The sequence below is a fragment of the Paenibacillus glycanilyticus genome, assembly GCF_023715145.1.
In the GTDB taxonomy this organism is placed as follows: domain Bacteria; phylum Bacillota; class Bacilli; order Paenibacillales; family Paenibacillaceae; genus Pristimantibacillus; species Pristimantibacillus glycanilyticus_A.
Map to the genome: position 1 here is coordinate 115343 of NZ_JAMBNP010000010.1, position 57671 is coordinate 173013.

At 47.7% G+C, this 57671-nt stretch carries 55 protein-coding genes (2 of these 55 running past the window's edge); 44 read left to right on the forward strand and 11 right to left on the reverse strand.

All coding sequences use genetic code 11. The annotated features are described in order from the left end of the window. From galU (M3194_RS23495) to M3194_RS23530, 8 genes are all read left to right on the forward strand, one after another. Positions 1 to 216 carry the final stretch of a UTP--glucose-1-phosphate uridylyltransferase GalU gene (gene galU / locus M3194_RS23495; protein ID WP_251656522.1) on the forward strand. It extends 681 nt beyond the left edge of the window, so only the last 216 of its 897 coding nucleotides appear in the window; its start codon lies off the left edge, out of view; its stop codon occupies positions 214 to 216. A 1-nt stretch (position 217) separates the two neighbouring features. Then, complete coding sequence (gene tuaD / locus M3194_RS23500; protein WP_251656523.1) at positions 218 to 1561, forward strand: UDP-glucose 6-dehydrogenase TuaD; 1344 nt, start codon at positions 218 to 220, stop codon at positions 1559 to 1561. A 70-nt stretch (positions 1562 to 1631) separates the two neighbouring features. Next, the gene (locus M3194_RS23505; RefSeq protein ID WP_251656524.1) at positions 1632 to 2486 is read left to right on the forward strand and encodes a hypothetical protein; all 855 of its coding nucleotides are present in this window, start codon (positions 1632 to 1634) and stop codon (positions 2484 to 2486) included. A gap of 112 nt (positions 2487 to 2598) precedes the next feature. Then, positions 2599 to 3072, forward strand: a complete 474-nt coding sequence (locus M3194_RS23510) for a GNAT family N-acetyltransferase (protein ID WP_251656525.1) — start codon at positions 2599 to 2601, stop codon at positions 3070 to 3072. 87 nt (positions 3073 to 3159) lie between these two features. After that, positions 3160 to 3618 carry a hypothetical protein gene (locus M3194_RS23515; protein ID WP_251656526.1) on the forward strand — a complete coding sequence of 153 codons (459 nt, stop codon included), beginning with the start codon at positions 3160 to 3162 and terminating at the stop codon, positions 3616 to 3618. A gap of 102 nt (positions 3619 to 3720) precedes the next feature. Then, on the forward strand, positions 3721 to 4260 hold the full coding sequence (locus M3194_RS23520; protein ID WP_251656527.1) for a sigma-70 family RNA polymerase sigma factor: 540 nt from the start codon (positions 3721 to 3723) through the stop codon (positions 4258 to 4260). Beyond that, positions 4253 to 5596 (forward strand): DUF4179 domain-containing protein, encoded by a 1344-nt coding sequence (locus M3194_RS23525; RefSeq protein WP_251656528.1) that lies wholly within the window; start codon positions 4253 to 4255, stop codon positions 5594 to 5596. The genes M3194_RS23520 and M3194_RS23525 overlap by 8 nt, the downstream gene beginning before the upstream one ends. Before the next feature lie 121 nt (positions 5597 to 5717). Next, positions 5718 to 5894 carry a hypothetical protein gene (locus tag M3194_RS23530; protein WP_251656529.1) on the forward strand — a complete coding sequence of 59 codons (177 nt, stop codon included), beginning with the start codon at positions 5718 to 5720 and terminating at the stop codon, positions 5892 to 5894. A gap of 66 nt (positions 5895 to 5960) precedes the next feature. Here the strand turns inward: M3194_RS23530 and M3194_RS23535 are convergent, their stop codons facing one another. Further along, positions 5961 to 6506, reverse strand: a complete 546-nt coding sequence (locus M3194_RS23535; RefSeq protein ID WP_251656622.1) for a TetR/AcrR family transcriptional regulator — start codon at positions 6504 to 6506, stop codon at positions 5961 to 5963. Between the two features lie 181 nt (positions 6507 to 6687). On the opposite strand from M3194_RS23535, the gene M3194_RS23540 reads away from it, so the two are divergent. The 9 genes from M3194_RS23540 to M3194_RS23580 all read left to right on the forward strand — a co-directional run bounded on the left by M3194_RS23540 (position 6688) and on the right by M3194_RS23580 (position 15068). Next, complete coding sequence (locus tag M3194_RS23540) at positions 6688 to 7728, forward strand: zinc-dependent alcohol dehydrogenase family protein (RefSeq protein ID WP_251656530.1); 1041 nt, start codon at positions 6688 to 6690, stop codon at positions 7726 to 7728. A gap of 304 nt (positions 7729 to 8032) precedes the next feature. Further along, on the forward strand, positions 8033 to 9598 hold the full coding sequence (locus M3194_RS23545) for an ATP-binding protein (RefSeq protein WP_251656531.1): 1566 nt from the start codon (positions 8033 to 8035) through the stop codon (positions 9596 to 9598). A 38-nt stretch (positions 9599 to 9636) separates the two neighbouring features. Beyond that, on the forward strand, positions 9637 to 10023 hold the full coding sequence (locus M3194_RS23550) for a hypothetical protein (protein ID WP_251656532.1): 387 nt from the start codon (positions 9637 to 9639) through the stop codon (positions 10021 to 10023). Positions 10024 to 10329: 306 nt separating this feature from the next. After that, positions 10330 to 11238, forward strand: a complete 909-nt coding sequence (locus M3194_RS23555) for an NAD(P)/FAD-dependent oxidoreductase (protein ID WP_251656533.1) — start codon at positions 10330 to 10332, stop codon at positions 11236 to 11238. A gap of 152 nt (positions 11239 to 11390) precedes the next feature. After that, positions 11391 to 12212, forward strand: a complete 822-nt coding sequence (locus tag M3194_RS23560) for a basic amino acid ABC transporter substrate-binding protein (protein ID WP_251656534.1) — start codon at positions 11391 to 11393, stop codon at positions 12210 to 12212. Positions 12213 to 12281: 69 nt separating this feature from the next. Then, positions 12282 to 12938 carry an amino acid ABC transporter permease gene (locus M3194_RS23565; protein WP_251656535.1) on the forward strand — a complete coding sequence of 219 codons (657 nt, stop codon included), beginning with the start codon at positions 12282 to 12284 and terminating at the stop codon, positions 12936 to 12938. After that, complete coding sequence (locus M3194_RS23570) at positions 12935 to 13672, forward strand: amino acid ABC transporter ATP-binding protein (RefSeq protein WP_285889491.1); 738 nt, start codon at positions 12935 to 12937, stop codon at positions 13670 to 13672. The genes M3194_RS23565 and M3194_RS23570 overlap by 4 nt, the downstream gene beginning before the upstream one ends. A gap of 74 nt (positions 13673 to 13746) precedes the next feature. Continuing rightward, positions 13747 to 13878, forward strand: coding sequence for a DUF4023 domain-containing protein (locus M3194_RS23575; protein WP_127499156.1), 132 nt, complete (start codon positions 13747 to 13749; stop codon positions 13876 to 13878). A gap of 164 nt (positions 13879 to 14042) precedes the next feature. Continuing rightward, positions 14043 to 15068, forward strand: a complete 1026-nt coding sequence (locus M3194_RS23580; RefSeq protein ID WP_251656536.1) for a cation diffusion facilitator family transporter — start codon at positions 14043 to 14045, stop codon at positions 15066 to 15068. Positions 15069 to 15127: 59 nt separating this feature from the next. On the opposite strand, the gene M3194_RS23585 is transcribed toward M3194_RS23580, so the two are convergent. The 6 genes from M3194_RS23585 to M3194_RS23610 all read right to left on the reverse strand — a co-directional run bounded on the left by M3194_RS23585 (position 15128) and on the right by M3194_RS23610 (position 22205). Next, positions 15128 to 15742 carry a PH domain-containing protein gene (locus M3194_RS23585; protein WP_251656537.1) on the reverse strand — a complete coding sequence of 205 codons (615 nt, stop codon included), beginning with the start codon at positions 15740 to 15742 and terminating at the stop codon, positions 15128 to 15130. A gap of 92 nt (positions 15743 to 15834) precedes the next feature. Next, positions 15835 to 17055 (reverse strand): MFS transporter, encoded by a 1221-nt coding sequence (locus M3194_RS23590; RefSeq protein WP_251656538.1) that lies wholly within the window; start codon positions 17053 to 17055, stop codon positions 15835 to 15837. Positions 17056 to 17248: 193 nt separating this feature from the next. Next, entirely contained in the window at positions 17249 to 18055 is an 807-nt protein-coding gene (locus tag M3194_RS23595; RefSeq protein ID WP_251656539.1) for an alpha/beta fold hydrolase, read from the reverse strand. Between the two features lie 519 nt (positions 18056 to 18574). Further along, positions 18575 to 20176, reverse strand: a complete 1602-nt coding sequence (locus M3194_RS23600; RefSeq protein ID WP_251656540.1) for a sensor domain-containing diguanylate cyclase — start codon at positions 20174 to 20176, stop codon at positions 18575 to 18577. Between the two features lie 305 nt (positions 20177 to 20481). Beyond that, entirely contained in the window at positions 20482 to 21315 is an 834-nt protein-coding gene (locus M3194_RS23605) for a carbohydrate ABC transporter permease (RefSeq protein WP_251656541.1), read from the reverse strand. Continuing rightward, a complete protein-coding gene (locus M3194_RS23610) occupies positions 21315 to 22205 on the reverse strand; it encodes a carbohydrate ABC transporter permease (RefSeq protein ID WP_251656542.1) in 891 nt (296 codons plus the stop codon). Before M3194_RS23610 ends, M3194_RS23605 begins: the two co-directional genes overlap by 1 nt. 266 nt (positions 22206 to 22471) lie before the next feature. Here M3194_RS23610 and M3194_RS23615 point away from each other — a divergent pair, with 266 nt between their 5' ends. The 4 genes from M3194_RS23615 (at position 22472) to M3194_RS23630 (ending at position 29583) form a co-directional block, all read left to right on the forward strand. Further along, entirely contained in the window at positions 22472 to 24241 is a 1770-nt protein-coding gene (locus M3194_RS23615; RefSeq protein ID WP_251656543.1) for a sensor histidine kinase, read from the forward strand. Beyond that, on the forward strand, positions 24234 to 25874 hold the full coding sequence (locus M3194_RS23620; protein ID WP_251656544.1) for a response regulator: 1641 nt from the start codon (positions 24234 to 24236) through the stop codon (positions 25872 to 25874). The genes M3194_RS23615 and M3194_RS23620 overlap by 8 nt, the downstream gene beginning before the upstream one ends. Positions 25875 to 26050: 176 nt before the next feature. Continuing rightward, on the forward strand, positions 26051 to 27364 hold the full coding sequence (locus M3194_RS23625) for an ABC transporter substrate-binding protein (RefSeq protein ID WP_251656545.1): 1314 nt from the start codon (positions 26051 to 26053) through the stop codon (positions 27362 to 27364). 98 nt (positions 27365 to 27462) lie between these two features. Beyond that, positions 27463 to 29583 carry a glycoside hydrolase family 36 protein gene (locus M3194_RS23630; protein WP_251656546.1) on the forward strand — a complete coding sequence of 707 codons (2121 nt, stop codon included), beginning with the start codon at positions 27463 to 27465 and terminating at the stop codon, positions 29581 to 29583. Between the two features lie 36 nt (positions 29584 to 29619). Here M3194_RS23630 and M3194_RS23635 read toward each other — a convergent pair whose 3' ends face one another. After that, positions 29620 to 29781: a hypothetical protein gene (locus tag M3194_RS23635; protein WP_251656547.1), complete on the reverse strand. Its 162-nt coding sequence runs from the start codon at positions 29779 to 29781 to the stop codon at positions 29620 to 29622. Between the two features lie 1152 nt (positions 29782 to 30933). Between M3194_RS23635 and M3194_RS23640 the strand changes: the two genes are divergently transcribed. Continuing rightward, complete coding sequence (locus M3194_RS23640; protein WP_251656548.1) at positions 30934 to 31605, forward strand: hypothetical protein; 672 nt, start codon at positions 30934 to 30936, stop codon at positions 31603 to 31605. 263 nt (positions 31606 to 31868) lie between these two features. Here the strand turns inward: M3194_RS23640 and M3194_RS23645 are convergent, their stop codons facing one another. Next, positions 31869 to 32027: a hypothetical protein gene (locus tag M3194_RS23645; RefSeq protein WP_251656549.1), complete on the reverse strand. Its 159-nt coding sequence runs from the start codon at positions 32025 to 32027 to the stop codon at positions 31869 to 31871. Positions 32028 to 32305: 278 nt separating this feature from the next. Further along, entirely contained in the window at positions 32306 to 32647 is a 342-nt protein-coding gene (gene ytxJ, locus M3194_RS23650; protein WP_251656550.1) for a bacillithiol system redox-active protein YtxJ, read from the reverse strand. 189 nt (positions 32648 to 32836) lie between these two features. Here ytxJ and M3194_RS23655 point away from each other — a divergent pair, with 189 nt between their 5' ends. From M3194_RS23655 to M3194_RS23750, 20 genes are all read left to right on the forward strand, one after another. Further along, a complete protein-coding gene (locus M3194_RS23655) occupies positions 32837 to 33943 on the forward strand; it encodes an ABC transporter ATP-binding protein (RefSeq protein WP_251656551.1) in 1107 nt (368 codons plus the stop codon). Then, a complete protein-coding gene (locus M3194_RS23660) occupies positions 33933 to 34757 on the forward strand; it encodes an ABC transporter permease (RefSeq protein WP_251656552.1) in 825 nt (274 codons plus the stop codon). Before M3194_RS23655 ends, M3194_RS23660 begins: the two co-directional genes overlap by 11 nt. Beyond that, positions 34735 to 35538, forward strand: coding sequence for an ABC transporter permease (locus tag M3194_RS23665; protein WP_251656553.1), 804 nt, complete (start codon positions 34735 to 34737; stop codon positions 35536 to 35538). Before M3194_RS23660 ends, M3194_RS23665 begins: the two co-directional genes overlap by 23 nt. Further along, a complete protein-coding gene (locus M3194_RS23670) occupies positions 35535 to 36605 on the forward strand; it encodes an ABC transporter substrate-binding protein (protein ID WP_251656554.1) in 1071 nt (356 codons plus the stop codon). The genes M3194_RS23665 and M3194_RS23670 overlap by 4 nt, the downstream gene beginning before the upstream one ends. Positions 36606 to 37127: 522 nt before the next feature. Continuing rightward, positions 37128 to 39269, forward strand: a complete 2142-nt coding sequence (locus tag M3194_RS23675; protein ID WP_251656555.1) for an S-layer homology domain-containing protein — start codon at positions 37128 to 37130, stop codon at positions 39267 to 39269. Positions 39270 to 39433: 164 nt separating this feature from the next. Next, positions 39434 to 40198 carry a YveK family protein gene (locus M3194_RS23680; protein WP_251656556.1) on the forward strand — a complete coding sequence of 255 codons (765 nt, stop codon included), beginning with the start codon at positions 39434 to 39436 and terminating at the stop codon, positions 40196 to 40198. Then, positions 40179 to 40871 (forward strand): CpsD/CapB family tyrosine-protein kinase, encoded by a 693-nt coding sequence (locus tag M3194_RS23685; RefSeq protein ID WP_251656557.1) that lies wholly within the window; start codon positions 40179 to 40181, stop codon positions 40869 to 40871. Before M3194_RS23680 ends, M3194_RS23685 begins: the two co-directional genes overlap by 20 nt. Positions 40872 to 41141: 270 nt before the next feature. Continuing rightward, entirely contained in the window at positions 41142 to 42029 is an 888-nt protein-coding gene (gene galU / locus M3194_RS23690; protein ID WP_251656558.1) for a UTP--glucose-1-phosphate uridylyltransferase GalU, read from the forward strand. A 17-nt stretch (positions 42030 to 42046) separates the two neighbouring features. Beyond that, positions 42047 to 42748 (forward strand): sugar transferase, encoded by a 702-nt coding sequence (locus M3194_RS23695; protein ID WP_285889493.1) that lies wholly within the window; start codon positions 42047 to 42049, stop codon positions 42746 to 42748. A 90-nt stretch (positions 42749 to 42838) separates the two neighbouring features. Beyond that, positions 42839 to 43603 carry a WecB/TagA/CpsF family glycosyltransferase gene (locus tag M3194_RS23700; protein WP_251656559.1) on the forward strand — a complete coding sequence of 255 codons (765 nt, stop codon included), beginning with the start codon at positions 42839 to 42841 and terminating at the stop codon, positions 43601 to 43603. 32 nt (positions 43604 to 43635) lie between these two features. After that, positions 43636 to 44718: a glycosyltransferase family 4 protein gene (locus tag M3194_RS23705; protein ID WP_251656560.1), complete on the forward strand. Its 1083-nt coding sequence runs from the start codon at positions 43636 to 43638 to the stop codon at positions 44716 to 44718. A gap of 40 nt (positions 44719 to 44758) precedes the next feature. Next, positions 44759 to 45976, forward strand: a complete 1218-nt coding sequence (locus M3194_RS23710; RefSeq protein ID WP_251656561.1) for an O-antigen ligase family protein — start codon at positions 44759 to 44761, stop codon at positions 45974 to 45976. Further along, a complete protein-coding gene (locus tag M3194_RS23715) occupies positions 45945 to 46526 on the forward strand; it encodes a serine O-acetyltransferase (RefSeq protein WP_285889494.1) in 582 nt (193 codons plus the stop codon). Before M3194_RS23710 ends, M3194_RS23715 begins: the two co-directional genes overlap by 32 nt. Positions 46527 to 46555: 29 nt before the next feature. Then, entirely contained in the window at positions 46556 to 47527 is a 972-nt protein-coding gene (locus tag M3194_RS23720; protein WP_251656562.1) for a glycosyltransferase family 2 protein, read from the forward strand. 28 nt (positions 47528 to 47555) lie between these two features. After that, complete coding sequence (locus tag M3194_RS23725; protein ID WP_251656563.1) at positions 47556 to 48641, forward strand: polysaccharide pyruvyl transferase family protein; 1086 nt, start codon at positions 47556 to 47558, stop codon at positions 48639 to 48641. A 43-nt stretch (positions 48642 to 48684) separates the two neighbouring features. Next, complete coding sequence (locus M3194_RS23730; protein ID WP_251656564.1) at positions 48685 to 50229, forward strand: lipopolysaccharide biosynthesis protein; 1545 nt, start codon at positions 48685 to 48687, stop codon at positions 50227 to 50229. Positions 50230 to 50277: 48 nt separating this feature from the next. Further along, positions 50278 to 51654, forward strand: coding sequence for a sugar phosphate nucleotidyltransferase (locus M3194_RS23735; RefSeq protein ID WP_251656565.1), 1377 nt, complete (start codon positions 50278 to 50280; stop codon positions 51652 to 51654). A gap of 138 nt (positions 51655 to 51792) precedes the next feature. Next, positions 51793 to 53130 (forward strand): UDP-glucose dehydrogenase family protein, encoded by a 1338-nt coding sequence (locus tag M3194_RS23740; protein ID WP_251656566.1) that lies wholly within the window; start codon positions 51793 to 51795, stop codon positions 53128 to 53130. Between the two features lie 30 nt (positions 53131 to 53160). Then, positions 53161 to 54177: a hypothetical protein gene (locus tag M3194_RS23745; RefSeq protein ID WP_251656567.1), complete on the forward strand. Its 1017-nt coding sequence runs from the start codon at positions 53161 to 53163 to the stop codon at positions 54175 to 54177. A 19-nt stretch (positions 54178 to 54196) separates the two neighbouring features. Continuing rightward, positions 54197 to 55147 (forward strand): stalk domain-containing protein, encoded by a 951-nt coding sequence (locus tag M3194_RS23750; protein ID WP_251656568.1) that lies wholly within the window; start codon positions 54197 to 54199, stop codon positions 55145 to 55147. A gap of 70 nt (positions 55148 to 55217) precedes the next feature. Here the strand turns inward: M3194_RS23750 and M3194_RS31325 are convergent, their stop codons facing one another. Then, on the reverse strand, positions 55218 to 55349 hold the full coding sequence (locus M3194_RS31325) for a hypothetical protein (protein ID WP_285889498.1): 132 nt from the start codon (positions 55347 to 55349) through the stop codon (positions 55218 to 55220). A gap of 236 nt (positions 55350 to 55585) precedes the next feature. On the opposite strand from M3194_RS31325, the gene M3194_RS23755 reads away from it, so the two are divergent. Beyond that, positions 55586 to 56125, forward strand: a complete 540-nt coding sequence (locus tag M3194_RS23755; protein ID WP_251656569.1) for a VanZ family protein — start codon at positions 55586 to 55588, stop codon at positions 56123 to 56125. Between the two features lie 113 nt (positions 56126 to 56238). Then, a protein-coding gene (locus tag M3194_RS23760; protein ID WP_311291840.1) for a nicotinate phosphoribosyltransferase crosses the window boundary here: on the forward strand, positions 56239 to 57671 show its 5' portion. Its footprint extends 13 nt past the window's final position; 1433 of the gene's 1446 nt are visible here — the first part of the coding sequence; the start codon lies at positions 56239 to 56241; its stop codon lies beyond the right edge, outside the window.

Sequence of the window (57671 nt, forward strand, 5' to 3'; positions counted from 1 at the left end):
GAGATTCAACTGACCGATGCCATCAAGAAGCTGAATGACCAACGCAACGTGCTGGCTTATAACTTCGACGGCGTCCGTTATGACGTAGGCGACAAGTTTGGTTTCATCAAGGCGCAACTCGACTTCGCGCTGCAGCGCGAGGATTTGCAGAAGGATGTGCTGGGCTACCTGCAGCAAGTGTACGAGAAGCATTTTATTACAAAGGCGGCGAACTAATATGCGGAAAATTACAGTAATCGGTACCGGATACGTCGGACTTGTCTCGGGGACTTGCTTTGCCGAGGTAGGCAACCGGGTTATCTGCTGTGACGTGGATCAGCGCAAAATCGATCTGCTCAACGAAGGCATCATTCCCATCTATGAGCCGGGTCTCGAAGAGATGGCGCTGCGCAACAAGAGTGAGGGGCGCTTGCTCTTCACGACCGAAGTAGGCGAAGCGATCGAAGCCTCGGATATCGTCTACATCGCGGTCGGTACGCCAATGTCGGAGACGGGCGAAGCGGATATGCGCTATGTGATGTCGGCGGCCAAGAAAATCGGCGAGCACCTGAACGGCCACAAAATCATCGTGAACAAAAGCACCGTGCCGGTCGGCACCGGCGAGCTTGTGCGCGAGGTTGTGCAGGCGAACAAGAAATACCCTTGGGCAAGCTTTGACGTCGTGTCCAATCCGGAATTCCTCCGCGAAGGGACGGCGCTCTCGGATTGCATGAACATGGACCGCGCCATTATCGGCTCGGATAACCCGGAGGCGGCGGAGCAGATCGCCCAGCTGCATGCGCCTTTTAACACGCGGATCTTCAAGACGGATCTGGAGAGCGCGGAGATGATCAAATACGCGGCGAACACGTTCCTTGCGACGAAGATTTCGTTCATTAACGCCATTGCGAACATTTGCGAGAAAGTCGGCGCCGACGTGGAAGACGTAGCCAAAGGCATGGGGATGGACAGCCGGATCGGCGAAAAGTTCCTGCAGGCCGGCATCGGCTACGGCGGCTCCTGCTTCCCGAAGGACACGTATGCCTTGGCGCATATCGCGGATAAGTCGGGTTATGATTTTGAGCTGCTCAAGTCGGTTATCAAGACGAACCAACGCCAGCGCTACGTCGTTATGGACAAGCTTCGCGAGACGCTTGGGGGCCTTGCCGGCAAGCAGATTGCGGTGCTGGGACTGGCCTTTAAGCCTAACACGGATGACATGCGCGAAGCTCCGTCGCTGACGATCATCCCCGAGCTGCTGAAGCAAGGCGCGGTTGTCCGAACGTTTGATCCCATTGCGACGGAAGCGGCACGCAAGCTGCTGCCAGCGGACGTGGCCTATTTGGAATCGGCGGAGCTGGCTGCGGCTGGCTGCGATGCCTGCGTGATTTTGACGGAGTGGAACGAGGTTCTGACGATGGACCTGGCGAAGGTTCGTGACCGGATGAAGCAGCCGATCGTGATTGACGGGCGGAACAGCTTCGATCCGAAGGTCATGGAGCAGCAAGGCTTTGTCTACTACTCGGTAGGACGCCGTCCGGTGAACCGTCTTGAAGCGGAGCGTAAATCTGTCAACCTTTAAGGTGAGCCTAAGGCGAGCCTGTAAGGATATAGTCTGCTGATCCTGATCTCGAAAGGGGGTGAGCACTTGAATGACAATCCGCTTCGGCCGGGCGGATGGAGTGCGGATTTACCAAACGAACATGCAGGAAATGCAGAAGGAGGAAGGTATGAAAAAGAAATTCCGGGCGCTGATTACGTTGGCTGCTACGGCTTTGCTTGTGCCGGCGCTTATTGTTAACGCGTCCAGCGCAGCAGCGGCATCCAAAGCGCCAACAGCTGCCGTTAAGTCGAGCTTCTCGCAACAATCGTTCCAGCCGCTTGCCAATACGTTCATTCAAAAGCTGATTCAGAACTTTGCACAAGAGGTGCAAAAGGCAGTGGACAGCATCCAGAATGGCAAAGGCAACAACGGCAATAACGGTAACCATGGCAACAACGGCAACAACGGCAACAACGGCAACAACGGCAACAACGGCAACAACGGCAACAACGGCAACAACGGCAACAATGGCAATAACGGCAACAGCGGTAACAACGGCAACCATGGCAACAACGGCAACAACGGTAATAACGGTAACAACGGCAACAATGGCAACAACGGCAACAACGGCAACGGCGGCAACAACGAGAAAAAAATCCAAAAGGTCTACAATGACACTTCCGCGAAGCTGTTCCAGCTGCGCAACCAGTGCCAGGCTGGCCTGACGGATATCGCCGTTGAGTTCACGACGTTAACGTCCACGCATGAGAAGACGGTATTGTACAAAACGGGTACAGCGGCGTTCAGCAGCTGCACAGGTCAGTACAAAACGGTTATGAACGATGCAAGCGCGCAAATCGTTGCTCTTGGCGGCGAGCCTTCGATCCTTGAACCGATGCAAGATCGTTATCAACAAGAGATCATCGCAGGCCGCGCACAACTGAACGCAATCGTAGGCAAATAATATTTTGCTGAACAAGAAGAACCGCGTAATGGAGAGCTCACTCTCTGTTATGCGGTTTTTTCTTTGTTTCTTTTCGGATTATAATAGGCTTTAGGAAACGGAGGCTGTCATCATGATCATCAGAGAACTGCAAGAGAAGGACAACGCGGCGATTGAACGCGTGATCAGAGAATGTCTAATTGAGTTTGGCGGCAATCGCGAAGGACTGGCGTGGGCGGACGAGAGCCTCAGCCATTTATTCGATTACTATAATCATGAAGGCCGCGCCTATTGGGTCATTGAGCAGGACGGGGAGGTCGTTGGGGGCTGCGGGATCGCACCGTTTGCCGACTCGGCTGAAGTATGCGAGCTGCAGAAAATGTACCTTCTGGGGCCGGCCCGCGGTACAGGAATGGCGGTCAAGCTGCTCGATACGGCATTAACCTTTGCCAGCCTGCATTATAAACAGTGCTATCTTGAAACGCTGCAAAATATGCATGCCGCTAACCGCTTCTACGCCAAGCACGGCTTCGAATCGCTGGCCGCGCCGCTCGCCGGATCCGAGCATTTCGCCTGCGACGCCTGGTATATCAAAAGCCTGGAGTAATCCGCCTAGAAAAATAAACCAAAAACCCTATAGAACTTGAAACTTCTGGATGTTACGATTCGTTTGTAAGGTCAGGAGGCGGGTTTCATGGGCAGATACGTGACGGCCATATTGTTTTTAGTAATCTCTCTTTTGCTTGGCGCATGCAGCCAGGCTGAACAGGTGGAGCACATCGAGGCTTTTGGCATTGAGACTCTGGAGCAGAACGCGGAAGGCCTTTATGAACCAACGGGTTACAAGAAGGTGAATGCCATCACCGCTTCGAAGGAAGACAAGAATTATATGAAGATCGATATGAAGACGGTGGAAGACTTTTACGATACAAAAGGCGCTTATATAAAGACCGTCATTACGCATAGCCAGGGTTATCAATCCAATGTTCTGGATACCAAGGACGGATTTAATCGCATAGAGGAGATTCGCGAACCGTCTACGATTCTGATCCCCGATGAGAATGTCGAGCAGTTCCGGACCGATATGCTGTCAGAGGACGAACTTCGGCAAGTGAAGAAGCATGTTCAGTCTTTTATGAAGCTGGTTGATTAAGAAGGCAGGCGAAAGCGTCTGCTTTTTTTTGTTTGCCGCCAAAACCGTTTGGCTCGCCGTGGAGTCTAATGAATAGATGCATAATGGCAGGGGAGGAAGCGTGTGGGAAACGAATTACTGGTGGCCGCAGCGAAACGTGGCGACGATGCTGCCTTTTATAGTCTCATTACGCAGCACAAAGAGAAGATGTACCGAATGGCGCATTCGTATTTGAAAAACGAGACCGATGCTCTTGAAGCCGTGCAGGAAGCGACCTGCCGGGCTTATATGCAGATTCACAAGCTGAAGGAGCCGGAGTACTTCGGAAGCTGGCTGATTCGGATTCTGATGAATTATTGCGCGGATGAAGTGAAGAGGAAGGCTCGAAGAAACGATGGACAGCAGGCTGCCGCGGCTGCTTTGGATCCGCATGCCGCTAGTGCCGAGTCCGCGTTATTGGAGCGGGTTATGCTGGAGTCGGCGGTGGAGCAGCTGGACGCGAATTATAAGAAGGTAATCCAGCTGAAGTATTATCACGATCTGACGATCACGGAGATTGCGAGAACGCTGCAGAAGCCGGAAGGCACGATTAAAACCTGGCTGCATAAAGCGCTTGGCGGATTGCGGCAGCGACTGGGAAAGGAGGGCGAGCCTAATGAATGAGTATCCGAACAAGGAAGGGCAGGATATACCGCAGCTTGGGGCGATGAAGGAGTATATGGAGGACATTCCGATTCCGTCCGATATTGACGATAAGATCTGGAGCGGCATAAGGGCCGGCCGGCAGCGCAGAAGGCGCAGAGTCTATTCCAGGATAGCCGCCTATACGGCCTGTCTCCTGCTTCTCGCGTCGGCAGCCTCCGTCCGGTTCTCTCCTGCCGTAGCCGCTTATGTGGGCGAGATACCCGGCCTGCGGCCGTTTGTCGAGCTTATTCATTATGACAAGGGCCTTGAGCTTGCTATAGAAAACGACTTTATGCAGCCAATTGGCCTCTCGGATGAGCATGACGGAATAAAGGTTACTATAGACGGGATGATTGCCGACGAATCAAGAATCATTGTGTTCTATACAATCGAGAACATGGATGGACAGAAGAGCGTTGTTAGTCTTAACAAAGTGGAATTGCCAGACAATAGGGATATCTCGATTTCGCATGGATTCTATGCAAACAACGAAGACTGGAAGAGCATACAGGGAACGATAGACTTTTATCCGAATGACCAGGGAGAATTTCCGGATGCTTTGAACCTGCAATTAGAGATTGATAAGGTTACGGAGACGGCTACAATAGATGCGGATTGGGGCTTCAGCATCCCTATTGATAAAGCGAAGTTTGAGGGGATGAAGGAAACCTATGCCATCAATCAGACCGTTACGGTTGAAGGCCAGAGGATTACTTTCGGGAAAATGACCGTGCATCCGACTCGAATTGAACTTGAGACGGCGTATGATCCGGCCAATACGAAGAAGCTGTTTTACTTCGACGATCTGCGGCTCGAAGACGAGAAGGGGGAAATCTTCGGCACCATAACCAATGGCGTAAGCGGCTCGGATATAAGCGAGAACAGCCATGTGCTTTACTTCCAGAGCAATTACTTCCGCAAGCCGGAGCATCTCTACCTGCGGGCCAGCAGCATTCGGGCACTGGATAAAGACAAGCTGGAGGTGAAGGTGGACCTTGATCGCAGGGAGCTGCTTGCCCTCCCGGACAGCCTGCTTACGATTAAGGAGGCTGGCGCCAGCGACGAGGATGGGCAAGACATGCTTGTCTTCGGGCTGAAGAACGAGAACCCGCTGGATCAGGGCCGAGCCTATAGCTTATTTGACATGGAGTATACGGATGCCTCCGGACAGTCCTTCCGGTCGAGCAGAACGGGATCATCCGGCGAGGAGTACCGATTGTATATTCCGAGGAAAAGCTATCAAAGCCCGCTCACGCTCCGCATTGCCGATTATCCGGCCCGCATTCATGGCGACATTAATATCAAAATCAAATAATGATCAGTCGGTCGCAAGTGTGCGCAGCGATGCTGATATTCATTGAAATACTTGGATTGCATAAATCAAATCCGGAGTACGCAATATAGATTTAGCTCTTTGCGGAAAGGATGGAAGATAAATGTCAAACAACAACAACTACAACCATAACCAGCATGACCATACCGATAATAACGGACAGCGGGAGAATGACGTTCACGGCGGCGAGTTCCGCAACGGACGTCTAAGCCAGATTAAGAATAATAACCCTAATGGCGAAGCTGTGGAAAACGAATTTTTAAGCAAAAAAGAACAGTAGACGCTTGTTAACAAGCAGAAGAACAGCAGCCGATAGGGCTGCTGTTTTCGTTATATATTAAAGTCCCTAAAGATTCCGCTCCAATAAAATCCCGACTTGCCGGGCTATCACTTGAGGCGATTCAGGTAATCCGCTCGCAATATACGATTCCATTATTCCAACGACAGCGGCTCCGAAAAATTGGAGAAGGACCTCTTTGTTTAATCCTTTGTTTATTCCTTGCGTTATATCCGTGTTATCGGCTAACTGTTCAATGAGAAACGCAAGGAGGCGACTGCGGAAGGCAGGGGCTCCGCTGCTGGCCAGCATGGTCGAAAAGAAAGATAAATGGCGTTCGAAATATTCAAAAAAGATCAAATTGGATGCCGTAAAATCTAATTCGGAAGAGGATTGGCAGATCTGCCGCAATTCGTTTATATGCTCTTCAATAAGTTTATCCAGCAGATCATACTTATCCAAATAATGATGATAGATGGTTCTTCGGCCAACATTTGCCCTGTCGGCAATATCTTGAATGGTAATCTCATTAAAACCTTTTTCGGACATCAGCTCGATAAAAGCCGCTTTGATTGCTTCTTGAGACTTGAGAATTCGTCTATCCTTCACCGGCATTCCAATCATCCCCAAACGTTCGAAGTCGTAATGGCACAATAAGAAGAAGCTTGTGCAATTAGGCACGGATTCCGCTCTTTTGATTATTGTGGACATTCTATTTTCATTTTATATTATGCACAGACGTGCGATATCGCATCTATATGCATTATATAAAACGACGTTAAAGGAGTCCACAAATATGGGTAACGAAAGAAACGAAATGCGAGTATACAGACTGATGAGTCCAAGCTTGGACGGTCTTCAAATGGTAAAAGAGGATCTTCCCGAAGTCGCCCCTTACGAGGTTCTCGTCAAGCTTCATGCAGCCTCGATTAACTATAAGGATACGTTCTATATAGCGGGTGAAAGAAGGATACCCTTGTCCCGCCCGACAATTCCGCTGTCGGACGGAGCAGGGGAGGTTGTGGCCGTAGGTTCCGGTGTGGATCGATTTGTACCCGGCGATCGCGTTGCCGGCATACTCGCTCAGGATTGGCTCTACGGCGCAATTCCAGCGAAGGCTTATCATTCCATAACGTCCCTCGGTCAAGGGATTGACGGGGTATTGGCGGAATATCGCATTTTTAATCAAGAGGGCTTAGTCCGATTGCCGAAGAACCTGTCTTACGAGGAAGGCGCAACGCTTCCCACAGCGGCTGTTACGGCTTGGAATGCGGTCAAAGACGTTCGCTCTTCTCAGACGGTATTGATCCTCGGCACGGGCGGCGTTGCCTTGTTTGCGCTCCAGTTTGCCAAAGCACTAGGTGCGACGACGATTATCACCTCCTCCAGCGACGCAAAGCTGGCCCGAGCGGTCGAAGCGGGTGCTGACCACGCGATTAATTATCGAAGCCATCCGGAATGGCATAAAGAGGTCCGCCGCTTGACTGAAGACATAGGCGTCGATCATGTTGTCGAAACGGTAGGCTCGGATACGCTGGAGCAGTCGATTCTCGCTGCTCGGATCGAGGGCATGGTCCACTTGGTTGGAATCGTTCCCCCGATTGGGCGTATAGACCCGGTACCCGTCATTTTCGGAGCCGTCACGGTTCGGGGTGTACGCGTGGGTTCCCGCCAGCTGTTTGAAGAAATGAATGCCTTTATGGAACGCAAGAATATCCATCCCATTCTTGGACGCCGCTTCGCCTTCGAGGATGCGAAGTCGGCTTTCGTTCATCAACTGAATGGACCCGACTTTGGAAAGATAATCGTTAACATAGATAACGAATATGGTAGCTAAACGACTTGCGGCAGCCGGACAACATGACCGGCTGTCGTTTTGCTTGAATACGTAACTTTATTTGAGGAAAAAGCGTCTTTAATTAAAGGTTCTATTTTCCAATTCAAAAATAAAAAAACTTTTACTTTGAAATGACAAGGATTTCTACATTTAACAGAGTATTCATTTACACAGTGAGTTAAATGCAGCAGGTGAAGCGAAGGGTGTTTCTAGCAAGACTACGAGACGTAGGTGATCATTTTTGTTTCTTTTTGATTATATTGTGAATCTCTCTATATTTTCGCTCTTGGTAAGTACACCTTTAGTGATCCGTTCGTTTATCAATCTCAGGCCGTTGAAGCATCCGCGGATTTGGAGTGGTCTTTATGCGGGCGTTGTTTCGATTGTCCTTGTGCTGCTAGCCGTGAAGCAGCAAGGCTATGTATACGATATCCGTTATTCCCCCGTCATTTTGACGTTCGCCTATCTTGGCCCCGTTGCGGGCTTGATCACCGGTCTTTTTGCCTTGTCCATCCGATTGGTTTCAAGCGGCAATTGGTTCCCCGCCATAGCCGGCTGGACGTTCATCATGGTGGTCTTCACCATCCTTCATGCGTATTTCTCCCGCCGGCAGTTGCCGCTCTTTAAGAGGAGCCTGGCGTTGTCCGGTGCTTATATCGTCCTCTACATGTGTACGGTGTTTACATTCGGCATTATGGTAAGCGAGCCTCTCTTTCATCTGCAGTATGTATGTTTCGTTATATTAGGGGTGCTGTTGGGCGGACTGCTGATTGAATCCCATGAACGTCTTCGCCGTACCATTGTCGAGCGGGACGAGATGGAATTGTCGTTAAACGAAAGCGAGTATCAATACCGGCTCATCGCCGAAAATACATCCGATCTCATCGTGGTGATGGATCCGGATCACTCGATCCGGTATTTATCTCCTTCCCATGCGTTTGTGCTCGGGTATACCAATCTGGCGCAGGATCGCGCGGAGCTGGACCGGATTATTAGCGAGGAAGATACTGCGGTGTTCGATCAGACCGTCAGAAAGATATTAGAGCAGAAGGCTTCGCAATCGATGGAGATTCGCTTCCGGCATCAAGACGGGCGTCTGATCCCCTTTGATTCCCTATGTAAGCCAGTGGAGGGGAGAAAAGGCCGGATTGAGCATATCGTCATAATCAGCCGGGATATCTCCGAGCGCAAGAAAGCGGAGGAGTTTCTTTTGCAGTCCGAGAAGCTGTCCGTTGTTGGGGAATTGGCGGCTGGCGTAGCGCATGAGATCCGTAATCCGCTTACGACCATCAAAGGCTTTCTCCAATTATATAAGCTGGAGAATCCCTCCATAAAATACGGCGATTTGCTCCAGGACGAGCTGGACCGGATCGAACTCATTACAAGCGAGCTTCTCTCGATGGCCAAGCCGCAGGCTGCTCTGTATACCTTGGCGAACGTCAAAGACGTGATTGAGCAGACGCTCGAGTTTTTGACGCCGCAGGCGTTATTAAGCAATATTGAATTCAATCGCGAATACCAGGGCGAATATTTTCCGGTTATGTGCGTGAAGAATCAATTAAAGCAGGTCTTTCTTAATCTATTCAAGAACGCAATCGAGTCCATGCCAAACGGCGGAAAGATTCGCATTGGCCTTCAAACGGACACCAACGGGGAATGCCTCATAACGATTCAAGATCAAGGCTGCGGCATCCCGGAGGAGCATCTTCACCGGTTGGGACAGCCCTTCTATAGCTTGAAGGAGAAGGGGACGGGGCTTGGTCTCATGATCAGTCACAAGATCATTAAACAGTATCATGGCCGCATCGCTTATCATAGCAAGGTCAGCGAAGGTACGCGGATTGAAATCAGGCTGCCGATCCACGGATGAGGCACGCAAGCAGGGGTTTGTGAAAGAAGGAGAATTGTATGGGGAAAATGTACGCAGCTCTCATTGTATTAGTTGCAGCGGGTTTGATTGGCTGCAGCCAATCGGATAAATCCTTCGAGCACGCAATCGACGAAAAGCTTAACGATATTGTTCATCCAAAGGATATGAAAGTATCGCTATCCTCGAATCCATACGACTACATTAAGGGCGAGGACAGCAATAAGGATTATAAATACATTGTTGAGCAGGGGGAAAAGTCTTTAAATTATATGCTCGGCGAATTTGCAGATGGCAATAATGACGGCTTGAGAGAATATATTATGGCAATGGCCTGTGCCGAAATTTTGCAGGAGGATCCCGCCTCTAAAGATTGGTCTTCCGGCAGGGGCTGGTACAACCATTACAAATCGGCAGAAAATCCATAATGGATGATTTTTTTATCCCGGAACAGCATAAATGACGAACAAACTGGGTACTTAGTGAAGCAGGACTTCTTAAGCTGCGCGGTTTGTTTTTGTTTAAAGATGCCATACTGAACGAATAGTAAACTTAGGGATAAAACATGCTTACGAAGTAAGAATTGCAACCAAACCCGCGTTGCAATTCTTTAGGTCCATGCTTACGAAGTAAGAATTGCAGCGAAAAGCACCCTGCAATTCTTTAGGTCTATGCTTACGAAGTAAGAATTGCAACCAAACCCGCGTTGCAATTCTTTTAAGGAGAGATGAGCGATGAAGCTGTATGATTGCGCAATTATCGGAGGCGGTCCGGCCGGTCTTAACGCGGCTCTTGTCCTCGGAAGGGCAAGACGAAGCGTGGTGCTCTTTGACGATAACAAGCCAAGGAACGCCGTAACGCATGAGTCGCATGGTTTTATTACAAGAGACGGCGTGAAGCCGGAAGAATTCAGGCGCCTGGCGCATACAGATATAAGCAAGTACCCTTCTGTCCAGGTTGTTCGGACAAAGGTTGTTGATATGGTGAGGCGGAATCATGCCCTGTTCCTTGTTCAGGCGAGCAATGGGGAAATCTATCAGGCGCGCACGATTATTCTGGCGGTTGGACTCAAGGAGAAGCTTCCTGCTATAACGGGGGTCTCCGACTATTACGGCACTTCCTTGTTTAGCTGCCCTTATTGCGACGGATGGGAGCTGAGGGATCAGCCGCTCGCGGTCATCTCGGAGAATGAATCCCATCGCTTCTCGATGACGTCCATGGTCTACAACTGGAGCAAGGATCTGATCATCTGCACCAATGGCGTGGGTACGTTCGAGCGGCAGCAGCGGGCAAAGCTTCTTAGCCGGGGAGTGCGGATCTTCGAGCAGCCGATTGCTTCCCTGAAGGGGAAAAATGGCCGTTTGCAAAAAATCGTCTTTGCGGACGGAATGGAAGTAGCGCGTACGGGAGGTTTTGTAACGTCAAACTGGTATCTCGCGATCCGTTTTGCAGAGAAGCTAGGCTGCCGATTGAATGAAAGCGGAGGTCTCGCAATTGATGATTATGGCAAAACAACGGTGGAGCATGTCTATTCAGCCGGTGATGCGGCCACTATATCGCCCGCCCAGCTTATCGTTGCGGCTGCCGGCGGAAGCAAAGCGGCGATGAGCGTGAATACGGCACTGAGCCATATGGATTTCTAGGCTGTGTTATATTAATGTTAGATTAATTTACATAAAGTAGTTGAACCCTCCTTCCTTACCTGCTAAAATTTTGATAAATTACTAGCTGATTGATAGATTGCACGAGCAGCTCAATTTGTGCTAGGCCAATATTGAGAAGGGTGGAATGGAACATGGGGAAGCGATTATCGGTACTGCTGGCGGCAGGAATTCTTGTCATGACGATGTCAGCTTGCGGCGCGAACAAGGAAAGCAGCAACGGTAACGGAGGCAGCGCAGAAGCGGATAAGGTGTACAAGTTCGCGACGGACGCGGCTTATGCGCCAATGGAGTTCATGGACAAGGACAAAATCACGGGCTTCGATGTGGATTTTCTGAAGGCAGTTATGGATGAAGCGGGACTGAAGTATTCGATCACGAACACGGGCTGGGACCCGATGCTGACGGAGGTGGCGTCCGGCAAAACCTATGACGCAGGCATCTCAAGCGTGTCGATCACACCTGAGAGGGAGGAATCCTATGACTTCTCCATCCCTTATTTTGAATCTACCAATATGATTATGGTGAAGGAAGACAGCCCGATCGCAAGCGCGGCGGATCTGAAAGACAAGAAGGTAGCCGTGCAGATCTCAACGACGGCAGAGACGCTGATGGCCGGCATTATGGGCAACGACAACGGTAATCTGAAGCGGTTCGACAGCAATGCGGTAGCGATGCTGGAGCTCGATTCGGGCGGGGTAGACGCGGTGGTAGCCGACATCGCGATCGTCCGCGAATATATGAAGAACAATCCGGAGCGCAAGCTGAAGGGCGTATTGGATCAAGCGAGCTTTGGCTCGGAGTACTACGGCATTCTGCTGCCAAGCGGCAGCGAACTGAAGGCGAAGCTGGACCCGGTGATCAAGAAGCTGCTGGAGGACGGCACGTATACGGAGGTTTACAAAAAATGGTTCGGCGAAGAGCCGAACGTCGACAATGTGCTAAACGCAAAGTAAGCTAGCTCAAGGCATGCGTGAGGGATATCTGTTACGCATGCCTTTTACATACTTGGGGAGGACGAGCGCATGCATTTTCGATTCGATATTATTGTCGACTATTTACCGCTTCTGCTCAAAGGCGCTGCGCTGACGATTGGCATCTCCGCGCTGGCGATTGTTCTAGGCTCGATCCTGGGGCTTGTTGTCAGCTTCGGCAAAATGTCATCCAGATGGTATTTCAGCTGGCCGACAAGCGGTTATATTCATTTTTTTCGCGGGACTCCGTTATATGTGCAAATCTTGATCGTGCATTTCGGGCTTGTACCTGCCTTCATAGGACATACCGATGCCATTGTTGCGGCGATTACGGCGCTTATGCTTAACTCGGCAGCCTATACGGCGGAGATTTACCGGGCAGGCATCCAGTCGGTCGACAAGGGGCAGACGGAAGCGGCACAATCGCTTGGCATGACGGGGACGCAGACGATGCGGTTCATCATCCTTCCGCAGGCGGTGAAGCGGATGATTCCGGCTTTCGGCAATGAATTTGTTGTTCTCATCAAGGATTCCTCGCTTGTTGCCTTAATCGCCGCACCGGAGCTGATGTACTGGAGCAACGTCATGCGCGGTCAATATTTGCGTGTATGGGAGCCTTATCTGGCGGCCGCCTTTATTTATTTGATTCTCACCTACTCGCTTAGCAAGCTGCTGGGCTGGATGGAGAAGAAAGGGGTGGCGGGATGACGGCGGGACCTATTATTGAGGTAAAAGAGGTTCACAAATCTTTTGGCGCCAATACGGTCTTGAAGGATGTGTCTGTACAGGTGGCGCCAGGGGAAGTTGTTGTTATTATCGGGCCGTCCGGCTCGGGCAAATCAACGCTGCTCCGCTGCCTGAACGGACTGGAGAAGCCGGAGAGCGGACAGATCCGGATTGAGGATCGTTCCTTGCTGGACGCAGGGGCCGCCATTACCGATATCCGTTCGCGGATGGGGATGGTGTTCCAGCAATTTAATCTGTTCCCTCATCTGAGCGTACTCCGCAATATTACGCTAGCTCCGATCCAGGTTCGCAAGCTGGATTCGGCCAAGGCCGAGAAGCTTGCGATGTCGCTGCTTGGCAAGGTTGGTCTTAAAGAGAAGGCGGAGCACTATCCGGCCTCCTTGTCCGGCGGCCAGGCGCAGCGGGTTGCGATTGCGCGGGCGCTGGCGATGGAGCCGCGCATCATGCTGTTCGACGAGCCGACATCGGCGCTGGATCCGGAGATGGTTGGCGAGGTGCTGGCCGTTATGAAGGAGCTGGCGGCAGAAGGGATGACGATGGTCATCGTGACGCATGAGATGGGCTTCGCCCGCGAGGTCGGACATCGCGTGTTGTTTATGGAGCAGGGCATGCTTGTGGAGGAAGGAACTCCGCAGCAGCTGTTTGACGAGCCGCAGCAGGAGCGGACGAGAGCTTTTTTATCCAAGGTATTGTAACGGAAGGCTGTCGGAGCGCATAAGGTGAAATCTCCGCGGATACCCTACTAATGGCAAAGGAGGGGATTCGAACGATGGAATCGACTAGCGAATTTGTGGCAAAGGTTCATGCCACGCAAGCCAAGCAGAAGAAGAACCAGGTCCGCTATGGCAAAGGCAAGGCATCGCAGAAGCTGCAAAACGTGCAGCACACCAACAATCCATAGTCATTAGATCCGTTCCGCCCGATGATCGGTCACATCCCGAGACCGGGCGGATTGTGCGAATGGGGAAGGAATAGCTTATCCATGGATTGACAAAAGAATACGGTTACGGCATCATAAACATATGAATAGTTGTTCATATATGTACAAAGAGAGGTGCCTGTCTTATGAGTCATGAACATCATCATCAAGAAGGAAAGCATCAGCATGCCGATGGGGAGCATTCGCCTAGCTGCAGCGCCGGCCATCACCATGGCCACAGCCATGGGCAAGGGAATCATGGTCATGACCATGGGCATCACGGGCATCATCATCATTTTGATATGTCAGGCAACAAGACTGGATTATTTATCGCCTTAATTATTACGGCGGGCATTATGGTATTGGAGTTTGTCGGGGGACTCGTGACGAACAGCCTTGCGCTGTTATCCGATTCGGGGCATATGCTGAGCGATGTCAGCGCTTTGGTGCTCAGCCTTGTGGCGGTCTGGTTCGCGGCGCGTCCGGCTTCGGCGGTGCGTACGTACGGTTTTCACCGGTTTGAAATACTGGCGGCTTTATTTAACGGTGTTACTCTTGTTGTCATCTCCGTCTTTATCATTTGGGAAGCGATCGGGCGGTTGTTTGATCCGCCATCGGTGGCGAGCGGCTCGATGATGGTGATTGCGGCGATAGGGCTGCTCGCAAACCTCGCGAGTGCATGGGCGCTCTTGCGCAAAGGGGATGTTCATAACAACCTGAACGTTCGCAGTGCTTACCTGCATGTGCTGGGCGATGCGCTTGGTTCGGTGGGGGCGGTGCTGGCGGGGCTTCTAATCTACCTGTTCGACTGGAATATAGCCGATCCGATTATATCCATTGTTGTTGCGGTGCTTATCGTGAAGAGTGCCTGGGGCGTGCTGAAGCATACCGTCCATATTCTGATGGAGGGGACCCCGGTTAACGTGGATGAGCAGGAGGTAAGGGCAGCGCTTGGCGAGCTGAAAGGCGTCGTTGACGTGCATGACCTGCATATTTGGACGATCACCTCCGGCCTGGACTCCTTGAGCTGCCATCTGCAAGTTGCGGACGGTACGGACTGCCAGAAGGTGCTGCAGACTGCCATTGCGCTCGTCGAGGAGCGCTTCGGCATCCGTCACTCTACGATTCAGGTAGAGAGCTCGAGCATCCGGCATATGGAGCTTCAGGTGTAGCTGGAGGAGAACTCAAAAAGAAGCTTCCCCTTCGCTCAGGGGAAGCTTCTTTTCTAGTATTACAGGTTAATGTACCGTTCGAAGATGGGGCCGAAATCTTTCACTTTATATTGCTTTTGAGCGCCTTCGAGCCAAGCGAACGCGGATTTGTTCAGCTTGTCGAACGTATCGGCAACATCGTAGTCGCCTTTATGGGCATGGCTTAACGTAGAGGACGCGAGCTCCAGGCTTTGGCGGGCAAAGCTGAGGCTGATGTCATTCTCATGGTTAATTTCCGCGATTTTGATAAGGGATTTGTATAAGTCCTTCACTTGCTCGATATGCTTCTTGTTCACGTCAATCGTGAACGGAACCGAACCGATTACGAATTTGATCTCGACGTCCAGGTCGACCGTACCTGCTGTTTCCAGCGCGACGTTGCTGATCTTGTTCGTTGCGTAGGAGTAACGGTGCAGCATCCGCTTCTTGCTGACAGCGCTGGTGCCGTCGAGATGAATGAGCGCGAAGTTCGTGAAGCAGTACTCATCGGTTTTTGACTTGATCAAAAAATATATTTTTTCCCCGTCTTCATGCATCACATAATCGTCAGAATCTACCTTGTCGTAATTCTCCGGGCGGATAACCGCTCCAATATCGCTTAGGCCGAGTATGTCGGCAGCTACTTTTCCGAACAATCTTACCATTCCTCTCCATGAATATAATGAATGAATCACTCTACCATTATATATGCGAGATGGGGGAATATTCTAGTTTCTCCTGACCTAGATCAAGATTGCTCGGCAGCGGCCTTGGAGGCGGCCATCTTATCCTCCATGTGCTGTCTCTTCACCAGAACGGCGGCAATTATCAGCATCACGCCATTAATAATAAACACCCAGCGGATCGGAATGACGCCGCCAAGCACGCCCCCGATTACCGGTCCAAGCATGGTGGCGAACTGCGTAGCCGACTGATTCAGGCTGAAGGCCCGGCCGCGGAAGCTTGTCTCCGTAGATTTCACGATCATCGCGTTAATAGCGGGGGTAACCCCGGCGAAGAACAGGCCGTATACAAAGCGAAGTATCCCGAATTCGGTAATGTGGCCGACGAAAAACTGCAGGCAGTTGCCGATGCCGCCCCCAAGCAGACCGATAAAGAGTACCTTCGAGAAGCCGATCCTTGAGCCGAACTTGCCCCACTGCGGCGCGGCGATTAAGGTGGCGATCCCGACTGCGGAGAACACGATCCCCGATTGCAGCGAGGCATCATGCTCGTTAGCCCCAAGCTGCAGCACATAGACCGTAAGCAGCGGCTCTAGAATCATTACCGAGAACATCGCTATTCCGGACATGCCAAGCAGCGCCAGGAATGCCTTGTTATGCGAAGCATGCTTGAGATCATCCAGAACGGAGGAGCGTACGCCGGAGCGGTTGAATTTATGCTCGGTAGCGAAGAAGGTTGCGATAAGCGCGGCCACAAGCACGATACAGCCCGAGAAAATAAACGATTCCCTATTGCCGATATAATGGCTGACCATACCGCCGATAAGAGGGCCCATTATGCCGCCCGTCGCGCCGGAGGTCGCCATGATGCCAAGGGCGTAGCCGGATTTCTCCTCCGGCGTATTGGTGGCGACAAGAGCAATCGCGGCAGGCACGTAGCCGGCGAGAAGTCCTTGGAACACCCGCAGCAGCAGGAACCAATACGGATCATGGATAAAGAACGTAATGAAATAAAGTGCCGCTAAGCTGTAGCCCGAACGAATGAGCATCGGCTTGCGGCCATATTTGTCAGCTAGCGATCCCCAATAAGGCGCGATCAGCGCGCTGGCGAGAAACGTAATGCCAAACGCAATTCCGGACCACATTTCCAGATGGCTGTTCACTCCCAGATCATTGTGCAGGAACAGCGGAATGAACGGAATAGATACAGAATAGGCCGTGCTGCAAAAGAAAACGCCAATCCACAAGACGATCAAGTTCCGTTTCCACAAGTAAGGTTGGGTCATTTCAGTCACATCCTAAAACGTACGTCAGAGTACATGGTTTTCTTTTATTGTAAACCTAATTTTACGGAATCTCCATGTTGCGAGGGAAAAACAATACTTTTGTCCTTACAATAACCGGATTAAACCCATTAATAATTAAGCTCGTTTCATGAGAAAAAAGCCTCCGCGGAATTATCGCGGAAGCTGCTTTCGTCTAATGCCGCAGCGCCTCGAGCAGGCAGGCGTTGAACAGATCCAGCTCCTCGTAGAAGATGGCATGGCCGCTCTTGTCGAAGCGCAGCAGGATGGAGTTCGGAATGGTCTCCTTCATGATAATGGCGAGCTCGAATGGGCAGATGCGGTCATACACCCCGTGGAAAATATACGTTGGCACCTTGATCTTCCCAAGATCCGCCTTCACATTCTCATCCCGCAGCGTATGCCCGCACGCGATTATGGCGCGGGGCGACTGGTCGAGCTGCACGGAATCGAACCATTGCCTGAAGGCCGGAGACGGCTCGTTATGGAAGAACAGCTTGCCGAATTCCTGCAGCATTTGCGGACGGTCGCGATTCGCGAGAGCGATAAGTCCGTCAAGCGCTTCAACCGGCATCCCTTGCGGGAAGCCTGGCTGCTTCGTAATGTAGGGAGCAGCCGCGGCGAACAGAAGCAGCTTGCTGACGCCGTGTCCGGCATGCCGCCCCATGTAGCGGACGGCTACGGCACCGCCCATCGAGAAGGCGGCAAGGGTAATGTGCTTGAATCCCAACGTATCAATGATGACTCGCACGTCATCGGCCATCCGGTCCAGGCTGTAGCTTTCCCAAGGCGAATCGGATTTGCCAAACCCCCGGAGATCCATCCGAATGCAGCGGTAGCCGTACTTGGGAAGTTGGTCGACTTGGTACTCATACATGCGGTTATCTAGCGGATAGCCGTGCACGAACAGAATCGGCTGTCCAACGCCCGTATCCTCGACATACAGGCTGACGCCGGGTTCGACATCAATATAATAATTCAAGGCTCCAGTCTCCTTCTTCTAGCTAGAATCGTTCTTTGTAGTATAGGTATGTGAAAGAACGTCCCCGTAGAAGAAGCGGAAGCGTACGTTGGATTTTATCCAGCAAAAATGGCTATAAGGGTGCAGTTAATGCACGTACATTGGATTCTATCCAATATTAATCGCTCTGATGGAGCATTTTCCAATCTTCAATTAAATTCTACTGTACAAAATCCAACGTAAACCGGGCATTAGCTCCAGCAGCTGCATTTTTAATGTATTAAATCCAACGTGGAAGAGGTGAGGGCGGCAAAATTGCTCAGTGTGCGAGACGGGGTGGTGGGAGTGGCCCAATAAGAAGGAAAAACCGTGCTACAGCGGGGTGAACGAGTCGATGTGGGGTTGAAGCATCCCAATAAGAAGGAAAAACCGTGTTACAGCGGGGTTGACGAGTCGAACATGCCCGTTATCGTCACTGGGACCGTAGCGCGAAAAAAGCTGCCCCTTCCGTCATGTTCATGACTTCAGGGCAGCCTCGCATTAGATCCGCGCCATACTCTGCAGGCTGCTGAACGCAACCGTGCGGTTGCGGCCGTCGCGCTTCGCCTGGTAGAGCGCTTGGTCGGCGTATTTGAACAGCTCGAATACTTCATCGGATACATCCGGGAAGCTCGCGACCCCAAGCGACATCGTCACCGATTCGCCAATCGGGGTAACGGACTGCTCGATCCGCAGCCTAATCCGCTCGGAGACCAGAACGGCCTCCTCCTCCGAGGAATGGGGGAGCAGCATCGTGAATTCTTCGCCGCCGAATCGGCAGCAATAATCATCCGGTCTTTTTTCGCTGACCATAACGCCAGCCACAAACTTCAGAACTTCATCGCCCATATGGTGGCCATACCGGTCATTTACGCTCTTGAAGTGATCAAGGTCCATAAGGATGACGGAGAACGGAGTGCCTTGCTGCTTCCACAAGGTTGTAATGGCACCCATCGTCCGTCTGTTGGTCAGGCCCGTGAGCGCATCCGTATTGGCTTCGGCATGCAGCACTTCCTTCTGCTCGCGCAGCTTGTTGAAGGCAAGCGCCACCGTATCGACGAGCTGATTCGCTTCATAGTTCCAGCTGGCATCAGAGGTCATCGGCTTCAGCGAGTCGTCCCCGCTGGAGAGGCGGGAGGCGTACGTAGCGAGCCGGTTAAGCGGATGGGCCAGCTTGCGGGACAGCCAGAACGAGAGGATGACAAGCAACAGCACAAACGGCGCGGAGAACTTCGTCATCTCTTGAATGACGTTGGCCGAAATATCGGTAATATGCTCTTGCGGGGTCTGGGATACAATTCCCCAGCCGGCTGCCGGCACGGGCGCGAAGCCCGCCAAGAAGTTCTGTCCTTCCGAATTAATGACGCGCTGCGAGCCGCTTGACCCTTGCAGCAGCTTCTGGACGACCGGGTTGTCGCTCATATTGTCCGAGATCCGATATTTGTCCGGATGGTAGATCAGATTGCCGGAGGAATCCACGACATAGAAGTAGGAGCCGCTTGTTGTGCTGGACTGAACGCCTAGAATATCGCGGAAAATATTCGCCTGCTGCAGATAGATAGACCCGCCTACAAAGCCTTTGTAATTGCCGTTACGGTCGAAGATCGGCGAACTTACCATCACGATCAGACGGTTCGTTATCGCATGGAAGGGCTTCGAAATATAAGGCTTCTTCAGCCTGAGCGACTCCAATGTCGCTTCGGAAGTTGGCGTGCTGCCGATTAAATTCAGATTGTTCGGCGAGGTAGAGACAATAACGCCGTCGCTGTTCACGATCGTCAGCGAGTTGAAGTAGGGGCTGGTCCCCATGAAGAAATCCAGCTGTGACAGGACATTCTTATCGCTCAGCTCGATATCCGAGAAGTAATCTGCCGTTACCTTCAGACTCTTCTGCATCGAGATCACGAGCGATTCGGTTGTTTTGCTCAAGTTAAGCGCGGCAATTCCGTTCATTTCGATTGTATTATTGAAGAGCGATTTCCGCTCGGTATTATATCCGATAATCGTACTGATGAAGATCGTAATAAGAACAGATAGAATAACCACAAAAGAAATAATAGACGATAGCTTGAAGCCTCTGCGCGGCCTTATCGGGTTGACCATAGATAGTAGGTGATGCTCCTTCCTAAATCTTACTATCCGATAGTTTATCATTTTTTGTCGAAAGTATCGATAATCATTCTAAAAAAGAGCTATACTTCCCCCAATCGCAGCCTAGCAGGCGATAAGGAAGAATAGCTCTTAGTCATTCCTATAACTATACGGTTTTGCGTTCGCGGCACAGCAGATAGACTGACTATCGTCGTTCTTCATTATAATCGATAACCACGCTCCATACCGACATGCAAAATGCCCATCCGTCCAGCCGCATAAAAGAATGCGGAAGGAACAGATGGGCATGTACGTCATTAACCTTTAACGGCGCCGGCTACAACGCCTTTAACGATATATTTTTGCAGGAAGATGAACACGATGATCGATGGCAGAACAGCCATTACCATGGCGGTCATAGCGTATTGCCAGTCCGACGTATATTGGCCAACGAAGGTGTAGGCCGCAAGCGTCAGCGTCTTCGTATCCGGCGAGCCGTTAACCATGAGGAGCGGAAGCAGGAAGTCGTTCCACATCCACATGACGTCGATGATGACGATGGTTGTCGTTACCGATTTCAGCAGCGGGAAGATCACGCTGAAGAAGAGGCGGAAGCCGGAAGCGCCGTCGATTGTTGCGCTTTCGTCAATTTCTTTCGGGATCCCTTTTACGAAACCGTGGTAGATGAATACGGCCAGCGGTGCGCCAAAGCCCCAGTACAGAAGGCCAAGTCCCCAAGTGCTCTCGGTAATGTGAAGATCCTTCGAGAGCTGAAGAACGGTAAGCATGATCGATTGGAACGGAATGAGCATCGGCAAAATGCACAGCAGGTACAAGAGGCCGCTCCATTTCGTTTTGGTACGCGCCAGCTTGTAGGCCGCGATCGACGAGACGAAGACAATCCCGATCAGGCCAACGCCCGTAATAACGAAGTTGTTCAGGAACAGCTTCGGATAGTTGATAAAGGACCATACATGCTCGTAGTTGCCGAACGCCAGCTTGTTAGGCAGGGCGATAACGTCCGTCATAACCTCGCCAAAGCTCTTGAAGGAGTTATTGATGGCAAGGAAGAGCGGGTACAGGAACAACAGAGACAGGAGGACCATCAAGATTTCAAGAATGATGCGTCCGGCTTTTGATTGACGGTTCATTATGCCTCAACCTCCCTGCGTTTGAAGATCGTCAATTGAATGATGGTTACGATAAGAACGGCAACGAACAGGATCAGCGCTTTGGCCGTGCCATAGCCGTACAGGTTGTTCTGGAACGTATCGCGGTAAATGTCATAAGCGATACTATAGGTCGTGCCGCCAGGTCCGCCGCCGGTCAGCGACAGGATGACGTCGAATACTTTGATCGAGTTGGTCAGCGCCATGAAGACCGAGATCGTAATGGACGGTGCAAGCAATGGCAGCGTAATGTTGAAGAAGCGGCGGAACGGACCGGCTCCGTCTACAGTTGCTGCTTCCTTCAGGTCATCGGGAACGGATTGCAGACCCGCGATATAGATAACGAGGTAGAAGCCGACCGACTGCCAGATGGATACGAGCAGGATGGAGATAAAGGCTAGTCCCGGCTCGCCCAGCCAGCTGAGCTTGAAGATGCCCCAGCCCGTGCTTGCGCCAAGCGATTCGAAGCCTTGCATGAAGATGAATTTCCAGATGAAGCCGACGATAACAAGGCTCAGGATGTACGGGATGAAGAATGCCGCGCGCAGCCAGGTCGTCGATTTGAGCTTCATGTCGAGTACCAGCGCGAGCAAGATAGCAAGCACGTTCACCAGTACAATGTACAGAATCGCGTATTTAATCGTGAACCATGCCGATTGGGTAAAGTTCGTGTCATGCAGGAAAATTTGCTTGAAGTTATCAAGTCCGATAAATTTAGGATGCTTGGAGATCCCGTTCCACTTCGTCAGGGAATAACGGATCGTCATAGCAAACGGGATGTAGAAGGCGATCGCGATACAGATGAGAACCGGCAGCGTAAACAGGCCGAACTCGATTTTCTCGCTCACTTTTCTCCCCATTTTCTTAAACATATGTGCACCTCTTCTCGATGTCGTCAGTTTGCGCGTTGTGAACTTGTTGTAATCAGCCGACTATACATCATTGCCTTATTCGATATACTGTGTATTATAATTGCGCCGGAAGGCAGCCAAAATGGATATATGCAAACGGTTAGGGGTAAAAAGGTGAACTTAAGCCATAGCAGCATGGGGAGTGGGTAGCAATCGCAAATCATATCGTGAAAGGCTGGGGCGCTCTGACCGAGCGAGTGTCCGGTCGTTTGGTGAACAAGCTTATTTTGCTTTTTACTACAATCATTATTTTGGTTGTAGGGACATTAACCTTCATCTCTTTCAAGATGTTGCAGCGGGAAGCGCTGAATAACAGCATTGCCAGCACGTCTAACAATTTGCTTCTCGTGAACAAGAACCTGGAGGATTACCTCAAGGGAATGGAGCAGCTGTCGCTGCCGCAGGTCAATTACGATGAGCTGGCCTTTGCCATCAGCCATGCGGCGACCAATTACGCGTCGAAAATGTTCGTCGAGGACTATCTGCGCAATATGTACTTCTCCCGCAGCAATGAGGATTTGGAAGCCATTTATTTATATTTTGTCGGGAGCGGGACGTACTACACGATCGCCAAGGAGAACTTCGATATCAAGATCCGGTCGGGCCAGGCCGATAATATTCCGTCGATGTCCTGGTATAAGCGGGCGATGGTCAGCGAGACAAACCGGGCGTATCAGTCCTTCCTCCTGTCCAACTCGGAACGCGGGTATGAGATGGATGACAGCCGGAGCTTCATGGCTTATCACCGGGTGCTCCGCTCGATCTCGACCAGAGCGCCGCAGGCCATGGTATCCTTCTACTACAACACGAATACGATCGACAAGATTCTGAAGGATATTCCGCAAAACAAAGGGCAGCATCTGTTCTTCCTAAGCTCCGATAACGTGCCGTTCGCGCTGGACGAGAAGCCGTTCTACCAGTCGATGGTGGAAAGCGGCCTGCTGAAGCAGATTACCGCCGACGGGAAGAACACGAATGGCCTCACCTGGGAGCTGCCGGACGAAAGCAAGTATCTCGTTGTCTACAATGTAGGCGGGCAGGAGGGCTGGAAGCTGGTGAAGCCGATTCCTTATGAGGAGCTGTACGCGGCGGCAAAGGCGACCCGTAATCTGAACTTCCTGATTGGACTGATGTCCCTGCTGCTTGCCGTCATTCTGATCACCTATTTCTCGAATGCGGTAACGAGGCCGCTGAAGCTTCTGTCGCAGCAGATGAAGCGCTTTAGTACCGGGGATTTCGAGGCTTCTACCGAGGTGGTCGGACGGGACGAGCTGGCGTATCTATCTCGCCAATTCAACCAGATGGTAAGCCAGACGAATGAGCTGATTACCGAGCGGTACAAGATGAAGCTGGTGGAGAAGAACGCGATTCTGAAAGCGCTGGAGGCGGAGATCAATCCGCATTTCCTCTATAACGCGCTGCAGGCGATCTCAACGAAGGCCCTGAAGGCCGAGCGTTTCGATATTGCGGATATGGTGGATGCGCTTGCCCTTACGCTGCGTTATTGCATCAGCGGGAAGGACATCGTCCGGGCAAGCGAAGAGCTGCTGCATATCGAGCGGTACATGTCCCTGCAGAAAGCGCGGTTTGGGGGAAGGCTTCAGCTGGTCATCGATTGGGATCCGGAGCTGAAGGAGCTGGAACTGCCGAAGCTGTCGCTTCAGACGCTGGTGGAAAATGCGATCAAGCATGGCGTCGAGATGGTCTCCACTCCCGTCACCATAAGGATCAGCGCGAGAGCTGCGGGCGGTCACGCTTTTATCATCGTCAGCGACAATGGACCCGGCTTTACGGCGGGCAGGCTGAAGCATGTGCTCGAATCGTTCGAAGCGGATTGGAACGAGCGGGCAGAAGAAGAGGGAAGCGTAGGTCTTGTTAACCTGAACACGAGGCTGAAGCTGCTGTACGGGACAAGCTCGCAGCTTGTCATCCGGACGAGTCCGTCCGGTACGGAAATGGAAATGCTAATACCGCGAGGAGGCGGGCCTTATGTATAGAGTGCTAATTATTGATGACGAAGAACCGCTTCGCGAGGCCATCCGGATCCTTGGTGACTGGAAGGGTCTTGGCGTAAGCGAGGTGCTGGAAGCGACGGATGGGAAGAGGGGACTGGAGCTTATTGCCCGGCAATCGATCGATCTCGTGATGGTCGACATGAAGATGCCCGGCATGAGCGGCGCGGAGCTGCTGCAGGTGCTTGAGCAGGACTATCCGGATCTGCCTGCCATCGTGATCAGCGGCTATAACGACTTTGAATATACCCGGCAGGCGATCCGCTCCAAGGTAGTGGACTATCTCTTGAAGCCGATTAACCGGCATGATCTGAATGCCGCGCTCCGCAAGGCCGTTGATCTCCTGGAGGCGCGCCGCGTGAGGGAGAGCGAGTTCATTAACCGCAATATTACCCTTAATATGTCTTTGCCGAAGCTCAAGGAGAAGATGTATCTGTCGATCATCGACCGCAGCTTCCGCAGCCAGACAAATGAGGCCTTCCTGCCATTGATCGGCGCGGATGATCCGGATAACCGGTTCGCCGCCGTCGTGCTTCGCATGATGAATATGGAGAAGGTGCTTCAAGCCCGGTTCCATTCGGACGTGGACCTGCTTCATTTTGCCGTGGCCAATATGCTTAACGAGATTGCAGGCGAGTACTTCCAGGCGTTCAGCTTCGCTAGTCCCAAGCAGGACCGCGAGCTCATCGTAATCTTGACGATGAAGGGGGCGTACCGGGAGGATATCGCCTACCGTTCGCTGCACCAGATGAACAAATCGCTGGCCGCGCTGCAGGATCTGCTTGGCATTGTCGCGGTAGCCGGCATTGGTACGCCATGCACCAGCATTATGCAGATTGCTTCTTCCTATGAGACGGCCAAGGCTGCCATTAACGGCATTAATCTGATCGCGCTGAAGGGGTATTTCGTAGCAAATACCGCTCAGAGGACTGCCCAGACGCAAGAGAGCCCATCGATTGCCGGCAGGGTTCAGCTGTTCCGTGCCGCGCTTGAAGCGGGGAATTCCGCGGGGGCAAGATCGATTCTTAGCGATGGACTCAAGAAAGTTGGAGCGGGGGAGCAGTTCAACATCGGGGAAGCGGATCAGGCCCTCGCCCGGTTTATTATTTTGCTGAATGATCTGTCGCTCGAGCTTGGCGTGCCTAGAGAGAAGCTGCCTCTGATGGAAGAGCGCCCGCTGCGCTTCATGGGCTTGTCCGATGATTACGCGAACTATGAGCAGTTCAGCAAGCTGCTGGAGGATGCGCTTCACTTCTATCTGGAGCAGATCCGCCTGACGCAGTCCGCCAATCGGCCTTTTGAGATAGGAGACATTAAGGCGTACATCGACAATCGGTACTATGAGGACATCAAGATTTCGATGTTCGCCGATAAATATTTTCTGAGCAGAGAATACATAATGAAGCTGTTCAAGCAGCAGTTTGGATGCGGAATCCATGAGTACGTGCAGCGTATCCGCATGGACAAGGCGAAGGAGCTCCTTGATGATCCAAGCCTGAAGATCCAGGATATTTCCGAGATGCTGGGCTACAAGGATAAGAACTATTTCAGCAAGGCCTTCCGCAATTATTTCTCCATTTCGCCGACGGAATACCGGAACGCAGACAAAGAAGGATAAAAAGTGAACGGATAGCAAGACTCCGCTTTTTTACCCTTAACAAGTCACTTATGTACATTTTTATCCCGATCCGTATTCATTATGATAAACGTGTGCATAAGGTCAGCTATAGCAACAGCCCGCCCATAAGACGGGAAGTCAGAACGCTGGCAACTATGAGAAATGGGGGCGTTACAATGTTCAAAAGAATTGCTTCGGTGTCACTCAGCCTTGCGCTGGTCGGCGGTATGCTCGCTGCCTGCGGCGGCAACAACGGCAACGATACGGCTAATAACGGCGGCACGGCAAATAATGGTGCAGCTTCGGACAAGCCGGTAACCATTAACATGTTCACAGCTTCTCCGGAGTACACGGATGCGTTCAACGCATACATCGCCGAGTACAAGAAAGTAAAACCAAACGTAACGATCAATCTTGAAATCATGCAAGCCGATTACAATACAGTCTTGAAATCCAAGATCGCTTCGGGCAGCACGCCTGACGTGTTCCAGACAACAGCCGGCGGAGACATCGATACATTCGCTGAATACAGCGCCGATCTGACAAACGAGCCGCTTGCGGCAGCCATGACCGACGGAGTTAAAGCCAACATGACGTCTTCGGACGGCAAAGTATTGGGTCTGCCGGTTAAAGGCAACCTGATGACGCTGATTTACAACAAAAAGCTTCTGGCGGATGCGGGTATTGCCGAGCCTCCTAAGACAATCGCGGAATTGAATGACGATATCGCGAAGCTTGAAGCGAAGAAAATCACGCCGTTCGCCAACGCTTATAAAGAGTGGTGGGTATGGAAGCACATCTTCCAACACTACGTGAACGCGGCTGCTGAAGACGCGGGCATTGCGCCGAAAGAATTGGTACAACAATTCATCGACGGCAAAACAACGTTTAACGATCATCCGGTGCTGAAAGACAACTTCTTCAACTTCATCGACCTGACGGTTAAGCACGGCACGGACAAGCCGCTTGAGCGCGACAGCAACGCTGAAGTGAGTGACTTTGCGCAAGGCAAAGCAGCGTTCATGACGGGTAAAGGCGCATGGGACGAGGAAGCGATCAAGAAAATTACGCCGGACATCCAAATCGGCATCTCCGGTTACCCTGTAAGCGACAAGCCTGAGCAAACGCAAATCGTAACGGGCGCAGACCAAGCGCTTCGCATTAACAAGGATTCCAAAGTGGCTAGAGAAACGATCGACTTCTTCAACTGGCTCTACACTTCGGATTACGGCAAACAATGGTTCTCGAACGTAGCGAAGGTTATTCCTCCAATCAAGGATGCTCCGCTTCCTGACCTGGATATGCCTAAGCAAATGGAAGAGATCCTCAAAACGCAAAAATCCGGCGACCTGTCGGTTAACTACTCGCTTGATACGTTCCATCAGAAGTTCGGCGAAATCATGCAGGCTTACATCGGCGGCAGCAAGTCCAAAGATCAAGCCATCAACGAAATTCAGACTGCATGGCAGCAATTCGGGTCGGCCGAATAAGCTAGACCTTCACGGCCCAGCGCTTAATTGCGCTGGGCTTTCTTTGTTCGCATGACGGCACGACTAGCAGGATGAGACTGGGAAGGCGGTAATAGGAGATGGAGACGAAATTAGCAACGCAAGCGGGGATACGCAGGATTGAAGAGAACGGCCTGCATTTGGTGTATGAGGTACGGGAGAATGGCGATGTGCTGCTGCTTCATTTTGGCGCTTCGCCTTGGCGCGAGGAATCGATTCTGGATAAGCAAAAAGACGGCTTCCGCCTGCTGGAGCTGCAGCTGACCGGAGAGGACCGGGCCGAATATCACGGGCGTACGCACCGTGCCTCTTATCCGGGGCTTCGGATGGTCTATGACGCCTTGTCTGATACCCGTAACGAGCGGGGGCGGAAGCTGGTTCTGGGATTGAAGGATCCGGTAACCGGCGTTGCGGCCGAGTGGCATGTCCAGTTCTACGACGGCGTTTCGGTGGCGCGCAGCTGGACGGAGTTGCTTAATGGCGGCGGCGAGGAAGTGGGAGTCGAGTACGTATCTTCCTTTGCGCTAACCGGCTTTGATAAAGACGGCGAAGGCGACCGCGACGAGAAGCTGACGCTGACGCTTGCGCATAACGCTTGGCAAAGCGAGCTGCAATGGCGGACTTACACGCTGCCGGAGCTTGGGATGTCGCATCTGATCGACCGCGGCTCGAAGCGTCTTGCGTTCAGCAATACGGGCTCCTGGTCGGCGGCTGAGCTTATTCCGATGGCGGTCCTGTCGAACGTGGCTTCGGGTGAAAGCTTGTTCTGGCAGATCGAGCATAACGGCTCCTGGCATTGGGAGTTGACCGATCAGGTTGACCGGCTGACGCTGCTGATCAGCGGACCAACCGAGCATGACAACCATTGGTGGCTGAAGCTGGCTCCGGGCGAGCGGTTTGTATCGGTGCCGGTTGCCATTGGTGCCGTTGAAGGCGGAATGGAGGAAGCGGCCGAACAGCTGACGACGTACCGCCGCCGGATCCGCCGGGAGAATGATGATAACAAGCTTCTCCGCGTTATCTTTAACGATTACATGAACTGCTTGTGGGGCTCGCCAACAACCGAGAAGCTGCTTCCGCTTATTGACGCGGCAGCGGATGTCGGATGCGAGTACTTCTGTATCGATGCGGGCTGGTATGCACCGGGCGAATGGTGGGATGGCGTAGGCCAGTGGCTGCCATCGGAGGAGCGCTTCCCGGAAGGCATCAAGTACGTGCTTGATTATATTCGCGGCAAAGGCATGATTCCGGGATTATGGCTGGAGCTTGAGGTTATGGGCATCAACTCGCCGAAGCTGGCGGATACCGATGACAGCTGGTTCTTCATGCGTCACGGGAAGCGGGTGAAGGACCGCAGCCGTTACCAGCTGGATTACCGCAGTCCTTCAGTTATCGCGCATGCGGATGAAGTCATCCGCCGGTTGGTCGAGGACTATGGCGTTGGCTACATTAAGATGGATTACAACATCAATGCGGGAGTTGGAACGGAGACGGATGCGGATAGCGTTGGCGATGGCCTGCTTCAGCATAACCGCGCATATCTCGCCTGGCTCGACGGCGTGTTCGCGCGTTATCCGGAGCTGGTGATCGAGAACTGCTCCAGCGGCGGCATGCGGATGGACTATGCGATGCTGAGCCGTTATAGCATCCAGTCGACCAGTGACCAAGAGGACTACATGAAATACGCTGCGATTGCAGCGGGTTCGCCGGCGGTGCTGACCCCGGAGCAGGCGGCTGTCTGGTCGTATCCGCTTCGCGAGGGCGATGACGAGGAAGTTATCTTTAACATGGTTAACGCATTGCTGCTTCGCGTTCACCAGTCCGGCCATCTGGCCGAGCTGAGCCCGCGCCGCCGCGAGCTGGTGAAGGAAGCGCTCGATTACTACAAGGTCATTCGCGGCGATATCCGCGAAGCGCTGCCTGTATGGCCGCTTGGCCTGCCGGCGCATGGCGACGACTGGCTGTCGCTTGGGCTGCGCCGCGGCGACAAGCTCTACCTCGCCGTATGGCGCATCGGCGGCGAGGCGAGTGAGCTTGCTCTGCCGCTGCCGGAGCTCAGCGGCAGGCAGCTTGCTGCGCGCTGCGCTTACCCGGCAGCCGCAGGCGACACCGGCTGCAGCTGGGACGCGGCTGCCGGCGAGCTTCGCGTCACGCTGCCGAACCCGCGCACCGCGCGGCTGTTCGAGCTGACGCTCGGCTAAGCCGCGCTCCGGCGCAGCAATAATGAAGGCCATGGGTTATCCCGTGGCCTTTTTGCTCGTGCCGCCGCGCAGCCTAGGCTGCGTATCGGCCAAGTTCAAGTTGTTAGTTAGTTTAAGGCCGCTATCCGCTAACGTTGCGCGTGGTGCAGCCCAGCGGTGCGTGCCCGCCAAGTAGCTAGTTAGTTTAAGTGCCGCCATCCACCTGAGTTGCGCGTGGTGCAGCCTAATGGTGCGTACCTGCCAAGTAGCTAGTTAATTTAAGTGCCGCCATCCACCTGAGTTGCGCGTGGTGCAGCCTAATGGTGCGTACCTGCCAAGTAGCTAGTTAATTTAAGTGCCGCCATCGTCCTACGTTGGATCCCATCCAATCTAATGGTGCCCTTGAGCACGGTAACGATAGCTGCATTGGATTCCATCCAGCAGAATTAGCTCCATTCCGCTGGAAGCAGCTCGCGGAGGCGAAAGTTACTGGATGAAATCCAACCTAACCAGCATCAGCCAGCAAACGAGCAGCCCTACGTTGGATGAATTCCAACGCAGTAAGCACCAGGGTTTGATTGAAGTGCCGGCACCAGCCTAGGTTGGATCTCATCCAACCTACTGGTGCCCCTGAGCCTAGTAGTTATAGCTACATTGGATTTCATCCAGCAGAATTAGCTCCATTCCGCTGGAATCAGCTCGCGAAGGCGAAAGTTACTGGATCAAATCCAACCTAACCTGCATTAGCCAGCAAACGAGTAGTCCTACGTTGGATGAATTCCAACGCAGTCAGCACCAGGTTTGTTTAAAGTACCGCCATCAGCCTAGGTTGGATCTCATCCAACCTGCTGGTGCTCTCGAATCCAGTAACAATAGCTACATTGGATTTCATCCAGCAGAATTACCTCCATTCCGCCGGAATTAGCTCGCGGAGGCGTTAGTTACTGGATGAAATCCAACCTAACCAGCACCAGCCAGCAAACGAGCAGCCCTACGTTGGATGAATTCCAACGCAGTAAGAACCGAGGTTTGTTTGAAGTACCGCCACCTGCCTAGGTTGGAACTCATCCAACCTACTGGTGCCCCTGAGCCTAGTAGCTATAGCTACATTGGATTCTATCCAGCAGAATCGGCCTCATTTGACCGGAAGCAGCTCGTGGAGGCGAAAGTTACTGGATGAAATCCAACCTAACCAGCACCAGGCAGCAAGCGAGCAGTCCTACGTTGGATGAATTCCAACATCTAACGTCCAATATGACTGCCAGAGCCATCTGCAATAATTGTCTACATTATGGTAAAATAACATCAGACGAAGAACGTCCAAAGCCATTAGGCCTTGGGCGTTCTTTTTTTATGTCAAAGGAGGATTATATGAACGGTTTTGAAGTAGCGCACAAGCAATTTATTGAGAAGCATCTGGAGTTGCGAACAGGAGAGAGGAAGGGTCGTTTAACAAGAGGTCACAATCATGCTGAAAAATTGTTATTGCAGAACGTCTGGTGGCCACTTTTCGGCAGCCTAGAGCATTTGCACCCTGAGTACGAAGTGTATGACTGGAACCGTAAATCGCAGTTCCTCGACTTTGCGTTTCTCCCGCCATATGGCCAGTTTGGCATTGAGTGTGACGGTTTTCAGAGTCATGTGAAGGATATGGATCGTGAGAGGTTCAGTTATTCTCTCAATAGAGATACTTTTCTTACAGGGCAAGGCTGGACAATGATCCATTTCTCTTACGATGACGTGCAGCAACGTCCAGAGGTCTGCAGAACATTGCTCCAACATGTCATCAGCCCCAGACTTATTCGGAATGATCTGCCTATGAGTTCAATCCATCTAGCTGAAAAAGAAGTGCTGCGATTTGCTTATCGGCTTGGTCGCTGGATCCGCCCTAAAGACTTGATCGACTATCTAAAAGTGGATTTCCGTACAGCAAGAAAAAGTCTAAGGTCCTTGTCGAGCAAAGGGATGTTAAAACCAATCGAGCGCGGGGCTCAAATTCGCCACTATCAATTAACGGAAAAGGCTCTTGAGAACCTGTTGTGATTGAGATTAGGCGAAAATTACTGGATGAAATCCAACCTAACAGCATCAGCCAGCAAATGAGCAGTCCTACGTTGGATGAATTCCAACGCAGTAAGCACCAGGGTTTGATTGAAGTGCCGCCACCAGCCTAGGTTGGATCTCATCCAACCTACTGGTGCCCCTCAGCCTAGTAGTTATAGCTACATTGGATTCTATCCAGCAGAATCGGCCTCATTTGACCGGAATTAGTTCGCGAAGGCGAAAGTTACTGGATCAAATCCAACCTAACCAGCATTAGCCAGCAAACGAGCAGCCCTACGTTGGATGAATTCCAACGCAGTCAGCACCAGGTTTGTTTGAAGTACCGCCATCAGCCTAGGTTGGATCTCATCCAACCTGCTGGTGCTCTCGAATCCAGTATCAATAGCTGCATTGGATTCCATCCAGCAGAATTACCTCCATTCCGCCGGAATCAGCTCGCGGAGGCGTTAGTTACTGGATGAAATCCAACCTAACCAGCATTAGCCAGCAAGCGAGCAGTCCTACGTTGGATGAATTCCAACGTAAGCGGGGTAAGTTGGTTACAGTTACAAAGTAAAGCGGAACTTTGGTTAACGGGAATCGATGGAACTGGGGCATACTAGTTCCAACCTAATAAAAAAACAGCAGTGCGATCCCCGCGGGGGAATCAGCACTGCTGCGCATTCAACTTACATAGAGGCTAGTCCAATACAGCCGTAATATGCTCTTTCGTAACGGACCAGTGGGACGCGGACCATACTTTTGCTTTCTTCTCGAGGAAGATGATTTGCGGCGATTCGTGCTTCACCGCTGTGTCTTCCGCGATTTGCAGCGAGATTGGGCGGGACTCGATGACTTTAACCAGTACGTAATCAACGTCTTCACGAGGGTTGCCGTTCAAATATTCATTGAACTCGCGGTACGCGTTGGCGCTTACCGGGCAGGTAGTGCTGTGTTTGAAAATAACGGTTGGACGGTCGCTCGAAGCTTCGAACGTTTCGTTCCAGCCTTCCATGGAATCGATCTCGCGGTATTGTGTCATAACAGTATGCACTCCTTTTTATTGTTAATTAGATTTTAATAGATACTTATTTCTGTATTATACCCCCGGATACGCAAAAAGTCATGCGCACACAAGCAAGCATCATGTATAATCAATTGCTGAAAGCAAACGTTACTAAACTAAATAATTGACTATGTCTACCTCCGGGTATGAAGGGGTGCAGCCATCATGTCGGATCAAACGATCATCCGATTCGAGCAAGTTACGAAGCAATATGACGATCAGACGACCGTCTTAAGCAATGTCAGCTTCGAGATTGAAAGAGGCAAGTTCTATACCCTGCTCGGCCCGTCGGGCTGCGGCAAAACAACGATCCTCCGGCTGATCGCCGGGTTCATCGAACCGTCCAAGGGTCAGATTTATTTCAACGGCAAGGTGATTAACCGCATTCCGCCGAACGAGCGCCAGGTGAACACCGTATTCCAGGACTACGCGCTGTTCCCGCACCTGAACGTGTTCGAGAATGTGGCCTTCGGCCTCCGCATCAAGAAGCTGAAGAACGCCGCCATCACGGCAAAAGTAAAAGAAGCCCTCCGCTTCGTCAACCTGGAAGGCTACGAGAACCGCAACATCAGCGAAATGTCCGGCGGCCAGCGCCAGCGCGTCGCCATTGCGCGCGCCATCGTGAATGAGCCGGAGGTGATCCTGCTGGACGAGCCGCTCTCCGCGCTCGATCTGAAGCTCCGCACCGAGATGCAGTACGAGCTCCGCGAGCTGCAGCGCCGTCTTGGGATCACGTTTATTTTCGTCACGCATGACCAGGAAGAAGCCCTTGCGATGTCCGATGAGATCTTCGTCCTGAACCAGGGCAAGATCGAGCAGAGCGGCACGCCAAACGATATTTACGATGAGCCGATTAACCGGTTCGTGGCCGATTTTATCGGGGAATCCAACATTGTGGCCGGCCGCATGAAGCAGGACTTCGAGGTAGAGTTCGCGGGCCGTACCTTCAAATGCGTCGACCAGGGGCTTAATCCGAACGAGCCGGTTGAGATCATGATCCGTCCGGAGGATCTGGAGATTACGACGCCGGAGCAGGGCAAGCTGAAGGTGCGCGTCGATTCGCAGCTGTTCCGCGGCGTTCATTACGAGATCTCCTGCTACGATGAAGCGGATAATGAATGGCTCGTGCACTCCACGAAGAAAGCATCCGTAGGCGAGCAGATCGGTCTGTACTTTGATCCGGAAGCGATTCACGTTATGCGCTTCGGCGAGACGGAGGAAGAGTTCGATAAGCGCCTGGATGCGTACAGCGAGGGCCAAGATGAGAACTAACGCGCGTAATTTTTATCTCATTCCGTATGTCCTGTGGATCGCTCTATTCGTTATTACGCCAATTGTGCTGGTCGTGTATTACTCCTTTTTCGACGTAGAGGGGAACTTTACGGTTGGCAACTACGAGAAGTTTTTCACGCCTGTCTATCTAAAAATGACGCTCAGCTCGTTCTGGTACGCTTTCCTGATTACGGCGTTCTCGCTTCTAGTCGCCTATCCGGCGGCCTACCTGCTGACGAAAACCAAGCATAAACAGCTGTGGCTGCTGCTTATCATCCTGCCAAGCTGGATCAATCTGCTGCTCAAGGCTTACGCGTTCCTTGGCCTCTTTGGTACATACGGGGCGGTTAACGGCATGCTCAAATTCGTTGGCATCGGCACGCAGCAGATCCTGTTTACCGACTTCAGCTTTATCTTTGTATCGGTCTATATCTTTATTCCGTTTATGATCCTGCCGATCTTCAACTCGCTCGAGGAGCTGAACCCGTCGCTTGTCTTCGCGGCGCGGGATCTTGGGGCATCGCCGTGGACGGCGTTCCGCCGGGTTATCTTCCCGCTGACGCTCAGCGGCGTGAAGTCCGGCTGCCAGGCGGTCTTTATTCCCGCCTTGTCGCTCTTTATGATTACGCGGCTTATCGCGGGCAACCGGGTCATTACGCTTGGTACCGCGATTGAGCAGCATTTTCTCGTTACCCAAGACTGGGGAATGGGCGCCACGATTGCGGTGTTCCTCATTATCGCGATGGCGGTTATTATGCTGTTGACGGGCAGCAGAAAGAGAGGGCTGCAGAATGAAAACCGCAAAGCTGTCTAATGTGTATCTGATCGCTGTATTTATCATCCTGTACGCGCCGATCTTCTATCTGATCTTCTACTCGTTCAACAGCGGGGGAGCGATGCGCGATTTCGAGGGCTTCACCTTCGAGTGGTACGAGGAGGTCTTCGCGGATACGCGGCTGCTCATCATCGTGCTGAACACGTTTGTTATCGCGCTCTTATCGTCGGCCATCTCGGTCATCTTCGGCATTGCGGGCGCATTAGCGATCCATTATGTAAGAAGACGTCAGCCGAAGAACGCGCTCCTGTCGCTTAATAACGTGCTGATCGTCAGCCCTGACGTTATCATCGGGGCCTCATTCTTAATCATGTTTACGATTATCGGCATTAAGCTTGGCTTCGTGTCCGTGCTGCTGTCGCATATCGCCTTCAGCGTGCCAATCGTCGTCATTATGATTCTGCCGAAGCTGCAGGAGATGAGCCCAACGCTGATCGACGCGGCCCGCGACCTTGGCGCAAGCGGCTGGCATGTGCTGACGCGCGTTATTATTCCGTTTATCAAGCCGGGCATCTTCGCCGGATTCTTTATGGCGTTAACGTACTCGCTGGACGACTTCGCGGTCACGTTCTTCGTAACGGGCAACGGCTTCTCCACCTTATCGGTTGAGATCTACTCGAGGGCCCGCCAAGGGATTGCCTTGTCGATCAATGCGCTGTCCACCCTGATCTTCCTGTTCACGATTCTGCTGGTCATTGGCTACTACTTCATCAATCAGCGGAATAACCGGACATCGGCGCGATCGGAGGGACGGGGATGAAATCATTAGTCCAGACGTTCATCGCCGTGCTGGTCGTATCCTTCGGGCTGATGTATCTGACCTCTTATCTCAACTCGAGCGAGGGCTACACGGGCAAGGATACGCTCACGATCTACAACTGGGGCGATTACATCGACCCGGAGCTGCTGGATGAATTCCAGAAGGAGACCGGCATCAAGGTCATCTACCAGACGTTTGATTCCAACGAAGCGATGATGACGAAGATCGAGCAGGGCGGCACAACGTTCGATGTGAGCGTTCCTTCCGAATACGCGATTGATAAAATGAAACAAGAAAACCTGCTGCTTCCGCTCGACCAGAGCAAGCTGCCGAATCTGAAGTACATCGATCCAAGCTTCCTGAATCTGAGCTTTGATCCGGATAACCAATACTCCATTCCTTACTTCTGGGGAACCGTGGGTATCGTCTACAACCCCGATCTGACCGACCTTAAATTCAAGAGCTGGGAAGACCTGTGGGATCCTAGCCTGAAGAATCAGATCCTGCTGCTCGACGGTGCCCGCGAGGTTATCGGGATGGGGCTGAACAGCCTTCATTACTCGCTGAACGATACGAACGAAGAGCATCTGCAGGCGGCGAAGGCGAAGCTCGGTACGCTGACTCCGAACGTGAAGGCCATCGTTGGCGACGAGATCAAGCTGCTTCTCGCGAACGAAGAGGCTGCAGTCGGCCTTGTCTGGTCCGGCGATGCGTCGGAGATTATGAGCGAGAACGAGAAGCTGGATTACGTGGTGCCGGAGGAAGGCTCGAACCTGTGGTTCGATAACATGGTTATTCCGAAGACGGCGAGAAACATCGAAGGTGCGCATCAGTTCATTAACTTCATGCTCGACCCCGAGCATGCGGCGCAGAATGCCGAGTACGTCGGCTACTCCACGCCAAACGCCAAGGCGCTCGAATATCTGCCGGAGGAGATCTCGGGCGATCAGCGCTTTTACCCGGATAAGGAGCTGACTTCGAAGCTTGAGGTCTACCGGAATCTCGGCAAAAAAATGCTCGCGCATTACAATGAATTATTCCTTGAATTTAAAATGCATCGAAAGTAAAGTTTTACAGTTATTAGGACACCGTGCTTGCGGCGACCAGAGACCCTTATTTCGGATGAGATAGGACCTCTCGGTAGGCTGCGGGCACGGTTTTTCTTTTGTATAAAATTCACAGGTAATTTAATTTCCAACGTTAAATATCGACTGAAAACGCTATCATTTTAGGATTTTATCCTGAAAAACTAGTACAATTAGATCATTTTTTGTCGAATGATAGGAAAATGCGCGAAACTGCTGATTCCCCAGATCTATTCTGCTATAATGAGTTTCAAGTATTTACCTAGGTACATTTTAACAATGCGAGACACATAGGCACAGGTTCTGGACGGAAGCCCAAGGATGGATACGCCATTATTGGAACCCAATTTACAGAAATGGATAACGAATTGGCAATCTGCGAGCAGGGAGCGCTACCGCTCTAGTAGATTTGTCGCGTTATTTGTGTCTAAATATACCAATTTATGGTATAGGTTTTGACAGAGTCACATAATGCTAAACAATTAAACTATGAGGTGAACTGGAATGACGATCAGAAAGAAGCTTATCGTATCAACGATCGCAGCAAGCGTAGCGGCAACTGCATTCGCAGGACTTCCGCTTAGCAACAAAGGATTAGCGGAAAAATTAGGCTTTAATAATACGGCTTATGCAACATCGGCATTCCCAAGCACGGACATTGTTGATTATGCAAAAAAACTGCGTGCAGCACTTGTTGCAACCGACGGCCTGGATGAAGTGCAAGCTCTGCGCACGGATATTAAAGCTCTGAGCACGGACGACCTGAAATCTATTGCAAGCCCGATCACAAGCAGAGTTACGACTAAGCTTGGCGCATCGTTTGATCCGGATGACAAGAAAGCTGTTGAGGCTCTGGTTCTTGATGTAATCTCCGTTACATACGATCCTAATCTGACTGAGCTGGAAAGAATTCGCAACACGGATGCATACCGTGCCGTTCTGGCTGAACTGGCTGTAGGCGCTGGTTTTGACCCGCAAGAGGTAGATGACCTTACAGTTGATGATGTTGCTGATTACTTCTTCACTCTGCAAGAGAAAGTAGCGGGTCTGATCAAAGGCTTGTCTACGGAACAGCTTTTTGCAGCATTGAGCGACCCTGTTAAGAGAGCTGCTCTGATCGAGGATGCCTTCGAAGCGCTGGCTGCCGAGAACCTGATTGTGCAAGATATCTTTGATGCTTACGACATTGAAACCTCCGACCTGAAAGAAGTTGTTGTTAGCGCCCAAGCGAAAGTGGACAGCACAACCGTTCTTAAAGCAGCTATGGCTCTGTACGGCGCTTACCTGAAAATGAACGAATCGACTGGCGGCCCTGGCCCTATCGGCGGTGGCGGTGAAGAAGAAGTTAAAGTCGAAGTTCCGAAGGAAGTAACGGATTTCATCGATGACATCAAGAAGAAGCTTGCGAATGCAACTGAAGCTGAGAAATTGGCTATTCTTACGCAAGCCGTTCAACAGGCAACAGCACTGGTAACGAAGCTTTCTAGCTTCGATCTGTCCAGCAATGTAACGGTAACGAACGGTCAAGCTGCCCTGCAAGTTAGCGGTTCATCTGTTCTGTCCGCAATCGCGGGTATCGGCGAGATCTTGAAGAATGTGAAAGAACTGGCTCCAGGCGTAGCTATACCAACCGTACTCCTGAACATTAACCTGGGCAATGTTGCTCAGAACGATGTGAAGATTGGCTTGAACGATGCGGTTATTCAAGAAGCGATTAAAGCAGGTCTTGGCGGCATCAACCTGTCGGTGAACGGCCTGAACGCCGTACTTCCGGTTGGCGGACAGTTCAACGGCGCTGTTGACTTCAACATCAACAAAGCGAAGGCTGATTCCACAACAACGGGCGGTCAACAAGCGGCTTCCGAAGTATACAGCTTTGGTCTGTCGATTGGCGGCAAAGCGGTAACGACTTTCGCACAGCCAATCCTTATCAGCATTCCGCTTGGTAACGTAGACGGCGTAGACAAAGAATTGTTGTCGCTCGCAAAGATCGTTGACGGCAAGCCTGTATTCCAAGGCGGTTCCGTACAAGGCGATAAGTTCGTTGAACATCGTGACACGTTCTCCTCTTATGTGGTTGTGGAGAACAAAGTTACGTTCACAGATATTAAATCCGTTGAAGCATGGGCTGGCCGTGCCATTCAAGTTATCGCAGCGAAAGGCGCAATCGAAGGCAAGAAAGCCGGCGTATTTGCTCCGAAGGATAACGTAACTCGCGCTGAGTTCGCGAAGATGCTGACTCGTGCGCTTGATCTGGATAACAGCTTGGCAACTGAGAACTTTGCAGACGTGAAGGATACGGACTGGTCCGCGCCATATATCGGTGCAGCCGCTAAGCTTGGTATTATTCAAGGCCGTTCGGCTACGAAGTTCGACCCTAATGCTCAAATCACTCGCGCTGAGATGGCAACTATGATTGCTCGCGCACTGAAAGTAACAAAGGGCGCTAAAGACGTGACGGATGTGAACGCAGCACTTGCAGGCTTCAAGGATGCAAGCTCGATCAGCACAGCGCTGAAGCCTGGCGTAGCGTTCTCTTCGAAGAATGGTATCGTAATCGGCAACAACGGCAAGTTCTCCCCGAATGCATCGGCAACACGTGCAGAAGCGGCAGTTATGATCTACCGCGCGGTTAACTTTAAGTAGTAAATAGGACTTTAGACCTTCCTCTCAGATGCAGCAGTTGGGAGGAAGGTATTTTTTCGCTAAATTATAGAAATTGTTGGTTTATTTACAATTTTTGTCTACTATGTTTAGGTCTAACGTATTACAATTAGAGTGGCATCTAGGCAATCAGGAGGAGGTTAATAGTGTCCGAGGAACTAGACTTAAGAGAGTATTTCCTTATCGTGAGGAAGAGGTTGACTCTTATCGTTATTTTCGTACTGGTATGTACCGTAGCAGCAGGTGTGTATACGAAGCTGTTCAAGGATCCGATCTATGAAGCATCAACCAAGATTATCGTAAACCGGACTACTGAATCGCTGTCTGTTGGCGCGCTTGATATTAATGCGATTAACTCCAACATCAAGATGATAGAAACCTATAAAGAAGTTATCAAGACACCGGCTATTCTTGGCAAGGTTGCGGAGAAGTACCCGCAGCTCGGCCTATCGTCCAAGGAACTGGTGAAGAAGATTAAGGTCAGTTCCGTGAACGACACGCAGGTTATGACCCTTGCTGTAGAGGATGAGTCTTATCGTAAAGCTGCCGAGATCGTCAATGCGATTTCAATTGTCTTCCAACAAGAAATCCCTAATATCTTTCAGGTCGAGAACGTATCCATCTTGAATGAAGCGCTTGTGGATGACCAACCGGCGCCAATATCGCCGAATGTAACCCTAAATATTATCATCGCTTTTGTTGTGTCTCTTATGATCGCAGTAGGGATTGCCTTCCTGCTGGAATATATGGATGACACGATCAAGACGGAAGCGGATGTGGAGCGTTACCTGGGTCAGGCGACTCTAGCGATGGTTGCGAGGGTAGATCCAAGCGAATTCCAGACGGGTTCAAGCAGAGTGCAGGGCAGACAAAAGGCAGGAGGGCTCGAGAATGTCACAATCGGAGAATAGGCGCCGACTTATCTCAATCATTAATCCTCGTTCGCCGGTATCGGAGACGTACCGTACCCTCCGGACGAATATCGAGTTCGCTGCGATAGATTCTGCTCTGCAGGTTATTATGGTATCCTCCGCGGGACCGGGTGAAGGCAAGTCTACTACCATTGCGAATCTGGCAGTAACCTACAGTCAATCCGACCGGAAGGTTGTTCTGATTGATGCGGATATGCGCAAGCCAACGGCACATAAGACGTTCCAGATCTCGAACCGATTCGGCTTGTCCTCGGTGATTTCGCAGCAAAGCACGCTGCAAGAGGTCATTCAATCGACGGATATTCCGAATATGGATGTCATTACTGCGGGGCCGATTCCTCCGAATCCGGCAGAGATGCTGGCATCGAAGAGGATGACGGCATTACTCGATGAGCTTCGCACCATGTACGACATCATCCTTGTGGATACACCGCCGCTGCTGGCTGTAACGGATGCACAGATAGCAGCTACGAAGAGCGACGGAGTTGTCCTCGTTGTAGATCAAGGTAGAGTGAAGCGTCAATTCGCGCAGAAGGCGATCCAGAATCTGCAGAACGTGAATGCGCGTATTCTTGGGGTTGTGCTCAATAACGTAAAGCGTCGGTCAAACGAAGAAGCTTATTACTACTACTATAGTGCTGATGTGAAGTAAGTCGGGCGGCTACAACAATCGCTCAAAGGTAAAGTCTGCTGCACCTTTATCACAGCAGGCACTCGGTCACACTGTGGGTTCAATGGACCTTAGGCATGATTGCCAATGGTGTGATGTGAGGAGGGGTTGAATGCCCCTTTCATTATAATTAAATGTTCGAGCTATGTTTTTCTGCCGAAGGAAGACATAGCTCGTATATTTATTTATTCATTTTATACCACATACATAGACACATAGAGAGAGAAGAAAGAAAAGAGAGGGAACAAAAACATGACAAAAGTGAGGAAAGCCATTATCCCGGCCGCTGGCCTAGGAACCCGGTTCCTGCCCGCGACCAAAGCGATGCCGAAGGAAATGCTGCCGATCGTAGATAAACCGACGATCCAGTACATTGTAGAGGAAGCTGTAGCTTCCGGCATTGAAGATATCATTATTGTTACCGGCAAAGGCAAGCGCGCGATTGAAGATCACTTCGACAGCGCGTTTGAGCTTGAGCATAATTTGCTGGAGAAGGGCAAGCTTACGCTGCTTAACGAAGTTCAGAAATCCTCAAGAGTAGATATTCACTATATCCGTCAGAAGGAAGCCAAAGGCCTTGGGCATGCCGTATGGTGCGCGCGTAATTTCATCGGGGATGAGCCGTTTGCCGTTCTTCTTGGCGACGACATCGTGGACTCGGAGATTCCTTGTACAAGACAGCTTATGGAGCAATTCGAGCATACCGAAAGATCGGTTATCGGGGTTAAGCCCGTTCCAATGAATGAGACGGAGCGTTATGGCATCGTGGAGTATAGCGAGAAGAATGGATTATTAAGCTTGGTTGATCGTTTTATTGAGAAGCCGGCTCCAGGTACCACAACATCGAACCTTGCGATTATGGGCCGTTATGTTCTGACTCCGAATATATTCAAGTTCCTATCGAAGCAAGAGAAGGGTGCCGGCGGCGAGATTCAATTGACGGATGCCATTCAGAAGCTGAATGAATGCCAAGGGGTATACGCTTATGAATTCGAAGGCAGACGTTACGATGTTGGCGAGAAGTTAGGTTTTATTACGACAACCCTGGATTACGCGCTGCGGAATGAATCGCTCAAAGGGCCGCTTCTGGAAGTTATGAAAGAGATTCTAGAGAGAGAGCTTATCCATAAAAACAAGTAAATGGGGGAGAGAACAACATGGCGTTATCGCCTCTTCGGAAAGAATCCGAGATGACCATAGACAGCCATTTATCTATTGCACAAAGCATTCAAGCGAAGACCAGAAACGCGAGGCGCACCTATCTCATGATCAAGCGAATGATGGATCTAGTTGGTGCGGCAGTAGGTATTTTGCTATTGTCACCGCTGCTGCTAGTTGTAGCCCTTCTGATTAAGCTGGAGAATTGGAAAGCGCCTATCTTCTTCTATCAGACGCGGGTAGGAATTAATGAGAAGACATTTCGGATGTACAAATTTCGGTCCATGGTCCCGAATGCAGAGGACTTATTGACGGACCTCTTACATAAGAATGAGATAGAAGGTCACATGTTCAAGATGAAATCTGACCCAAGAATTACATCGATTGGAAAGTATATTCGGCGTACCAGTATCGACGAGCTTCCGCAATTGTGGAATGTGGTACGAGGCAATATGTCGCTCGTTGGTCCACGTCCGCCTCTCCCAAGAGAAGTTGCAGAATACAGCAGCTATGATAAACTCCGCCTTCGCGTGAAGCCAGGCTGTACCGGATTGTGGCAAGTAAGCGGCCGGAATGAGCTGAGCTTTAGTGAAATGGTGGAGCTGGATCTTGAGTATATAGAGAAACGAAACGTATTGTTCGATCTGCAGATTATCGCGAAGACGGCTAAAGCGATGGTTGGATCCGATGACGCGTATTAGAGAGTAGGAGTGGATAGAGAGTGGAATTAAAGTTGAATTTATTTTATTTCTCAGTTAAAAAACAGAAGAATCTTGTGAGGATATTAGTAAATGGAATCGAATAAAGTTGAGTTATTCGGAGTCGCTTTTGATAATTTAACTATGACGGCTGCATTAGAAGAAGTAGATAAACTTGTTGTTATTAATAGGAATAATAACACCAGTAGTTTTATTGTTACCCCTAATGTAGATCATCTTGTTAACCTTAATAAAGATAGACTATTTAAGGAAGTTTATGAAAAGGCTAGTTTGCGATTTGTCGATGGAATGCCCATAGTACTTTTATCTAAGTTATTTAAAAAGCCATTAAAAGAAAAAATTTCTGGTGCAGATTTAACTCCAAAATTAATTGAAATGGCCTATCACAAAAAATACAAAGTATTTATTTTTGGTTCAAAACCGGGAGTAGCTGAAGCAGTTGCCAACAAGTATTCAAAAAACTATGATAATCAAATTCAAATAAGTACATACTCCCCCCCGTTTGGTTTTGAGAAGCAGGAAGATGAGCTAAAAAAGTGTTTAGGAATAATTAATGAATTCAAACCAGATATTTTATTAGTTTCTCTAGGATCTCCAAAAGGAGAGCTTTTCATATCTCAAAATTTAAAAATTTTAAATGTACCTGTATGTATGCAAGTAGGGGCAGCAATTGATTTTATGGCGGGAACAGTAAAACGAGCCCCATTATGGATGCAAAAAGTTGGTTTAGAGTGGTTCTATCGATTTCTTATGGAACCTAAAAGAATGTTTAAAAGATACTTTGTAAATGACGTATACTTTTTTAGGTTAATAATTGATGAGATGTTTAGGAAATAGTTTCTTTTAATAAAAACAATTGGGGGGATATAGTGTCGAGGGCTGAAAAGAATGATATAAACGTATTGATGGTCGGTTCTGATGTGTCAGTAAAAGGCGGTATGACAACTGTAGTCGAATCTTTCTTAAACTGTAAATTTGATAATGTAAAAATAAAATACGTAGCAACACATATAGAATCGAACAAAATTAATAAAGCCCTTTTTTTTATGAAGAGCATCATTATTATTATGTTCTTAGTTGCTTTTACAAAGATAAGCTTAATTCATATTCATATGTCCGAACGAGGGAGTTTTAAAAGGAAAAACATTATATTTAGGATAGGTAAACTGTTTAGAAAAAAGATAATTTTACACATGCATGGAGCAGAATTTGAAGAATATTATTATAACTGTAATCCAACAGTGCAATATAAAATTAGAAGATTACTCAGAGAGACTGATTACATAATTGCATTGGGTGAACGCTGGAAAGATATTATTAAAAAAATCGAATTGAAATCAAATGTAGAAATTTTGAGGAATGCAGTGGATATTCCTGACAGAGTAAACGAAATTCAAAACCTCAATAATATTAATGTTCTTTTTTTAGCAGTCCTTACTAAAAGAAAGGGTATTATTGATTTAATTTATGCATCTGAAAAATTAATGAAAAGAATCAATCAACAAAATAAAATTATTCATTTTATTGTTTCAGGTGATGGAGAACTAGAGTCTGAGGCTAAAGCTTTAGTTAATCAATTAAAAATCACGAATAACTATACATTTACTGGATGGATTAGCGGATCACAAAAACATGCTTTATTGAGAAAAACAGATATCTTTGTATTACCTTCTTATAATGAAGGCTTACCAGTTTCGATATTAGAGGCTATTAGTTATGGTATTCCTGTTGTTTCTACAAGAGTTGGAAGTATTGATGAAGCGGTTAAAGATGGGGTAAATGGATATTTGATCAGTCCTGGAAATCAAGATGAATTAATTGATTCGCTGGAGAGAATAATAAATGATCCGCAATTTAAAAAACTTGGTGAAAAATCGAGAGAAATTGCTGAAAAATCTTTTAATAGTAATGAGTATTTCAAAGAGGTTTCCAATTTATACGAGAGTTTATAAATAAATTGCGTTGCGCTTTGTATAGCGCTTGAGGTGCACAATGAATATTATCATTGGTATATTTTATGGTTTTATATCCGTTTTAAACCCATTGATTAATGAGTTTTTTTTACTTAAATATGGGACCATGATAGTTTTGTCTTACTTGTCACTATTATACATAATTAAAACTCTTAGAAATGACAATAAGACAGAAATAAAGTATATCATTACACTGTTTTTATTAAGTGTGATGATTATTGTTCCGACTAGTATTTATAAAGTTTTTTTTGATTCACCAGATTTCGATATATCTAAAGCAATAAGAGTGATTTTATTGTTTCCGATTGTGGTTTTAATAATATTACGGAAAGTAGATATTAGAAAGTATTATGTCAACTTATCTTACATATTTACTATTGTTGCACTTTACCAAATAACCAATATGCAAGGGCAAGACAGGGTGACGAGTTTATTTAGTCACTCAAATTTTTACTCAATATACATAGTCATCTTATCAATTTTCTTAATTGAGGAGTTTTTGTTTCAACAAAACAAAAGAAAAAAAGTGTGGATAATATTATATTTACTATTGAACTTTTTTATTATTCTCATTGGAACTGGTGCGAGAACATCTTTTGCGATAATTGTTTGTTTACTCTTGTTCACAATATCTATTTGGAGTCGAAACAAGGCTAAAAATATTATAGGTTTAATGACATTTGTTATTATTACATTAATAGCTGCAATGTTTTTTAAAGATGATTTATTTAGCACGAGGATCTTTGATTTGCAGTATGGGAATGTATATTCAGATCAAGAAGATTCATTTTCCTGGAGATTACAAAGATGGGAGTCAGGACTAAACAGCTGGGAAAAGAGCTCATTTTTAATTAAAGTAATCGGAAGTGGTTGGGAAACAACACCGTATATTAGTGATAACTTTCGTGGAATGGAAATGCATAACGAGTATTTAAGGATATTCATAGAGCTTGGTTTAATAGGGATTATTTCATATATAGCAATTCTATATAAGCTATTTAAATTAGGTTTTAAAAATGTTAGAAAGAAAGGATATTTATCGTTAACTTTAATTATGATAACTGTAATAATTAGTAGCTTTACAGAAAATATATTTATAGCCTCTGAATCGTTTTCTGCAATAACATTAAGCATTGCAGTGTGTCTTGGAATTATTAATCGTCAGGTTACTGAGGACAAAGATATTCGTAGGGAAGTAGTGATTAATGGTGATAAAGAGCAGAGACGACTATATTAAATATTTAGAGGCTGATAAGGCTGCATTGAATATTAAACGCAGGTTCATGAAGCCAATTGTTGATGATATTTGGAGATTTCAAAAAATATTAAGAAAACTGGAGTACTATAATAATTGTAAATCTAGATTTTATAAAATTTATATTCTTTTCTTAAAGTATAGATTTCATAAAATCTCAAGGCTATTAGGTTTTGATATTCCCATTAATGTTTTTGGACCAGGTCTTTCAATTGCTCATAGGGGGACTATAGTGGTTAATAGTAATGCAAGGATTGGTGCTAACTGTCGAATACATGTGTGTGTAAACATCGGTACTAGTAATGATAATGAAGCTCTGGTTCCTAAGATTGGAGATAATGTATATATCGGGCCAGGTGCGAAAATATATGGAGATATTATTATCGCTGATAATGTTGCTATTGGTGCCAATTCCGTAGTTAATAAATCTTTCATAGAGTCTAATGTAACTATTGCTGGAATGCCCGCTAGAATAGTTAGTCAAAAAGGGTCGAGAGACTTATTGTTAAAGATGAAAATCAATAACATGTAGAAATTTAGGTTATTGCGAGGAGGGTATTGATGCCCAAAATTACTGTATTAATGCCTGTTTATAACGCTGAAAAATATCTTAGGGAAGCAATAGATAGTATTCTAAGCCAAACATTTAGTGATTTTGAATTACTTATAATAAATGATGGTTCGACTGATAACAGTGAGACACTAATAAGAAGTTATAGTGATAAAAGAATTAGGCTAATAAATAATGATAGAAATATGAAGTTAGTGCCTACCCTAAACAAAGGAATTAATTTAGCTAAGGGCGAGTATATAGCTAGAATGGATAGCGACGATATTTCTCACCCTCATAGACTGGAAACTCAGCTAAAGTTTATGGAGGAGCACCAGGATGTAGTAGTATGTGGAACTAAAATGAAAGTAATGAATCGGTTACTGTACAGATACCATACAATTGTAGAACCTCGGAGAATTAGTAATTGTCTATGTGTTTATAATTGCATGGTTCATCCATCAATAATGCTGAGAACAAATTTTTTTAGAGAAAATAATATTACATTTGATAATGATTACCTTCATGCAGAAGACTACGAGCTATTTCAAAGAATTAGCAGGGAAAATAAGGTGGCGAATATTAATAAGGCCCTATTGTATTATCGATTATCTCCTTCTGGAATTAGTCGAGTATATAAGGTTGAACAACAATTAATGGTAAATAGAATATCCAGCAAGGCGCTTAAATTTAAAGGAATAAATATAGATCTTCCTGATGATAAAGACGTGAACATAGAAAAACTGAAAGAGATTAAATTGTTAATTGAATCGGAGTGTGACAAATTCAAAAATCATCTCGACAATTTTGAAATACTTCAATTGTTGTGGTTTAACATTTGCAGCAACAATACAAAAATAAATGGATTGAAATTATGGAGAGTATTTCATTCTTTTAAATTTTTGAATTTATTAATAGTTAAAAGATATGTTGGGATTGATACTGTATTTAAATTTTATTTTAAGACATTAATAAATAATTGATTTTCAAAATAGATTTCAGGAGGTAAAGATGCTTAATCTAATAAAAAAGAGTATGCCTGATGGTTTTAAGTTTCATATGAAGTACTTAGTTCATAATTACTTTGGTAAAAATTTTACATCAAAATTTGATAGTACATCGAATCAACAGAAAGTCTTTATTATGATAGCTGCTGATTACGGTAATTTAGGCGACGTGGCTATTACTGAAGCACAGTATAGTTTCTTGCAACATGAATTTGTTGATGATAATTCAATTGTTTATCCTATTTACGTTAAAGATACTTTGAGAATGTTACGGACCTTAAAGAAGGTAATCACCCCTAATGACTTGATTACAATAATTGGTGGGGGCAATATGGGGGATTTATATGAAGGGGCAGAAAATTTAAGGAGGATTATTATTAAGACATTTCCTGAAAATAAAATAATATCCTTCCCACAAACAATTGATTTTTCAAATTCCTCCAGTGGTCAAAAAAGTTTAGAAAAGTCCGTAAAAATTTATAATAGTCATTCAAACTTACATATTTTCGCTAGAGAAACTGAATCCTATGATACTATGAAGAAATTATTTTTTAATAATTCTGTCAATTTGGTGCCTGATATTGTGTTGAGTTTAAAATTAAAAGATAAAGAAACAAAACAAAGAAAAGGAATAGTTTTATGTTTACGTGACGATTTGGAAGCGAAAATAGCTGCTGATAAGAAATATGAAATTATTAACATGATTCAAAGTGAATATTGCGAAGTTACAATAAAGGATACTTACATTGGAAGCGAAGGCTTTTCTCAGAAGCTGTTAAAAGATAAACTATACGAATTATTATCTTGTTTCTCAAGATCCCAACTAGTAATCACAGATCGTCTTCATGGGATGATCTTTTGTGTAATTACAGGTACTCCGTGCATTGTAATGCCAAATAGTAATCATAAAGTAACGGGAACAGTAAGAGATTGGTTAAGTAAACTTGATCATATCAAATTACTAACAGAAATAAAGGATTTAGCAGTATTTCAAAACGAAGTTGAAAATTTGATTTCTATGTCTGAAGAAAAAATTATTATTCCTGACTTATCTGAATATTATCTTCCATTGAAAAAGTTACTTGTATGATAACATTCTCAATACTAAAAACAAGTAATATTGTGGAGTGTCTATGAATGCTGATAATAGAACTAAAAATACTGTTAGAAATTCTTTGTTCGGGGTAACTGGGCAGATAATTAATATTTTATTGAATTTTATAAATCGTACTGTTTTTATTTCTGTATTAGGTACTGAATACTTAGGAGTAAGCGGGCTTTTTACTAATATCTTAACTGTATTGTCATTAGCAGAGTTAGGTTTTGGTACCGCTATTATTTATAGTTTGTATAAGCCTCTTGTGGAAAAAGATGAAATGAAGATTTCCGCATTGGTAGGTTTCTATTCAAGAATCTATTTAGCATTAGGGTTGTGCATTACATTCTTTGGACTATGTCTATTACCTTTTTTGGATTTATTTATAAAAGGAAATATAAGCATTCCTAATATCGAGATTATTTTCAGTTTATTTTTAATAAATACTGTAATTACATATTTTCTTGGTTATAAAAGAACATTATTGATTGCGGATCAAAAAAGTTATATAAATTCTAAGAATCAATACTACTTCACAATTATTAGAAATATACTTCAAGTATCAATTTTGTTTATCACTAATAGCTTTATTATTTACCTAACGATTCAAATATTTAGTACTTTTTTTGAAAATTATTTTATCTCCAGGAAGGTGGATAAGGAGTATCCATTCTTAAAAAAAGAGAATAAAGTAAAGTTAGATACAGATTCGAGGAAAGGGCTTTTCAAAAACATAAGAGCTTTAATGTTATATAAATTCGCTGGTGTAGCAATAGAGGGAACGGATAATCTAATTATTTCTTCTTTTATAGGTGTATTTTGGGTAGGGATAGTTTCAAACTATACCTTAATTATTATGTCTTTAACCAACGTTCTTACACAGTTAACAAACTCTATTACTGCTAGTATTGGTAACCTAATTGTCAAGGAGGACACCGAGAAACAGGCAGAGATGTTTAATGTGTTGACTTTTATGTATATATGGTTATTTGGCTTTTGTTCATTATGTTTGTTTATATTGTTGAATCCATTTATTAAATTATGGATTGGGCATGAATATTTATTGTCATGGCAGCTAGTACTTGTACTAGTAGTTAACTTTTTTGTTGTTGGTATAATGGGCCCTTCTTGGATTTACAGAGAAACTAAAGGACTTTTTATTTTCGGGAAATATAGGCCAGTAATTACGGCAATAATTAATTTAGTGCTCTCATTAATTTTGGTAAATTATATAGGATTAATTGGGACGTTTTTAGCCACTCTTATTTCCAGAGTTCTAACAAATTTCTGGTTTGATCCGCTTATTGTTTATAAGCATGGTTTTAATAAGTCTGTAGGTGATTATTATAAGAAAGTAGTTATTAATTTACTTCTTCTTTTCTTACTTTCTATTATGGTTTGGAAAGTAACATCATATATACCCTCAGATGACTGGTGGTCGTTTGCTCTATTGTGTTTTGCAGCAACTTTTCTCTTTAATTTAGGGATGATAATTGTTTTCTTTAGAACCAAGGAGTTTAAATATTTATTAACTAAAACTAGAGGCGTTATTCTTTCTAGAACAATCAGTGAGACAATGTAGTGGACGTTATTTGTTGTAATACATCAGTTTGAAAGAGAGGGTTTGCCATTGCGTGTTGTTTTACTATCAGGGGGATCTGGAAAAAGATTGTGGCCACTATCCAACGATGCCCGCTCTAAACAGTTTCTGAAAGTGCTAGAGAACGAGAAGCAGGAATTGGTCTCTATGGTTCAGCGTGTATGGAAACAGTTGGAGTATAGTGGGTTAGCTAAATTTAGCTTTATTACTACAGGTAGGTCTCAGATTGAGATGATGTATAATCAGATTGATAAATCTGTACCGCTTATTATTGAACCCGAAAGAAGAGATACTTTTCCTGCAATTGTCTTAACGGCATCATACTTATATTCTGTTGCCAAAATAGATTTAAATGAAACCATAGCTATTTTACCAGTGGACCCATATGTTGAGGGCCACTTTTTTAATGCTGTAAAATCACTAGAAGCAATTATTCAAGAATCAAATGCTGACATAGCTCTAATCGGAGTAAAGCCAACCTATCCATCTGCGAAGTACGGTTACATTATACCTGAGCAGAGAGGCCCTGAGTATCAAGGAGCTTTAAAGGTCAGTCACTTTCAGGAAAAACCATCTGAAGAGCTTGCTGTTAATTTAATTGAACAGCAAGCACTATGGAACTGTGGTGTATTCTCCTTCAAACTTAGCTTTCTCATAGATATTATGAGGAAGAGGGGGTACCCTTTGCAATATGAGCATTTACTTGAACGATATCATGAGTTGCCAAAGATTAGTTTTGACTATGAGATTGTTGAGAAGTCTAGTAACATTGTGGTTTTACCTTATGAAGGGTATTGGAAAGATCTTGGCACTTGGAATACATTAACAGAGGAAATGAAACAAAATCAAATAGGAAGAGGAATCATTAGTGAAGATTGCATAAATACACATTTGGTAAATGAACTTGATATACCGGTGACAATACTCGGCATTTCCAATGTAGTTGTTGCGGTTAGTCCGGATGGTATTCTTGTAACAGATAAGAGCGCAAGCCCTCGCATAAAAGATTTTATTAATTACAATCAGGGTCCAATGTTTGAGGAGAGAGAATGGGGGTGGGTTCGAATATTAGATAACGACCGCTATGATGATGGTCGGTGCGTAATAACTAAAAGAGTAGCTATAAAAAAGGGAAGAAATCTAAGCTACCTAATGCACCTATATCGAGAAGAGGTTTGGACAATAGTTAAAGGTGAGGGTCAGTTCGTTCAGAATGGGATATCCATGGAGGTAAAATCGGGAAATGTACTGCATATTCCAATGAAAACTTTACATTGCTTGAGAGCTGGTACAGATATGGAATTAATTATTGTGAATAGTGGGTATTCTGACGAAGATAAGGTTATGGAACTTTTCTCTACATGGTCTGAACTTAGCAAACACTGTCATAACATTACCGTGAGATAATAAAAATGATTATAAAGGCTTGTTAAATGGTGTTAATTTATTTTAGATTATAGCCTATTGATCATTGTATTTTGACAAACAGTAATCAGAATGAAGTCAGGTAAAAGTCTATTCAACGACTCAGAGGAGTGAATGAGGATGAGACTTGCTGTCATTGGTTCCGGTTATGTAGGATTAGTTTCAGGTGTTTGTTTTTCAGAGTTGGGAAATGAAGTCATTTGTGTAGATAATGCAAATGAAAAGATTGAACTTCTAAATAGTGGAGAAGTACCTATTTATGAAAAGGGACTAAAGGAACTAATTTCGAATAATGTTAAAGCGGGTCGTTTATCGTTTACTTCTGATTTGACGGATGCAGTAAGGAGTTCCCAAATAATAATAATCGCAGTAGGAACACCATCTCTACCAAACGGTGAGGCGAACCTGGCTTATATCGAGCAAGTTGCACAAGAGATTGGCAAGTCAATGAATGATTATAAGGTTATTATGGTTAAAAGTACGGTTCCGGTAGGAACTAATGAGAAAATTGCTGCTATTATTAGGAGTTACACGAATAACTTGTTTGACGTTGTGTCCGTGCCAGAATTTTTACGGGAAGGTACTGCAATCATTGATGCGATGAATCCAGACCGAATCATTATAGGTACAACAAGCTTGCGTGCTGCGAATCTTGTAATGGAGCTACACCGTCCACTGACTGATCAGATTATTATTACAGATGTTCGGAGCTCTGAAATGATAAAATATGCTTCAAATGCCTTTTTAGCAACAAAGATTTCATTTATTAATGAGATTGCGAATATTTGTGAAAAAGTCGGGGCTGATGTTCAAGAGGTTGCAAAAGGAATGGGAACGGATAGTCGAATTGGTTCTTCTTTCTTAAAAGCAGGAATTGGTTATGGTGGGTCATGCTTCCCGAAGGATACGCAAGCACTTATTCAAATTGCCGGACAAATGGACTATGACTTTAAACTTCTGAAAGCGGTTGTTGAGGTTAATCGTGAGCAAAGGTATAATGTGATTCGAAAATTAGAAGAAATGTTGGGGGAAATTGAAGACAAAACGATAGGAATCTGGGGGCTGGCATTTAAACCGGAGACTGATGATGTTCGCGATGCACCAGCTTTTGAGATTATTGAGACTTTGTTGAAGCTGGGAGCGCAGGTGAAGGCCTATGATCCAATCGCCTCAAGGAATTTTGAGAAAAACCTAAATCGCCCTGAAGTTAAGTATTGTACCTCAGCTATGGAAGCAGCAGAGAATGCAGATGCACTATGCATATTGACTGAATGGAGAGAGTTTATTGATATTCCATTGTCTATTATTCAGAACTGGTTGAAGGCACCGAATTTAATTGATGGCAGAAACATTTATCGGAAGGAAGATCTGGAGGAGACTCCTTTTGCTTATTACTCCATTGGGCGTCCAAAGATGAATAATGGTGTGAAAGAGACAAATTCATTTATTTCCTTCTAATCTTATGAACAGTCAGGAGTCATTAAGGAAATGACACGGGAAAAAGTAAAAAAGAAAAAGAAATTGAAACCTTGGATGAAGTGGTGTATAGGTACCATTTCATTTTTTGTTATAGCCGCATTGATTTTTGCAGGTGTGACCTATTACTATATCAAGTCCATTGATATTGATGATATTGCATCCCGTCATAGTTCGAACACTGCAACTGACTCTGGAGAAAAACAAACAGAGCCCAAGAAGCTGCCAGCAATCATTGAAAAACCTGTTGAAAAAGCTAGCCAGTTAATTGGTGGAGAGAAAATTGAAAGTGCTGACGCTCTTGATGTAGCAGCAATCCTAATGAACTCAGGGCTCACTTTAAAACAGATCTCGTATCTTCAAGGTAATGCAACATATGAACTATCAAATGAAGAGAAAACGAAGATTCGAAACTTGTTGTTATCAAAGCTTTCTGAGGAAGAAATTGAACTACTAAGATCAATTACGACTAAGTATGGTAAAACTCTTAATATACTAAATCCGAAATACCCCATTGAATGGGTTGGAGAACGAGACCCAGAGAAAATTAAAGAATATAGTGAAGCTTGGGAAAAAATAAACCAACAATCAAACGCTTCGACCAAACCAGCTGATACCGGTACGAAACGGGAAGAGAAACCAACTGAACCGGAAAAGAAGCCTGATGTCGAGCTCGCCTCCGAACAAAAGAAAGTCAAACGGACGATCGATGCACAAACAGAGTCTAAGCTCAATTCTCTGTCTGGTACCTGCAAAGCCAAAAGCAACGCTATTCTGAATCAAATCGTTGGCAGCGCAGACGGCGTTACCGTTGAGGATCTTCAAAATAAATATTTAGGGAAAGTCATGGAGGCCGAGGGCTCTTGTGATGCGCAGTTCCAGGGCATCATGAGCCAAGCGGCCTCTAGTTATGCTGACGCGGGTATTGATAGCGGCGCAATGCCGGATTGGAATGCGAAGTACGAAGCAAGCAAGCAAAGTGCACGAGCTTCCGCGATTAGCGCAATTGCCAAAGCTATTAAATCATAATAATAAGAGGAGAATCAAAATGATGAAAAGTTTACGCCATTACACTCTCATGCTATTAATTATCGCTTTACTTACCGTTGCTCCACTTACGGCAGGGGCAGCAGCTACTAGTTCGGTATCGATTAAGACGCAGGCGGTAAGCCTCAAGTTTGACGGACAATCGCTGTCGCTCCCGGATGGCCAATATGCCTTCATTTATCAGAACCGTACGTATATTCCGATCCGCTTCATTTCTTACGCGCTGCAGAAGTCGGTAAAATGGGATCAAAAGACGTCTAAAGTAACGGTATCTGAACCAACCGCGGCAGAGAAGGAAGCTCTCGCGAAGCTGCTCGCTGGTGCAACAGCTGGGGCTAATCAGCCTGCAGCAGATAACAACATTACAATCAAGCCCGTTCAAGCAACACTTGTGTTCGATGGCCAATCCAAAGCGCTTCCTTCCGGTCAATCTCTCTATTCGTTCAACAACAGCATTTATGTTCCGCTTCGCTTCATGTCCGAAGCTGTAGGAACGGATATTAAGTGGGATCAGAAGACAAACAGCATTACAGGCGAGTCTGAAGCTTATAAGGCTGCGCAAGCTGGCGGTGGCACTACACCTGGAGGCAATACTGGCGGAGGAACAGGCGGCACGGATCCGGTCGGAGAAGTGAAGCCTACTTATGACAGCATCGCTGCAAGTGCTACAACTAAGTTTACAAATCTTGAGTCGAAATGTAGCGCTACATTGACTGACCTATATTACCAGCATAAAGCAGCAACAGACGAAACAGTAAAGAAAAACCTGGAAGATAGCGGAAGACAGACAATAGCTCAGTGTACAGCAGATTTTAATGTGCTCGTTGCGGATATTAAAGCCGAACTAACGAAGTATGGCTACAGCGCTGATGAAATCATTGCGCAATTTACGGAACAGTTTAATTACGATATGGCACTAATTAAGAGTCTTGCTGGCGGTATGCTAGGTTAACAAAAACTCCCCCGATGGCTTACGCCGTCGGGGGAGTTTTGTTATGTATAAGTTCTATGTATGTATGAGATTATCTGAACAGCCGCGAGCGCTTGTTGTTTCTGTATTTGTACCAGTAAACGCCGTTCTCGTCTTTGAATAATCGGATGCCTACCATCTTGAAGGGTGTCCAAACCTCGGAGAACATTAAATAACCAGCCATTCTGCATAACCTCCTCTTAACAGATATCTAATCGTTTTCTTATATTTTTATAATACCAAAGAATGGATGATAAAACAAATAGTTTATAGGACTTTTATCTCATTTTTACATTACCTTAGTCTTGTTTTTTGAGGGAAAAACGGTAGATTTCCATTTCCTTCATGGATCTGATACAATAACAAACCAGAGAAAGAATGAGGGCGGATCGGATATTGTCGAAGGAGTGTAGAGGAATAATGCAGAAAAAGGATAGAAAATATTCTATAATATGGTTTTTTGTCGTATTTTGTTGGATTTTTTTCATATTTACATTATCATCTGAATCGTATAATCAACAGTCAATCAAGCCAACATTAAATAAATGGATAACAAAAGAGGAATTGGCGAGTAAGCTTCCTGATACTTCGATTACTTATCATGGCAGCACGGTAGTGGCGAAAGAGGATCCGTTCGGCTTCGTGGAGTTCTTCTTTCGCAAAGGAGCACACTTGTTTATGTATGCGGTACTGGCAGTAGGGCTCTACATGCTGATCCGGAATCTGATGGCTCGCAGGCAGATGGTGCTACCGGTGATTATGTCGCTGATCCTAACGGGCGGAACGGCGGCGATGGATGAGAGGAATCAGTTAAGTTCGGTGGGGCGGACGGGGAATCCGACGGATGTGATCGTGGATCTGACCGGTGCCTGCGTTGGCCTGATTATCTGTATCCTCATTAATTATTGGCTCGACCGCAGGCGCAACCGGCCGGAGTACCGGTTCGTGCGCAAGTTCTAAAGGTCGTAAAGGATAGAAACAGCCTTTCGCTGATTGAAGCGGAGGGCTGTTGTTTTTGCCGGAAATGGTTATGCTGTGAATAAAGAATCTTCCGAGAGGTGTGTACGAGAGCAGTGAATGGTGCTAATAACTTAACGCTTCATACCGATAAATATCAGATTAATATGATGTATGCCCATTGGAAGATGGGTACGGCAGAGGAAGGCGCCGTGTTCGAAGCGTTCTTTCGCAAGCTGCCGTTTGGCAATGGTTACGCGGTCTTCGCCGGGCTGGAGAGAATTGTGGAGTACATCCGTCATTTGTCCTTCGGGGAAGAGGAGCTTGCGTATCTGGCGGAGCAGGAGGAGGATTACGATCTGGCCTTCCTGGAGGTTCTCCGGCAATTCCGCTTCAAGGGAACGCTGCACGCCGTAGAAGAGGGCTCGCTGGTTTTCCCGAATGAACCGATTATCCGGGTGGAAGGAACGATCTTCGAGACGCAGCTGGTGGAGACGGCGATTCTGAACTTCATGAACTACCAGACGCTGATCGCAACCAAAGCCTCGCGGATCAAGCAGGTGGCGGCAGGCGATATTCTGCTGGAATTCGGGACGCGCCGGGCACAGGAAGCGGATGCGGCGGTCTGGGGAGCGCGTGCGGCTTATATTGCGGGCTTCCATGCGACGTCGAACATGCATGCCGGCATGATGTTTGGCATTCCGACGAAGGGAACGCATGCCCACTCCTGGGTGCAGGGGCATGAATCGGAGGAGGAGGCCTTCCTGGCGTATGCCAAAGCATTGCCCAACGGGGTGACGCTGTTAGTGGATACGTACGATACGCTGAAAAGCGGGGTGCCGAATGCGATTAAGGCAGCCCGTTACCTCGAGAGTATCGGCAAGCGCCTTGGCGGAATCCGGCTCGACAGCGGGGACCTTGCGTACCTGTCCAAGGAAGCCCGCAAGCTGCTTGATGCGGCGGGATTGCAGGATGCGAAGATCGTCGCTTCGAACGACCTGGACGAGACGCTGATCTTCAACCTGAAGGCGCAAGGCGCCAAGATCGATACGTGGGGTGTCGGCACGCAGCTTATTACGGCAGCCGATCAGCCATCGCTTGGCGGGGTGTACAAGCTGACCGCCCGCAAGTGCGGCGGGGATTACATACCGGTCATCAAGATCTCGGGCAATCCCGAGAAGGTATCCGCTCCCGGCAAGAAAGACTTGTACCGGATTATGAACAAGGCTACGGGGCTTGCCGAGGCGGATTATATGACCTTGCATGAGGGGACGGATATCCGGCAAGGCGGGCGTATCAAGCTGTTTGATCCGGTTCACCCGTATATTCATCGTTACATTAATGACTATGAAGCGGTGCCGCTGCTGAAGCCGATTGTGGTGGAAGGCGAGATCGTGTACAAGCTCCCGCCTCTCGAAGAGGTTCGCAGCTATCACGAGCGGCAACTCGGCCTATTTCGGCCGGAGCTGCTCCGCAAGCTGAACCCGGATCTGTATCCGGTTCATCTAAGCGAGCAGGCGTGGCAGCTGAAGATGGAGCTGATCAAGGC

Coding starts and splice junctions, on each gene's coding strand:
- tuaD (WP_251656523.1), top strand. CDS start 218: ATGCGGAAAATTACAGTAATCGGTACCGGATACGTCGGACTTGTCTCG.
- M3194_RS23505 (WP_251656524.1), top strand. CDS start 1,632: ATGACAATCCGCTTCGGCCGGGCGGATGGAGTGCGGATTTACCAAACG.
- M3194_RS23510 (WP_251656525.1), top strand. CDS start 2,599: ATGATCATCAGAGAACTGCAAGAGAAGGACAACGCGGCGATTGAACGC.
- M3194_RS23515 (WP_251656526.1), top strand. CDS start 3,160: ATGGGCAGATACGTGACGGCCATATTGTTTTTAGTAATCTCTCTTTTG.
- M3194_RS23525 (WP_251656528.1), top strand. CDS start 4,253: ATGAATGAGTATCCGAACAAGGAAGGGCAGGATATACCGCAGCTTGGG.
- M3194_RS23530 (WP_251656529.1), top strand. CDS start 5,718: ATGTCAAACAACAACAACTACAACCATAACCAGCATGACCATACCGAT.
- M3194_RS23535 (WP_251656622.1), bottom strand. CDS start 6,506: ATGCCGGTGAAGGATAGACGAATTCTCAAGTCTCAAGAAGCAATCAAA.
- M3194_RS23540 (WP_251656530.1), top strand. CDS start 6,688: ATGGGTAACGAAAGAAACGAAATGCGAGTATACAGACTGATGAGTCCA.
- M3194_RS23550 (WP_251656532.1), top strand. CDS start 9,637: ATGGGGAAAATGTACGCAGCTCTCATTGTATTAGTTGCAGCGGGTTTG.
- M3194_RS23555 (WP_251656533.1), top strand. CDS start 10,330: ATGAAGCTGTATGATTGCGCAATTATCGGAGGCGGTCCGGCCGGTCTT.
- M3194_RS23560 (WP_251656534.1), top strand. CDS start 11,391: ATGGGGAAGCGATTATCGGTACTGCTGGCGGCAGGAATTCTTGTCATG.
- M3194_RS23565 (WP_251656535.1), top strand. CDS start 12,282: ATGCATTTTCGATTCGATATTATTGTCGACTATTTACCGCTTCTGCTC.
- M3194_RS23570 (WP_285889491.1), top strand. CDS start 12,935: ATGACGGCGGGACCTATTATTGAGGTAAAAGAGGTTCACAAATCTTTT.
- M3194_RS23575 (WP_127499156.1), top strand. CDS start 13,747: ATGGAATCGACTAGCGAATTTGTGGCAAAGGTTCATGCCACGCAAGCC.
- M3194_RS23580 (WP_251656536.1), top strand. CDS start 14,043: ATGAGTCATGAACATCATCATCAAGAAGGAAAGCATCAGCATGCCGAT.
- M3194_RS23590 (WP_251656538.1), bottom strand. CDS start 17,055: ATGACCCAACCTTACTTGTGGAAACGGAACTTGATCGTCTTGTGGATT.
- M3194_RS23600 (WP_251656540.1), bottom strand. CDS start 20,176: ATGGTCAACCCGATAAGGCCGCGCAGAGGCTTCAAGCTATCGTCTATT.
- M3194_RS23605 (WP_251656541.1), bottom strand. CDS start 21,315: ATGAACCGTCAATCAAAAGCCGGACGCATCATTCTTGAAATCTTGATG.
- M3194_RS23610 (WP_251656542.1), bottom strand. CDS start 22,205: ATGTTTAAGAAAATGGGGAGAAAAGTGAGCGAGAAAATCGAGTTCGGC.
- M3194_RS23620 (WP_251656544.1), top strand. CDS start 24,234: ATGTATAGAGTGCTAATTATTGATGACGAAGAACCGCTTCGCGAGGCC.
- M3194_RS23625 (WP_251656545.1), top strand. CDS start 26,051: ATGTTCAAAAGAATTGCTTCGGTGTCACTCAGCCTTGCGCTGGTCGGC.
- M3194_RS23630 (WP_251656546.1), top strand. CDS start 27,463: ATGGAGACGAAATTAGCAACGCAAGCGGGGATACGCAGGATTGAAGAG.
- M3194_RS23635 (WP_251656547.1), bottom strand. CDS start 29,781: ATGGCGGCACTTAAACTAACTAGCTACTTGGCGGGCACGCACCGCTGG.
- M3194_RS23640 (WP_251656548.1), top strand. CDS start 30,934: ATGAACGGTTTTGAAGTAGCGCACAAGCAATTTATTGAGAAGCATCTG.
- M3194_RS23645 (WP_251656549.1), bottom strand. CDS start 32,027: ATGGAATCCAATGCAGCTATTGATACTGGATTCGAGAGCACCAGCAGG.
- ytxJ (WP_251656550.1), bottom strand. CDS start 32,647: ATGACACAATACCGCGAGATCGATTCCATGGAAGGCTGGAACGAAACG.
- M3194_RS23655 (WP_251656551.1), top strand. CDS start 32,837: ATGTCGGATCAAACGATCATCCGATTCGAGCAAGTTACGAAGCAATAT.
- M3194_RS23660 (WP_251656552.1), top strand. CDS start 33,933: ATGAGAACTAACGCGCGTAATTTTTATCTCATTCCGTATGTCCTGTGG.
- M3194_RS23665 (WP_251656553.1), top strand. CDS start 34,735: ATGAAAACCGCAAAGCTGTCTAATGTGTATCTGATCGCTGTATTTATC.
- M3194_RS23670 (WP_251656554.1), top strand. CDS start 35,535: ATGAAATCATTAGTCCAGACGTTCATCGCCGTGCTGGTCGTATCCTTC.
- M3194_RS23675 (WP_251656555.1), top strand. CDS start 37,128: ATGACGATCAGAAAGAAGCTTATCGTATCAACGATCGCAGCAAGCGTA.
- M3194_RS23685 (WP_251656557.1), top strand. CDS start 40,179: ATGTCACAATCGGAGAATAGGCGCCGACTTATCTCAATCATTAATCCT.
- galU (WP_251656558.1), top strand. CDS start 41,142: ATGACAAAAGTGAGGAAAGCCATTATCCCGGCCGCTGGCCTAGGAACC.
- M3194_RS23695 (WP_285889493.1), top strand. CDS start 42,047: ATGGCGTTATCGCCTCTTCGGAAAGAATCCGAGATGACCATAGACAGC.
- M3194_RS23700 (WP_251656559.1), top strand. CDS start 42,839: ATGGAATCGAATAAAGTTGAGTTATTCGGAGTCGCTTTTGATAATTTA.
- M3194_RS23710 (WP_251656561.1), top strand. CDS start 44,759: ATGAATATTATCATTGGTATATTTTATGGTTTTATATCCGTTTTAAAC.
- M3194_RS23715 (WP_285889494.1), top strand. CDS start 45,945: ATGGTGATAAAGAGCAGAGACGACTATATTAAATATTTAGAGGCTGAT.
- M3194_RS23720 (WP_251656562.1), top strand. CDS start 46,556: ATGCCCAAAATTACTGTATTAATGCCTGTTTATAACGCTGAAAAATAT.
- M3194_RS23725 (WP_251656563.1), top strand. CDS start 47,556: ATGCTTAATCTAATAAAAAAGAGTATGCCTGATGGTTTTAAGTTTCAT.
- M3194_RS23730 (WP_251656564.1), top strand. CDS start 48,685: ATGAATGCTGATAATAGAACTAAAAATACTGTTAGAAATTCTTTGTTC.
- M3194_RS23740 (WP_251656566.1), top strand. CDS start 51,793: ATGAGACTTGCTGTCATTGGTTCCGGTTATGTAGGATTAGTTTCAGGT.
- M3194_RS23745 (WP_251656567.1), top strand. CDS start 53,161: ATGACACGGGAAAAAGTAAAAAAGAAAAAGAAATTGAAACCTTGGATG.
- M3194_RS23750 (WP_251656568.1), top strand. CDS start 54,197: ATGATGAAAAGTTTACGCCATTACACTCTCATGCTATTAATTATCGCT.
- M3194_RS31325 (WP_285889498.1), bottom strand. CDS start 55,349: ATGGCTGGTTATTTAATGTTCTCCGAGGTTTGGACACCCTTCAAGATG.
- M3194_RS23755 (WP_251656569.1), top strand. CDS start 55,586: ATGCAGAAAAAGGATAGAAAATATTCTATAATATGGTTTTTTGTCGTA.